At 73.3% G+C, this 42,047-nt stretch carries 34 protein-coding genes and 2 tRNA genes; 9 read left to right on the plus strand and 27 right to left on the minus strand.

Annotated features, from left to right (window positions below; genetic code table 11):
* Positions 1-25: 25 nt before the first annotated feature.
* The 3 genes from ACWGKU_RS22215 to ACWGKU_RS22225 all read right to left on the minus strand — a co-directional run bounded on the left by ACWGKU_RS22215 (position 26) and on the right by ACWGKU_RS22225 (position 2,874).
* The gene (locus tag ACWGKU_RS22215) at positions 26-1,003 is read right to left on the minus strand and encodes a ribose-phosphate diphosphokinase (protein ID WP_359899724.1); all 978 of its coding nucleotides are present in this window, start codon (positions 1,001-1,003) and stop codon (positions 26-28) included.
* 202 nt (positions 1,004-1,205) lie between these two features.
* Positions 1,206-2,660: a bifunctional UDP-N-acetylglucosamine diphosphorylase/glucosamine-1-phosphate N-acetyltransferase GlmU gene (gene glmU / locus ACWGKU_RS22220; RefSeq protein WP_380539344.1), complete on the minus strand. Its 1,455-nt coding sequence runs from the start codon at positions 2,658-2,660 to the stop codon at positions 1,206-1,208.
* 143 nt (positions 2,661-2,803) lie between these two features.
* Positions 2,804-2,874 (minus strand) — tRNA-Gln (locus tag ACWGKU_RS22225).
* 248 nt (positions 2,875-3,122) lie between these two features.
* Between ACWGKU_RS22225 and ACWGKU_RS22230 the strand changes: the two genes are divergently transcribed.
* Positions 3,123-4,187, plus strand: coding sequence for an acyl-CoA desaturase (locus ACWGKU_RS22230; RefSeq protein ID WP_452179513.1), 1,065 nt, complete (start codon positions 3,123-3,125; stop codon positions 4,185-4,187).
* 212 nt (positions 4,188-4,399) lie between these two features.
* Complete coding sequence (locus ACWGKU_RS22235) at positions 4,400-5,002, plus strand: TetR/AcrR family transcriptional regulator (RefSeq protein WP_359899730.1); 603 nt, start codon at positions 4,400-4,402, stop codon at positions 5,000-5,002.
* Positions 5,003-5,047: 45 nt separating this feature from the next.
* On the opposite strand, the gene ACWGKU_RS22240 is transcribed toward ACWGKU_RS22235, so the two are convergent.
* Positions 5,048-5,845, minus strand: coding sequence for a methyltransferase domain-containing protein (locus tag ACWGKU_RS22240; protein ID WP_452179514.1), 798 nt, complete (start codon positions 5,843-5,845; stop codon positions 5,048-5,050).
* A 111-nt stretch (positions 5,846-5,956) separates the two neighbouring features.
* Between ACWGKU_RS22240 and ACWGKU_RS22245 the strand changes: the two genes are divergently transcribed.
* Complete coding sequence (locus tag ACWGKU_RS22245) at positions 5,957-6,454, plus strand: MarR family winged helix-turn-helix transcriptional regulator (protein WP_452179515.1); 498 nt, start codon at positions 5,957-5,959, stop codon at positions 6,452-6,454.
* 47 nt (positions 6,455-6,501) lie between these two features.
* On the opposite strand, the gene ACWGKU_RS22250 is transcribed toward ACWGKU_RS22245, so the two are convergent.
* The 5 genes from ACWGKU_RS22250 to ACWGKU_RS22270 all read right to left on the minus strand — a co-directional run bounded on the left by ACWGKU_RS22250 (position 6,502) and on the right by ACWGKU_RS22270 (position 10,525).
* Positions 6,502-7,245: a LuxR C-terminal-related transcriptional regulator gene (locus ACWGKU_RS22250; protein ID WP_452179523.1), complete on the minus strand. Its 744-nt coding sequence runs from the start codon at positions 7,243-7,245 to the stop codon at positions 6,502-6,504.
* Between the two features lie 622 nt (positions 7,246-7,867).
* Entirely contained in the window at positions 7,868-8,845 is a 978-nt protein-coding gene (galE, locus tag ACWGKU_RS22255; RefSeq protein ID WP_401055366.1) for a UDP-glucose 4-epimerase GalE, read from the minus strand.
* A gap of 141 nt (positions 8,846-8,986) precedes the next feature.
* Positions 8,987-9,655: a response regulator transcription factor gene (locus ACWGKU_RS22260; RefSeq protein ID WP_359899735.1), complete on the minus strand. Its 669-nt coding sequence runs from the start codon at positions 9,653-9,655 to the stop codon at positions 8,987-8,989.
* Positions 9,656-9,825: 170 nt separating this feature from the next.
* Positions 9,826-9,901 (minus strand) — tRNA-Thr (locus ACWGKU_RS22265).
* A 171-nt stretch (positions 9,902-10,072) separates the two neighbouring features.
* Complete coding sequence (locus tag ACWGKU_RS22270; protein WP_452179516.1) at positions 10,073-10,525, minus strand: winged helix-turn-helix transcriptional regulator; 453 nt, start codon at positions 10,523-10,525, stop codon at positions 10,073-10,075.
* A gap of 188 nt (positions 10,526-10,713) precedes the next feature.
* Between ACWGKU_RS22270 and ACWGKU_RS22275 the strand changes: the two genes are divergently transcribed.
* Positions 10,714-11,310 carry a flavodoxin family protein gene (locus ACWGKU_RS22275; protein ID WP_359899739.1) on the plus strand — a complete coding sequence of 199 codons (597 nt, stop codon included), beginning with the start codon at positions 10,714-10,716 and terminating at the stop codon, positions 11,308-11,310.
* Between the two features lie 50 nt (positions 11,311-11,360).
* Here the strand turns inward: ACWGKU_RS22275 and ACWGKU_RS22280 are convergent, their stop codons facing one another.
* The 4 genes from ACWGKU_RS22280 to ACWGKU_RS22295 form a co-directional block, all read right to left on the minus strand.
* Positions 11,361-12,731: an MFS transporter gene (locus ACWGKU_RS22280; protein ID WP_452179517.1), complete on the minus strand. Its 1,371-nt coding sequence runs from the start codon at positions 12,729-12,731 to the stop codon at positions 11,361-11,363.
* Between the two features lie 148 nt (positions 12,732-12,879).
* Positions 12,880-14,241, minus strand: a complete 1,362-nt coding sequence (locus tag ACWGKU_RS22285; protein WP_452179518.1) for a S8 family serine peptidase — start codon at positions 14,239-14,241, stop codon at positions 12,880-12,882.
* Positions 14,242-14,340: 99 nt separating this feature from the next.
* A complete protein-coding gene (locus ACWGKU_RS22290; protein WP_452179519.1) occupies positions 14,341-15,933 on the minus strand; it encodes a WXG100 family type VII secretion target in 1,593 nt (530 codons plus the stop codon).
* Positions 15,934-16,003: 70 nt separating this feature from the next.
* Positions 16,004-16,486, minus strand: a complete 483-nt coding sequence (locus ACWGKU_RS22295) for a hypothetical protein (RefSeq protein ID WP_401046845.1) — start codon at positions 16,484-16,486, stop codon at positions 16,004-16,006.
* 578 nt (positions 16,487-17,064) lie between these two features.
* Here ACWGKU_RS22295 and ACWGKU_RS22300 point away from each other — a divergent pair.
* Complete coding sequence (locus ACWGKU_RS22300; protein ID WP_452179520.1) at positions 17,065-19,077, plus strand: FUSC family protein; 2,013 nt, start codon at positions 17,065-17,067, stop codon at positions 19,075-19,077.
* A gap of 135 nt (positions 19,078-19,212) precedes the next feature.
* Here ACWGKU_RS22300 and ACWGKU_RS22305 read toward each other — a convergent pair whose 3' ends face one another.
* The 7 genes from ACWGKU_RS22305 to rsmI form a co-directional block, all read right to left on the minus strand.
* On the minus strand, positions 19,213-21,072 hold the full coding sequence (locus tag ACWGKU_RS22305; RefSeq protein WP_452179521.1) for an ABC-F family ATP-binding cassette domain-containing protein: 1,860 nt from the start codon (positions 21,070-21,072) through the stop codon (positions 19,213-19,215).
* 173 nt (positions 21,073-21,245) lie between these two features.
* On the minus strand, positions 21,246-22,163 hold the full coding sequence (locus ACWGKU_RS22310; protein WP_401046837.1) for a 4-(cytidine 5'-diphospho)-2-C-methyl-D-erythritol kinase: 918 nt from the start codon (positions 22,161-22,163) through the stop codon (positions 21,246-21,248).
* A complete protein-coding gene (rsmA, locus tag ACWGKU_RS22315) occupies positions 22,160-23,041 on the minus strand; it encodes a 16S rRNA (adenine(1518)-N(6)/adenine(1519)-N(6))-dimethyltransferase RsmA (protein WP_359899756.1) in 882 nt (293 codons plus the stop codon). The genes ACWGKU_RS22310 and rsmA overlap by 4 nt, the downstream gene beginning before the upstream one ends.
* A 68-nt stretch (positions 23,042-23,109) precedes the next feature.
* Entirely contained in the window at positions 23,110-23,988 is an 879-nt protein-coding gene (locus tag ACWGKU_RS22320) for a TatD family hydrolase (RefSeq protein ID WP_380539304.1), read from the minus strand.
* A 1-nt stretch (position 23,989) separates the two neighbouring features.
* Complete coding sequence (gene metG / locus ACWGKU_RS22325; protein ID WP_401046833.1) at positions 23,990-25,612, minus strand: methionine--tRNA ligase; 1,623 nt, start codon at positions 25,610-25,612, stop codon at positions 23,990-23,992.
* A gap of 84 nt (positions 25,613-25,696) precedes the next feature.
* Positions 25,697-26,122 carry a hypothetical protein gene (locus ACWGKU_RS22330; protein WP_380539298.1) on the minus strand — a complete coding sequence of 142 codons (426 nt, stop codon included), beginning with the start codon at positions 26,120-26,122 and terminating at the stop codon, positions 25,697-25,699.
* 235 nt (positions 26,123-26,357) lie between these two features.
* The gene (rsmI, locus tag ACWGKU_RS22335) at positions 26,358-27,227 is read right to left on the minus strand and encodes a 16S rRNA (cytidine(1402)-2'-O)-methyltransferase (RefSeq protein WP_387692635.1); all 870 of its coding nucleotides are present in this window, start codon (positions 27,225-27,227) and stop codon (positions 26,358-26,360) included.
* Positions 27,228-27,324: 97 nt separating this feature from the next.
* Here rsmI and ACWGKU_RS22340 point away from each other — a divergent pair, with 97 nt between their 5' ends.
* Together ACWGKU_RS22340 and ACWGKU_RS22345 are read left to right on the plus strand one after the other, a co-directional pair.
* Complete coding sequence (locus ACWGKU_RS22340; protein ID WP_452179522.1) at positions 27,325-29,133, plus strand: dolichyl-phosphate-mannose--protein mannosyltransferase; 1,809 nt, start codon at positions 27,325-27,327, stop codon at positions 29,131-29,133.
* Positions 29,134-29,318: 185 nt separating this feature from the next.
* On the plus strand, positions 29,319-31,067 hold the full coding sequence (locus ACWGKU_RS22345; protein WP_401045958.1) for a penicillin-binding transpeptidase domain-containing protein: 1,749 nt from the start codon (positions 29,319-29,321) through the stop codon (positions 31,065-31,067).
* 96 nt (positions 31,068-31,163) lie between these two features.
* Here ACWGKU_RS22345 and ACWGKU_RS22350 read toward each other — a convergent pair whose 3' ends face one another.
* The 7 genes from ACWGKU_RS22350 to ACWGKU_RS22380 form a co-directional block, all read right to left on the minus strand.
* A complete protein-coding gene (locus ACWGKU_RS22350) occupies positions 31,164-32,597 on the minus strand; it encodes a glycosyltransferase 87 family protein (RefSeq protein WP_359899767.1) in 1,434 nt (477 codons plus the stop codon).
* A gap of 128 nt (positions 32,598-32,725) precedes the next feature.
* Positions 32,726-34,285: an amino acid permease gene (locus ACWGKU_RS22355; RefSeq protein WP_401045961.1), complete on the minus strand. Its 1,560-nt coding sequence runs from the start codon at positions 34,283-34,285 to the stop codon at positions 32,726-32,728.
* A 177-nt stretch (positions 34,286-34,462) separates the two neighbouring features.
* Positions 34,463-35,923, minus strand: coding sequence for a penicillin-binding transpeptidase domain-containing protein (locus ACWGKU_RS22360; protein ID WP_452179524.1), 1,461 nt, complete (start codon positions 35,921-35,923; stop codon positions 34,463-34,465).
* Between the two features lie 44 nt (positions 35,924-35,967).
* Positions 35,968-37,302 carry an FtsW/RodA/SpoVE family cell cycle protein gene (locus tag ACWGKU_RS22365; RefSeq protein ID WP_452179525.1) on the minus strand — a complete coding sequence of 445 codons (1,335 nt, stop codon included), beginning with the start codon at positions 37,300-37,302 and terminating at the stop codon, positions 35,968-35,970.
* 131 nt (positions 37,303-37,433) lie between these two features.
* Positions 37,434-37,937, minus strand: coding sequence for a DUF1269 domain-containing protein (locus ACWGKU_RS22370; RefSeq protein ID WP_359899773.1), 504 nt, complete (start codon positions 37,935-37,937; stop codon positions 37,434-37,436).
* A 171-nt stretch (positions 37,938-38,108) separates the two neighbouring features.
* Positions 38,109-38,795 (minus strand): ABC transporter, encoded by a 687-nt coding sequence (locus ACWGKU_RS22375; RefSeq protein WP_452177488.1) that lies wholly within the window; start codon positions 38,793-38,795, stop codon positions 38,109-38,111.
* Positions 38,792-39,643 (minus strand): ATP-binding cassette domain-containing protein, encoded by an 852-nt coding sequence (locus tag ACWGKU_RS22380; RefSeq protein WP_401054998.1) that lies wholly within the window; start codon positions 39,641-39,643, stop codon positions 38,792-38,794. The genes ACWGKU_RS22375 and ACWGKU_RS22380 overlap by 4 nt, the downstream gene beginning before the upstream one ends.
* Positions 39,644-39,807: 164 nt before the next feature.
* Here ACWGKU_RS22380 and ACWGKU_RS22385 point away from each other — a divergent pair, with 164 nt between their 5' ends.
* A complete protein-coding gene (locus ACWGKU_RS22385; protein WP_401054999.1) occupies positions 39,808-41,136 on the plus strand; it encodes a VWA domain-containing protein in 1,329 nt (442 codons plus the stop codon).
* 2 nt (positions 41,137-41,138) lie between these two features.
* On the plus strand, positions 41,139-42,020 hold the full coding sequence (locus tag ACWGKU_RS22390) for a peptidase (RefSeq protein WP_452177487.1): 882 nt from the start codon (positions 41,139-41,141) through the stop codon (positions 42,018-42,020).
* The last annotated feature ends 27 nt before the right edge of the window (positions 42,021-42,047 follow it).

A 42,047-nucleotide genomic window follows, 5' to 3' on the forward strand; every position in this document is an offset into this window, starting at 1 on the left:
CCGGGGCCGCCTGCACGGGCCTTCGTCAGTGCACACCCTCGAAGAGGCTGGTCACCGAGCCCTCCTCGAACACCTCGCGGATCGCGGCGGCGATCGACGGGGCGATGGAGAGCGTGGTGATCTTGTCCAGCTGGAGCTCCGCCGGGGTGGGCAGCGTGTTGGTGAACACGAACTCGCTGACCCGCGAGTTCTTCAGCCGGTCCGCGGCCGGGCCGGAGAGGACACCGTGGGTGGCCGCGACCACGACGTCCGCGGCGCCGTTGTCGAACAGCGCGTCGGCCGCGGCGCAGATGGTGCCGGCGGTGTCGATCATGTCGTCGACCAGCACGCAGACCCGGCCCTTGACGTCACCGACGACGTCGGCCGACAGGATGGTGTTGGCCTGGGTGATGTCGCGGCGCTTGTGGATGATCGCCAGCGGGGCGTCCAGCCGGTCGCACCACTGGTCGGCGACCTTCACCCGGCCGGCGTCCGGCGAGACGACGGTCAGCTTGGAGCGGTCGACCTTCCCACCGATGTAGTCGGCCAGCAGCGGCAGCGCGAACAGGTGGTCCACCGGGCCGTCGAAGAAGCCCTGGATCTGCGCGGTGTGCAGGTCCACGGCCATCAGGCGGTCCGCACCGGCCTGGCGCAGCAGGTCGGCGATCAGCCGGGCCGAGATGGGCTCGCGGCCGAGGTGCTTCTTGTCCTGGCGGGCGTAGCCGTAGAACGGCAGGATCGCGGTGATGCTCTTGGCGGAGGCCCGCTTCAGAGCATCGATCATGATCAGCTGTTCCATGATCCACTGGTTGATGGGAGCCGTGTGGCTCTGCATCACGAAGCAGTCCGCGCCGCGCGCGGAGTCCAGGAAGCGGACGTAGATCTCGCCGTTGGCGAAGTCCAGGGCCTTGGTGGGGACCAGCTCGGTCCCGAGCGCCTCGGCCACCTCCTTCGCCAGCTCCGGGTGGGCACGGCCGGAGAAGAGCTTCAGCTTCTTCTCACCCGACGTCGTGATCCCGCTCACTGCACCGTCTCCTCGCGTTGCGAACGCTGAACCCTCGACCCGGTGGCGGGCAGGCAGGGCCCGCTCGTGGCACGGGTAGGGGAATTGTCGGTACGCCTGGACACGGGCGGTAGGCCCAGTGGCGCACGTATGTCCCCAAGGTTACGCGCCCGCGCAGAAACCGTCCGCCTCGGGACCGCCCCCGGGCCCCCGGCCCGCCCGCTCAGGCCTGCTCGGCCCCGTCCGCCGCAGCCTGCGCGGCCTGCGCGGATGCCGTCCCGGGGCGCTTGCGCTCGACCCAGCCGTCGATGTTGCGCTGCGTGGCCCGGCTCACACCGAGCGCCCCGGCCGGGACGTCACCGGTGATCACCGAACCGGCGGCGGTGTAGGCGCCGTCACCGATGGTGACCGGGGCGATGAACATGTTGTCCGAGCCGGTGCGGCAGTGCGCGCCGATGACCGTGCGGTGCTTGTTCACGCCGTCGTAGTTCACGGTGACCGAGGCCGCGCCGACGTTGGTGCCCTCGCCGATCGTCGCGTCGCCGATGTAGGACAGGTGCGGCACCTTGGCGCCCTCGCCCAGCTCGGAGTTCTTCACCTCGACGTAGGTGCCGACCTTCGCCTTGCGGGCCAGCCTGGCGCCGGGCCGCAGGTAGGCGTACGGACCGGCGGTGGCCAGCTCGCCCACCTCGGCGCGGTCGGCCGTGGTGTTGCTCACCCGGGCGCCGGCGCCGACCAGGGTGTCCTTGAGGGTCGAGTTCGGGCCGACCTCGCAGCCCTCGCCCAGGTGCGTGGCGCCCTGGAGCTGGGTGTTCGGCAGCACCACGGCGTCCGGCTCGTAGCTGACCTGCACGTCGAACCAGGTGGTCGCCGGGTCCACCACGGTGACGCCCTCGCGCATCGCCCGCTCCAGCAGGCGGTCGTTCAGCAGCCGGCGGGCCTGCGCCAGCTGGACCCGGTCGTTGATGCCCAGGATGTCCCGGTGGTCCTCGGCCACCACGGCGCCGACCCGGTGGCCCGCCTTGCGCAGGATCTCCAGGGTGTCGGTCAGGTACTCCTCGCCCTGCGAGTTGTCCGTGGTGAGCTCGCCCAGCGCCGCGGTGAGCAGCTTGGCGTCGAAGGCGAAGACGCCGGAGTTGATCTCGGTGATCGCGCGCTGGGTGGCGCTGGCGTCCCGCTCCTCGACGATCGCGGCGACGGTGCCGTCCTCGTCCCGCAGGATGCGGCCGTAGCCGAAGGGCTCCGGGACGACGGCGGTCAGCACGGTGACCCCGTTCTGCTGGGCGATGTGCGCGTCGGCCAGCCGGCGCAGGGTCTCCCCGGTCAGCAGCGGCGAGTCGCCGGCGGTGACGATGACCGTGCCGTCCAGCGCCACGCCGTCGGCGGCCAGCGACTCCAGCGCGGTGCGCACCGCGTGCCCGGTGCCGTTCTGCTCCACCTGCACCGCGGTGCGGGTGGCCGGGTAGTGCTCCGCCAGGTGTGCCTCGACCTGCTCGCGCTGGTGGCCGACCACCACGACCAGCTGGCCGGGCGTCAGCTCCCGGGCCGCCGAGACCGCGTGACCCACCAGCGAGCGCCCGCACACCTCGTGCAGCACCTTGGGCAGCTTGTTCGACTTCATCCGGGTCCCGCCACCGGCGGCGAGCACGACAACGGCGGCAAGCGAATTGGCACCCATGCGGGGAGGCTCCTCGGTAAGTTCACAGAGAGGGCAGAGCAGGCCCGGCCCGGACCCAGGCCGGTCGCCATTCGCACAGTCCGCCGAGCAGCACCGACAATACCGGCGCGAGGGAAAACGCCCGAACCCGAGGCGTGCAGAGGCTCCGCCGCTAGGATTCGAACCCAGACAAAGGCCTCCAAAGGGCCCTGTGCTGCCATTACACCACGGCGGACAGTCGTGTCAGACCCTACCGGAGAGGGCCCTGCCGTGGGTATCGACTTGCGTCGATCCGCGGGCCCGATTCCGCCCCCGGCGACCGAACGCGCCGGGCTTCCGGTTCATCCATCCAGTCGGGTGAATTCACTCAAGCGCCGCGCGGCGGAGTGTTCCCCTGGACACGGAGCGCAACCTACGATGCCGTAGGTTACGCCAACGTAGCTCCGCTTCTCTCCCGCTCCGGGACGCCGCAAAGGGACCCCCATGACCATCCAGGCCGGCGAGGCGCGCGCGGGGAACGCCGCGTCCCGCACCCCGCCTTCCGACTCCGATCCCGCCGATCCCACCGGTCCGGCCGAACCGGCCCTGATCACCGAGGCCGGCGGGCCCACCGACGCCGACGCCGACGCCGCGGCCACCCGGCTGTCCGCCACCCGTGGCGGGGAGAAACAGGGCCTGGCCGAGCAGATCGCGCTCTCCCTGTTCATCCTCGTGCCGTTCACCGCCCTGGTCGCCGCCGTCCCGGTGGCCTGGGGATGGGGACTGGGCTGGACGGACCTCGCGATCACCGTCGCGATGTACTACCTCACCTGCCACGGCATCACCATCGGCTACCACCGCTACTTCACCCACGGCGCCTTCAAGGCCAACCGCCCGATGCGCCTGGCGCTGGCGATCGCCGGGAGCCTCGCGGTCGAGGGCCCGCTGGTGCGCTGGGTGGCCGACCACCGCAAGCACCACCGGTTCAGCGACAAGGACGGCGACCCGCACTCGCCGTGGCGCTACGGGGAGAGCGTCCCGGCGCTGATGAAGGGCCTGTGGTGGGCCCACATGGGCTGGATGTTCGACGAGGAGCAGACCTCGCAGGTCACGTACGCCCCCGACCTGGTGCGCGACCCGGCCATAAGGCGGATCTCCCGGCTGTTCTGGCTCTGGACCACCATCTCGCTGCTGCTGCCCGCGCTGATCGGCGGCCTGGTGAGCTTCTCCTGGGAGGGGGCGCTGTCCGCCTTCTTCTGGGGTTCGCTGGTCCGGGTGGCGCTGCTGCACCACGTCACCTGGTCGATCAACTCGATCTGCCACGCCGTCGGCCGCCGCCCGTTCCGCTCCCGGGACCGCTCCGGCAACGTCTGGTGGCTCGCCGTGCTCTCCTGCGGGGAGTCCTGGCACAACCTGCACCACGCCGACCCGACCGCGGCCCGGCACGGGGTGCTGCGCGGGCAGATCGACTCCTCGGCCCGGCTGATCCGCTGGTTCGAGCTGGCCGGCTGGGTCCGGGACGTCCGCTGGCCGGACGCGCAGCGGATCGCCGCCCGCCGCGCCGCATGAGGCGGCGCTTCCAGCATGATGTAGGGGTGAACGGGAGCAGCGCAGACAGCACAGGCGGTCACCACGGCACGCGGACGGACGCGGCGCCCGCCACGGCGCAGGCCCGTCCGCGGGCCGCTGCACCGGCGGCCGGCACCGGCGACGGGGGGCCGGACCGGGGCGCCGGCGGCGGCTCGACCGCGGCCCCCCGCCGCCGGGGCGGCCGGGTCCGGATGACCGGCAAGCAGCGGCGCGAGCAGCTGCTGGAGATCGGCCGGACGGTCTTCGCCGAACGCGGCTACGACGGCACCTCTGTGGAGGAGATCGCCGAGCGCGCCGGAGTGTCCAAGCCCGTGGTGTACGAGCACTTCGGCGGCAAGGAGGGGCTGTACGCGGTGGTCGTCGACCGCGAGATGCAGCTGCTGCTGGACATGGTGACCGGGGCCCTGACCGGCGGGCACTCGCGCGAGCTGCTGGAGCAGGCGGCCTTCGCGCTGATGGACTACATCGACACCTCGACGGACGGCTTCCGGATCCTGGTCCGGGACTCCCCGGTCGCCCAGTCGACCGGCACCTTCGCCTCGCTGATCAGCGACATCGCCACGCAGGTCGAGGACATCCTGGGCCTGGAGTTCAAGTCCCGCGGCTTCGACGCCCGGCTGGCCCCGATGTACTCGCAGATGCTGGTCGGGATGGTCGCGCTGACCGGGCAGTGGTGGCTGGAGGTCCGCAAGCCGGACAAGGCGACGGTGGCGGCGCACCTGGTGAACCTCGCCTGGCACGGGCTGGAGGGCCTGGAGCGGCACCCGAGGCTGGTCGGCGAGCGCACGGCCTGACCGGCCGGGGCCGGAACGCCCCGGCCCGGCCACGGCCCGTCCGGCTCAGCCCGACCGCCCGGTCCCCACGGCGAAGATCCGCCGGAACGGGAACACCGTCCCGTGCGGCCCGGCCGGATACGCCTCGCGGAGCAGCCGCCCGTACTCGGCGAGGAAGGCCGCCCGGTCGGCCGGGTCGGCGAGCCGGGTGAGGACCGGGCGCAGCGCGGTGCCCTTGACCCATTCCAGGACCGGGTCCGGCCCCGGCAGAAGGGTCAGGTAGGTGGTCTCCCAGACGTCCGGGAGGCAGCCGGCGGCGGCCAGGGCGTCGAGGTAGCGCTCGGGCGGATGGACGCCGGCCCGTGCGGCCTCCTCGCCGAGCGCGTCCCGCCAGCGGGCGCTGCGGCGCAGGTCGGCGAGCAGGGTGTGGCTGGGGGCGTCGAAGTTGCCGGGCACCTGGAAGGCGAGCACCCCGCCGGGTTCGAGGGCGTCCGCCCAGCGCGGCAGCAGCGCCAGGTGTCCGTCCACCCACTGGAGGGTGGCGTTGGAGACGATCAGGTCGGGCCCGGCCGGGGCCGGGTCGTAGTCGCGGGCGTCGGCGAGCAGGTACTCGGCGTCGGGCTCGCCCTCGCTGCGGGCGGTGGCCAGCATCGGGGCGGAGTTGTCGACGCCGGTGAGGCGGGCCCGCGGCCAGCGCTCGCGCAGCACGGCGGTGGAGTTGCCGGGGCCGCATCCGATGTCCAGGATCACCTCGGCACCGGGGTGCGGGAGGGCGGGGACGCGGGCGAGCAGGTCGCGCAGCGGGCGGGTGCGTTCGTCGGCGAAGCGCAGGTACTGCGCCGGGTCCCAGGCGGGGGTGGTCACGGTTCACCTCGCAGGTATCTCGACATCAAGATATCTCGCGGTAGCCTCACTGGCACATTTCTCGATGTCAAGAGACTTCACATCGACACATCCACCGATACACTGATCGTCATGGAGGACGAGGTCGACAGGCTGGTCGCAGCGTGGCGCCGGGAGCGCCCCGACCTCGACGTGGAGCCGCTGGAGGTGCTCAGCCGGGTCAGCCGGCTCGCCCGGCACCTGGACCGCGCCCGCCGCACCGCCTTCGCCGAGCACGGCCTGGAGCCCTGGGAGTTCGACGTCCTGACCGCCCTTCGGCGGGCCGGCTCCCCCTACCAGCTCTCCCCCGGCCAGCTGCTCACCCAGACCCTGGTCACCTCCGGCACCATGACCAACCGGATCGACCGGCTCACCGGCAAGGGCCTGGTCAAGCGCCTGCCCGACCCGGACGACCGGCGCGGCGTACTGGTCCGGCTCACCGACGACGGCCGCGACCGCGCCGACCAGGCGCTCGCCGGACTGCTCGCGCACGAGCGCGAACTGCTCGCCCAGCTCAGCTCCGGCCAGCAGACCGAACTCGCCACGCTGCTGCGGCTGCTGGTCGCCCCGTTCGACAACATCCCGGGCTGACGACGCTCCCGCCCTCCGGCCCGTGGGCCCGCCTCGCGGGTCCCGGCTCAGGGCCGTTCGACGGTGCCGACCACCGAGGGCGGCGGAGGCACGGCCGGCTCGGCCGGGCTGACCCCGGCCCGGCGGGCGACCGCGACGGCCGCCAGCGTGGAGTGCACCCCGAGCTTGCCCAGCACGTTCTGCATGTGCGTCCGGACGGTGTGCGGCGACAGGTAGAGCCGCTCCGCGACGGCCTGCCGGCCGAGACCCGCGACCATGCAGCGCAGGATCTGCTTCTCCCGCGGGGTCAGGGTGTCCACCAGCCGCTCGCTCTCGGTACGGTCCCGCCGGGCGGTGGTGAGCTCGCGGATCACCCCGGTGAGCAGCGCGGGCGGCAGGTGCGTCTCGTCCCGCAGCACCCCCCGGACCACCGCGAGCAGCCGGGCCAGCGAACTCTCCTTCGCCACCCAGCCGGTGGCGCCCGCGTGCAGGGCGCGGGCGGCGCGGTGCGGGTCGTCGGCGGTGGCCAGGACGATCGCGCGCAGCCCTGGATGGGCGCGGCGGAGGCGGGCCAGCAGGGTGATGCCGTCGGGCGGCTGGGCGGAGGGTCTGAGCTGGTCGCCCCGCAACGGGTCCACCGCGGACCGGGCGACCGGCGGCAGGCCGCCCGACAGCTGAACCGGTGGCCCCGGCGGTACGGCCGCCCGGCGCGGCTGCGGCACGGGCGGGGCGGCACGACCCCGCCGGGCCTCGTCGCCGTGCTCCGCAGCGGGCCGGCGGCGGGCGTGCGCCCCGGCTGCCGGTGCTCCCAGCACTCCCAGTACTCCCGACGCACCGTGCGGACCGGAGCCTCCGTACGGACCGGAGCCTCCGTACGGACCGGCGGCTCCGGGCCCGCCGGGTAATCCGGCCGGCCCCGCTGTTCCGATCGGCCCGGCCGCACCGGCGGCGGCGCCGACACCCGACGCCTCGACGCCGAGGTCGGCGTCGATCAGTGCCACGTCGTAGGCCCGGCCCTCGCCGGCCGCGCGCTCCAAGGCCCGCTCGGCGGCGGCCGCGCTGCCCGCCGCCCCCACCTCCACGTCCGGCTCGGCGGCCAGTGCCGCGGCCAGCGCCTCGGCGAAGATCCGGTGGTCGTCGACCACCAGGACGCGAATCCGCCCCATAGTCCCTCCCCCTGCTCAGACCGCCCGAGCCCGGGGACGGGGACCGGCCCGGCATCCGCGTTCCGGACCCACCGTTCCGCCCGCCCACCGGTGGCCGGTGAGGCCGAACGGTCGCCGGCCCCCACCGGTACCGCACTCAGCCTACGGGGCGGGAAACGCGCTCGTGGCGATTCGGTGAAGTTTCGTCAGAAGATGCGTGAGTGGCCGGACTTGGACCGCCCGGGGGCCGTTCCGGGCGCCGCCTCCGGAGGCGCTCACCGACCGTCACTCACCCGCCGTTCTTCGCCAGGGTGAACTTCCAGGCGTCGGCGACGATCTCGTCCAGGTTCGGGCGGCGCGGGGTCCAGCCCAGCGCCTCGTGGGCGCGGGCGGCCGAGGCCACCAGCACCGCCGGGTCACCGGCCCGGCGGCCCTCGACCCGCACCGGGATCTCCCGGCCGGTGACGCGCTGGACCGACTCGATCACCTCGTGCACCGAGAAGCCGCTGCCGTTGCCCAGGTTGCAGATCAGGTGCTCGCCCGGCTCGGCCGCGTCCAGCGCCAGCAGGTGCGCCTCGGCCAGGTCGGCGACGTGGATGTAGTCGCGGATGCAGGTGCCGTCCGGGGTCGGGTAGTCGTCGCCGTACACCGCGATGTGCGGACGCTGCCCCAGCGCGGCCTGGAAGACCAGCGGGATCAGGTGCGACTCGGGGTCGTGCCGCTCACCGAAGGCGACACCGGACGAACTGCCGTACGCACCGGCCACGTTGAAGTACCGCAGCGAGACGGCGGCCAGGCCGTGGGCGACGGCCTCACCGGTGATGAGGTGGTCCACGGCGAGCTTGGTGGCGCCGTAGGTGTTGGTCGGCGCGGTGCGGGCGGTCTCGGCGATCGGCACCGCCTCCGGCTCGCCGTAGGTGGCGGCGGTGGAGGAGAACACCAGCTTGCGCACACCCGACGCGCGCATCGCGCTGATCAGCTCCAGCGAGCCGGCCACGTTGTTGCGCCAGTACTTCTCCGGGTCCGCGACCGACTCGCCGACCTGCGAGGAGGCGGCGAAGTGCAGCACCCCGTCGAAGGAGCCGTCCAACACCTTGCCGGCCTCCTGGATCCGGCCCTCGACGAACTCGGCACCGGCCGGGACACCCTCGCGGAAACCGGTGGAGAGGTCGTCCAGGACGGTCACCCGGTGACCCGCCTCCAGCAGGTGGGCGGCGACCACACTGCCGACGTAGCCGGCGCCACCCGTGACCAGGTACTTACTCATGTTGCGACCTCCAGCGAACGACGGTCCGCCCGTTCGGACGGAAGCCATCGACGGAATGCGTACGACGGGGGTCATTCTCCCAATGCCACCGGGGTGCTCCGCGCCACACGGGCGACTGCTTCCAGCCTTCTCACCAAGTCCTCAGCCGCCGGCCATCCGTTCCAGCAGGCCGGTGCGCGCCGCCACCGCGGCCGCCTCCAGGCGGGTCCGCGCGCCGAGCTTCATCAGCACCCGCTGGACGTGCGTCCGGGCGGTGCTCGCGGCGATCCGCATCCCGGAGGCGATCGCCGCGGTGTCCTCGCCGTCCGCGATCCGGGCCAGCACCTGCACCTCACGGCGGGTCAGCAGCCGCAGCAACCGGACGGCCTCGTCGTCCGGCTCGACCGCAGGGCGCAGCAGTTGGTCGAAGGCCCCGCGCAGAATGTCCACCGCGACCGCGGCCTCGCCCGCGCGCGCCCGTCCGATGGCCCGCTCGACCACCTCGATCCGCTCGTCGCTGGGCACGTACCCGGCCGCACCGGCCGCGAACGCCCCTGCCACTCCGCGCAGTTCACCCACCGGACCGAGCACGATCACGGCCACCTCGGGACGCTCCCGGCGGATCCGGCGCAACCCGTCGAAGGCCCCCGACTCCCCCGGCGCCGCCACCCCCAGCAGACAGACCTCGGGCCGCCGTCCGACCACCAGATCGGCGGCGACGCCGGCCGGGGAACCGACCGCGAGCACCCGATGGCCGCGCAGTTGAAGTGCGGTGGCCAGCGCCTCGGCCAGCAGCCGGTGGTCGTCCACCACCACGAGTCGAACACCCATGACGCCCTCCAGGTCGGGGTCCGGCTCGCGCCCGCACCCCTCCGGCGGGCGGCCGATGACGCACCATCACAGCGCATTCCGTACCCGACCCGCTAGGCCGGGGCGTATCGGCGGTACGGAACCGGCCGGAGAACGCGAAAGACCCCCGCCGCCAGGCGAGGGTCTTTCAGTGGAGCCCCCATGCGGAATCGAACCGCAGACCTTCTCCTTACCATGGAGACGCTCTACCGACTGAGCTATAGGGGCTTGCTCGCTTGTCCGGGTGTTTCTCCCGGCCGCTCGAACAAGGAAGACATTACACGGCTCCATGCCGGGAAGGGAAATCGGCCCCCGCCCGGAGCGCTCCGCCGGTCCGGCCCTCGCCATCGGCCGATCCGACCCTCGCCGCGGGGCGGTCCCGCCCTCGCCGCGGCCGGCTCAGTCCTCGCCGTGGGCCGCGTCGAACTCCTCGCGGGCCACCGCCATCCGCCCGGCGCGGCGCTCCGTCCACCGGCCGACCGGTGCGAGCAGCTCGGCCAGTTCACGGCCGAGCGGCAGCAGGTCGTAGACCACCCGCGGCGGCGTCTCCGGGTAGACCGTACGCAGCACCAGTCCACTGCGCTCCAGGTTGCGCAGCGACTGGGTGAGCATCTTGCGGCTGACCCCGCCGACCCCGCGCTGGAGTTCGGAGAAGCGCTGCGGCCCGCAGCCGAGGAGGCTCATCAGGATCAGCATCGACCACTTGTCGGCCAGCTCCGCGAACACCTCGCGACTGGGACAGAGCCGGGCGAACACGTCGCACTCCTGCCCACCCCGACCTTCCCGCTCGTCCTGCTCGTCCCGCTCCGCGGGGTGGCCGGGCCGGACCCGGGCCGCTTCCTCCGTCGTCATGCCTCCAGGGTAGTCCCGAGGTCTCCAATCCACCCTTGGTAACCAATAGAGACCTGGTCTATATTGGAGACCAGCCGAGGCCGGGGCCGCGAGCCACCTCGGTGCGCCCGGCCCCGCCCTGCCCCGTCCCGTCCCCACGCCTGCCCGCCGACCTCCGCCGGCCCGCGCCCGTCCCCCTGGAGTGCCGCATGACCGCCGTCCGTCCGACCGTCGCCCTCGCCTACCACTCCGGCTACGGCCACACCGCCGTGATCGCCGAGGCCGTCGCCCGCGGCGCCGCCGCCGCAGGTGCCGAGGTCGTCCCGATCGCCGTCGACACCATCACCGAGGAGCAGTGGGCGCAGCTGGACGCCGCCGACGCGATCGTCTTCGGCTCCCCCACCTACATGGGCACCGCCTCCGGCGCCTTCCACGTCTTCGCCGAGGCCACCAGCAAGCGCTGGTTCACCGACGCCTGGAAGGACAAGGTCGCGGCCGGCTTCACCAACTCCGCCTCCAAGAGCGGCGACAAGGCGGGCACCCTCGCCTTCTTCCAGACCCTCGCCGCCCAGCACGGCATGAGCTGGGTCAACCTCGGCCTCAAGCCCGGCTGGAACGCCACCACCGCCTCCGAGAACGACCTCAACCGGCTCGGCTTCTTCAACGGCGCCGCCGCCTCCTCCCCGTCCGACGCCGGCCCGGAGGCCGTCCACAAGGCCGACATCGCCACCGCCGAGCACCTCGGTGAGCGCGTCGCCCGGCACACCGCCGTCGTGCTGGCCGGCCGCGCCGCCCTGGCCGGCTGAGCCCGGGCGAGCACGCACGCCCACGGGCGACTACGCCCGCCCACGGCCGCCTACGCCGCCGGGTCCGCCCCCAACCGGGGCGCCCGGCGGCGTTCGCCGTCCGCGGACCCGTCCGCCGGTCCGTCCACCGAACCGCCCACCGACCCGAGCTCCGCGCCGGTGTTCTCCGGCAGCATCCGCAGACACCCGAGGGCCAGCACACCCAGCACCGCCAGGTACCAGCCCACCGGCTGCGCCGTCCCGTACACCCCGGTCAGCCGGGTGGCCACCAGCGGCGTCGTCGCCCCGCCGACCACCCCGCCCAGGTTGTACGTCAACGCCGCGCCCGTGTAGCGCACCCGGGTCGGGAACAGCTCCGGCAGGAACGCCGCCAACGGCCCGAACATGGCGCCCAGCACCACCATCGCCCCCGCCAGCGCCACGAACATCAGCGGCCGGCTCACCGTCTCCAGCAGCGGGAACAACACCAGCGACCAGACCGCGGCCAGGCCCGTCGCCCACCGCAGCGTCCGCCGCCGACCCCACCGGTCACTGCACGAGGCGCTCAGCCACACCGTCGCGGCCATGCCCGCCGCGCCGACCAGCAGCATCGACAGCACCAGCGTGCTCGCCACCCCGAGCCCGGTGGTCGCGTACGCCAGGGCATACGTCGTGGTCAGGTAGAACAGCGCGTACCCCACCGTGATCGCCCCACCGCCCGCCAACACCGGGCGCCAGTGCTCGCGCAGCACCTCCAGCACCGGCAGCCGCTCCCGCCGCACCCCCGTCCGGAACAGCGGCGACTCCTCGACCCGCAGCCGGACGAACAACCCCACCGCGACCATGACGAACGAGGCCAGGAACGGCACCCGCCAACCCCACGCGCGGAACTCCCCCTCGTCCAGGCCGAGTTGCAGCGCCAGGAACAGCCCGTTCGCCAGCACGAACCCGATCGTCGGCCCCAACTGCAGGAACCCCCCGTACCGCCCCCGCCGCCCGGCCGGCGCAGTCTCCGCGATCAGCAGCGCCGCCCCGCCCCACTCCCCGCCCAAGCCGACGCCCTGACACACCCGCAGCACCAGCAGCACCGCCGGCGCCCACCACCCCCACACCCCGAACCCCGGCAGCAGCCCCACCCCCGCCGTCGCCAGCCCCATCAGCAGCAACGACACCACCAACGTCGCCCGCCGCCCCACCCGGTCCCCGAAGTGCCCGAACACCACCGCCCCCACCGGCCGGGCCAAAAACGCCACCGCGTACACCGAGAAGGCCGCCAGCAACGCCCCCACCGTGCCCAACCCGGGAAAGAACACCGGCCCGAACACCAACGCGGCCGCCGTCCCGTAAAGGAAGAAGTCGTAGAACTCGATCGCCGTCCCGATCAGCGCCGCAGCCGCCGCCCGCCGCACCTGCCCGACCCGCCCAGCATCCTCCGCATCCATACCACCACCCTCACCACCCCCACCCCACCCCACCAGCCGCCACCCGAGTGACCCCGGCGCACCCCACCGCCCCTCGCGCCCCCACCACGCGCGAAGGGCGCCAGGCTTCCCTGGCGCCCTCCACGCACGGCCCTGCTCGCGCAGGCGACTACCTCGCGTACGGGTTGTCCTCCGGCGGCACCGGCGGCCGGTACGACGGCAGGGGCGGCGGGGGCACCTGGACCAACTCCGGCTGCGCGGCCGACTTCCGACGCCGCATCACCACGAACACCACGCCCGCCACCAGCACCAACCCGGCCGCCACACCCCCCACGATCGGCAGCGTGCTGCTGGGGCCCGCCGTCTTCCCCGTCACCGGCTGCGCCGACGGCGCACCAACGGCGACATCGGTCGGGCTCCCGGCCGGACTCGGCGCCGACGACGCGGGAGCCGACGCGTTCGCCGAAGGCGACGGAGGCACCGACGGCACGGCCGCGTCAGCCGGAAGCGGCGATACGTTCGCCGCACCGGGATCCCCAGGATCCGTCAGCGCAATGCGCGGGCGCACCGCGCCGTAACCGATGAGGTCGTTGCGACCGGCTCCATCATTCGCCTTCCCTGCGGTATTGATGAGCACCCGCAGGACCTGGTTTCCCGTCCAGTCCGGATGCAACGACCACACCAGAGCTGCCGATGCGGAAACCATGGCGGTCGCATCCGATGTGCCATGCCCCTTGCAGTACCCCGTCTGACTTGCACAGGCCCCGATCATGTCCACACCGGGAGCGACCAATGCAACCTGCGGTCCGCGCTCTGACTCAGCGGTGACTGTGCCGTTCCGGTCCGAGGCGCCCACCCCGACCACATTGGACAGGCCGCCCGGGTATTCGACGATGTTCCCCTTGTCGCCGGAGTTTCCCACGCTGGCGACCACGAGCGATCCCTTTGCCCGAGCCCACGCCAGGATCTTGCCCAACTTCTCCACATCGGCCGGAGAAGTCGTGACAGCGGCCATCCCTTGCGAAATGTTGATGACCTTGGCGCCCTGCTCGACCGCATACGTCACGGCCTGCCCGATCTGGTCCAGGAAGTCAGCCGAAACCACCGCATGCTCGGAGCCATTCGCAATCTTCAAAGGAAGGATCCTTGCACCGGGGGCAAGGCCGTAGGCTCCCTTGCCCCCGGCCGATTTCCCGGACCCCGCGATGAGGCTGGCCATCTGCGTGCCGTGGTCCTCCGCATAGGACCCGACTCCACCTGGACTTCCACTGAAGTCCTTACCCGGAAGGAACTGTCCGACCAGATCCGGGTGATCCAACTTGAAGCCGCCGTCGATCACGGCAATGGTGACGTTCTCCCCCTTGGAGACCTTCCACATCTCCGGGGCATGCATGGCATCGAGATGCCATTGATCGGCACGGATCGAGCCATCGGCAACCGCGGGTGCTGCGACCGGGCCGACCACGATTCCCGCCGCCAGAAGTGCCGCAGCAGCAGCCCGCCACCGCGCTCGCGCGTTCGTCCGCCCCATCACAACTCCTCGTCAATCTCTCCGTCGACCGGGAAGCGTGCCCCGAACAAGCCTGCCCGGCCACTGGAGATGCCCAGTGGCCGGGCAGTCGTTGCCGTCCTACTCAATCACGTCCGGGTTGCTGTGCGGCGTACCGCTCGTCCAGGTCTCCTCGTCCTCGTGCAGGTAGTCGGCCCGCTTGCGGCGGTCGCGCTCGTTCCGGCTGCCGTGGCCCGAGGACCCGGGCGCCATCATGCCGTTCTGCCTGGACTGCGCACCGCCCTCGGCAGCGCCCGCCGCGCGGTTGCGCAGGCCGGTACCGCCGGGCGTGAACTCCCCGCCCGCGCTCGGCCCCTTGCGACCGCCGACCGTCCCGCCGGTGGTCGAGGACAGGCCCCGGCCACGCGAACCGCCGCCGGACCCGACCGCACCGCCGTGGGCACCGCCCATGCCGGGGTGCATGCCGCCCGCACCGCCGGGCCCACCGACCCGGCCGCCGCCCGGACCCGCCTCGCGGGCGCCGAAGACCGTCCCGCTGGGCAGTCCCGGAGTACCGCTCCTCCCCTGCCCCGGGCCGCCGCCGAACGGGGTCGTCCGCGGCTGGATCTGGCCGCCGCCCTTGGTCGGGACGGTGCCGCCGCCTGGTCCGCCCGGGAAGCCCGTGATCGGGCCGCCGCCGGGGACGCCGGGCCCGTTGTTCGGGCCGCCCGTCCCGTTCGGGTAGCCGGGGAGAGTGGTCGGCCCGTCCGTGGGCAGCTGGCCGCCGCCCGGACCGTACGGGCCGGTCTGGGTCGGGAGCGTCGGCAGGGTGGGCACGCTGTTGAGATCGGTGCCCGGACGGTTGACCGGGTCGGACGGGTAGGACGGCGGGGTCGAGGTCCCCGGGTCCTGCGGCGCGGGCGGCACCTGGCCGCCGCCGTGCGGCGGGGGCGGGGTGTTGCCCGGGTTGCCCGGGCCGGGGCCGCCCGGACCAGGGTCACGGGGCAGGACCGTGCCGCCGCCGTAGTTTCCGCCAGGCGACCCATCGCCTCCACCGACACGTCCACCACTCGAACGGGGTGTGCGTACCGAACCCCCGGAGCCGCCGGTGCCTCCGGAACCTCCACCGTTGGGGTAGACGGAAGTGTCGCCCCTACTGGCCGAACCGGGCGTTCCCGGCAGCACCACGTCCGTGGGAATCCCGTTCAGCGTCGTCGTCGCCGCGCTGTAGGCCTGCGCCAGCTTCTCCATCTGGAGAACGGCTTCCTGGTGCTCCTTCTCGACCTTCGCCTTGGCCAGGCTGAACTCCGTCGCCGTCACCCACTTGGGGTCGACCGTCTTCATGTAGGCATCGACGGACTGACCAACGGCGAGTTGGGGCACCTTCACCAGGTTCGACTGGCTGTTGTACTTGTCGACCGCCTGGATCTCCGTCTTCGGAGGCTCCGGCACGGCGACCTTGGCGGTACTGAGCGCCTCGCCGGCCTGGTGCATCGCGTCGCCGGCAGTCGTGGCGTGGTCGCCGATGATCTGCGCCGACTGCTGCAGGTTGTTCACCCAGGTCTTGAAGTTCTCGGCAGCCGGCCCTTCCCAGGTGACGTTTCCGACGTGCGACTTGAGCGCCGTACTCAGTTCCTTCAGCACCCGCCCGGCCGACTGCAGTTGGGTGCCGCGGCTGAGGATCGTCGTCGGATCCGTGCTGTCCACCATCTTGCGCAGGTGGGTGTGTTCCATTCCTTCGAAGTTCGTGCTGCCTGCCACTACTTGCTCCCCGTCTCCCCGTAGAACTCTCCCCGGACCGCCATCAGTACTTTCCGTCGCCCGACCCCGGTGCCGGTGTGGTGGCACCCACGTTCTTCGCGACGGCGTTCTGAGCGGCCGTCGTGTGGTCCTCGTTGGTTCCGTAGATGCTCGCCGTCCGCGAAACCGCCGTCTGCATCGCCTGGATCTGCGACGCGAGGTCCTTGTGCAGCTGTACGAGCTGGGCGTGCACCTTCTCGTAGGCGGCGGTCAGGGCCGTCGCCTCGGCGAACTCCGCGCTCGCGAAGCTCTTGCCCGTCAGCTTCTGCTCCTGGAGCTTGTACGGCGCCGCCGCCGAGCCCTCCATGGCGGCGAGCAGGGCCTCGACCTTGCCGGCGAAGGTCGTGAGCGTGTCGAGCTCGACCTGGACGTTCTGCTTGCCGAAGGCCGCCACCAGGTCATTGGCGCTGCCGTTCGTCTGCAGGGTGCTGACGAACGGAGCGAGGTCGACCCCACCCAGAGGCCACGGGAGCTTGTGCTCCAGCATGAACGGCGTCGCGTCGCCGGAAGGCGCCTGACCGTTCGGGTCGGTGCCCGCCGCGCTGGGCTCAGGATTCGCCGACGCGCTGGGCGCGGGGCTGGACGACGGGCTGGGCGCGGGACTCGCCGATGGGCTGGGCGAAGGATTCGCCGACGGACTGGGCGTAGCGCTCGGCGAAGGGTTCGCCGACGGCGTCGGCGTGGGACTGGGTGACGGACTCACCGAAGGAGTCGGCGTCCCCGGACTAGTTGCACCATTGCCTGCCACAGCAGTTCACCTCTCCCCCGTACGGCCCGCCGTGCCCGGGCCTCCCGGGCTGCCGCGTGCCGCAACACACCGTCAACTTCTGGTTCGTACCGTCCTGGTCGGAGCACCGACCGCCCTGTGGACGGTTTTCGCCTCCGTCATCGTAGCCACCACCCCTGTCGGCCCGGCAGGGACCTTGGCCCGCCCGTACGCGATCGGTACGAACTTGACACGTACGAGGCTGCCGCGGCGGCCCTGGGTAGACTGACCCGGTACGCCCCATCTGCCGCGCAATGTCGCACAGCAGCGACCCAAGGCCGCAGAACGGACGTGACCGCGTGAGCTCTTCCGACGTCTCTCCCTCCCCCTGGTGGGCCCGTGCCGCGCGGCCCGCGCGGCCGCCGGTGCCGGTGGCGCTGATGGTGCGGGCGGCGGTGGGCATGGCGGTGCCGTTGACGGTGGGGCTGCTGACGCACCGGCTGGATCTGGGGGTGTTCGCCGGGCTCGGGGCGATGCACGCGACGATGAACGACCGGGTCGAGCCGGGCAGGCTGCGGGCCGCCCGGATCGGTACGGCGGTCCTCGCCTCGGCGCTCGGCATGCTGATCGGCACCGCGCTTCAGCACGCCGACGTGGACGGTCTCGTCCTGGGTGTCGCGTTGACGCTGACCGCCTTCGTCTCCGGCGCGCTGAGCGCGACGGGTCCGCGCGGTTCGGCGGCCGGGATGCTGCTGCTGGTGTCGGCCGCGCTGGGCAGCGGGATGCCGCTGCCGCGGCCGTGGTGGGCGGCGGCGCCGATGCTGCTGGTCGGGGCGGCGTTCGTGGTGCTGTTGGGGCTGCCGGCGGGTGCGCCGAACCGGCCCGCCGCGGATCCGCGCAACCGGGCGCTGGCCGCCGCGTACGACGCGCTCGGCCGTACGCTCGCCGATCTGGGCGGGCCGCGGGCGGGGGTCTCGCGCCAGGTGCTGACGGCCCGTCTGAATCAGCTCCAGGACCTCCTCGGCACGCACCGGCGGAGCCGACAGAACCGGCGGAGCCGCCGGACCAAACAGGACCGCCGGACCAAACAGGACCACCGGACCGCACAGGACCGCCGCGGCCGGATGTACGAGGCCGCCCTCGCCGCCACCGAGGCGGCGACCGGTCTGGTGTGGGCCCGCCGTCCGGTCCCGCCGGCGGTGGCCGAGGTGCCGAACCGGCTGGCGGCCGCCGTGCGGCAGGGCGGCGGCGAGGTCGCCGTACCCGACTGGCGGCCGGACACCCCGTCGCGGCAGGCCCTGGACGTGGCCCTGCGCGCCGCCGCCGACACGGTGGCCGGCCGCGACACCCGGCTCGGTACCGCGCCCGCGCCGCCGCCGGATCCGTGGCGGCTGCGGGCGCGGCTGCTGTCGCGGGGTTCGGTCCGGTACGGGCTTCGCGTCGCGCTGTGCATCGCGGTCGGTTCGGCGGTCACCGCCAACTACCCGCTCAGCAAGAGCTACTGGGTGCCGATGACGATCGCCTTCGTGCTCAAGCCGGATCTCGGGTCGGTGTTCCTGCGCGCGGTGAGCCGTTCGGTCGGCACGGTGCTCGGGGTGGCCGTGACCGCGGCGCTGCTCACGGCCGCCACCGACGAGTGGGCACTGACCGCGATGGCCGCGGGCTGCGTGGCCCTGCTCCCGTACGCGACGGCGGCGCACTACGGGTTGAACACCGTGGTGATGACGCCGATGGCGCTGGTCCTGCTCCAGCTCGGCGGGCAGAGCGGTGCCGCCGAGTTCTGGCCGCGGGTCCTGGACACCGTGCTGGCCAGCGCGATCGTCCTGCTCTTCGGCTACCTGCTGTGGCCGGAGCGCCCGCGCCATCGGATCGAGCCCAGGCTGGTCGACGCGACGACGGCGCTGCGGGCCTACCTCGACGCCGTCGTCCAGGACGCCACCACCGCCACCATCGGCGCCGGCGACACCGGCGACACCACCGTCCGGAACGGCAACGCCCAGGTGTGGCTGCGCCGCTCGGCCTACCGGTCGCTGGCGGACGCCCGCCGGGAGGTCCAGCAGGGCCTGGCGGAGCCGCCGCCCACCGGCCGGCTGGCCGAGCGGTGGCTGCCGGCTACGGCGGCGCTGGAGCGGCTGGGCGGCGCGGTGGCGGCCTTCGCCGCGCAGATCCGGTACGGCGGCCGGCTGCCGGACCCGGGCGAGGTGGGCCGGGTGCGGCGCGCGCTGGACGAACTGACCGCCGCCGCCCGGGCGCACCGCCCGCCGACGACCCCGGCGGCCCGTCCGACCGCCCCGCACGACCCGGCGCGCAGTGCGCTGGGCCGTGCGGCGGAGGAGCTCGAAACGCTCCTCGGCGGCCACCCCGGCAGGTGATCCGGCTCGGACCGCGCCGACGAGCGACCCGGCTCGGGCCGCCCCGACCGGCAGCCCGACCAGTCCGACCAGTCCGACCAGCAGCCCGACCGGCAGCCCGACCAGTCCGACCAGCAGCCCGACCGGCGACCCGCCTCAGACCTGCTCGGCCAGCTCCAGCCAGCCCATCTCCAGCTCCTCCTTCTCCTCCCGGACGGCGCGCAGCTGCGCGTCCAGCTCCGCGACCTTGGAGAAGTCGGCGGCGTGCTCGGCGAGTTGGGAGTGCAGCTTGGACTCCTTCTCGTCCAGCTTGGCGATCTGCCGCTCCAGCTTCTGCATCTCCTTCTTCGCCGCCCGCAGGTCCCCGCCGGACAGCGCGGGGGCACCGCCCTCGGCACCCGGGCCACCTGCGGCACCCGCACCGGCCGAACCCGCGCCACCCGCGCCCGCGCCCGCCGGAGCGGCAGCAGGAGCCGCGGCGGCCATCCTGGCCCGGCGCTCCAGGTACTCGTCCACGCCGTTCGGCAGCATCCGCATCTTCCGGTCGCCGAGCAGCGCGTGGACGGTGTCCGTGGTGCGCTCGATGAAGAAGCGGTCGTGGCTGATGACGATCATCGAGCCGGGCCAGCCGTCGAGCAGGTCCTCCAGCTGATTGAGCGTCTCGATGTCCAGGTCGTTGGTGGGCTCGTCCAGGAACAGCACGTTGGGCTCGTCCATCAGCAGCCGCAGCAGCTGGAGCCGGCGCCGCTCGCCGCCGGACAGGTCGCCGACCGGCGTCCACTGCTTGTCCTTGCCGAAGCCGAACTGCTCGCACAGCTGGCCGGCGCTCATCTCCCGGCCCTTTCCGAGGTCGACCCGCGAGCGGACCTGCTCGACGGCCTGGAGCACCCGGGTCGCCGGGTCCAGCTCGGCGACCTCCTGCGACAGGTAGGCCAGCCGCACGGTCTTGCCGACCTTGATGACGCCCGACGCCGGCTGGACGTCGCCCTCGGAGGTGTACGCGTCGCGCAGCGCGCGCAGCAGCGAGGTCTTGCCGGCGCCGTTGACGCCGAGCAGGCCGATCCGCTCGCCGGGGCCGAGCTGCCAGGTGATGTTCTCCAGCAGCAGCTTCGGGCCGGCCGTGACGGTCACGCCCTCCAGGTCGAAGACCGTCTTGCCGAGCCGCGCGTTGGCGAACTTCATCAGCTCGGACGTGTCGCGCGGGTCCGGCACGTCCGCGATCAGGGCGTTGGCGGCCTCGATCCGGTAGCGCGGCTTGGAGGTGCGGGCGGGGGCGCCGCGGCGCAGCCAGGCCAGCTCCTTGCGGGCCATGTTCTGGCGCTTCTGCTCCTCGACGGCCTCGATCCGGGAGCGCTCGGCGCGGGCGAAGACGTAGTCGGAGTAGCCGCCCTCGTACTCGTGCACCTCGCCGCTCTGGACGTCCCACATGCGGGTGCAGACCTGGTCGAGGAACCACCGGTCGTGGGTGACGCAGACGAGCGCGGAGCGGCGCTTCTGGAGGTGCTCGGCGAGCCAGTTGATGCCCTCGACGTCGAGGTGGTTGGTGGGCTCGTCGAGGACGATCAGGTCGGGCGAGCCGAGCAGCAGCTTGGCGAGCGCGATCCGGCGGCGCTCGCCGCCGGAGAGCGGGCCGATGACGGTGTCCAGGCCGTCGGCGAAGCCGGGCAGGTCGAGGCCGCCGAAGAGGCCCTCGATGATGTCGCGGATGCGGGCGTCGCCGAGCCACTCGTGGTCGGCCCGGTCGGCGATCACCTCGTGCCGGATGGTGGCCGTCGGGTCGAGCGAGTCGTGCTGGGTGAGGACGGCCATCTGGAGGCCGCCGGAGTGGGTGATCCGGCCGCCGTCGGGTTCCTCCAGCTTGGCGAGCATCCGGATCAGGGTGGTCTTGCCGTCGCCGTTGCGGCCGACGACGCCGATCCGGTCGCCCTCGCTGACGCCCAGGCTGACCGCGTCCAGCAGGGCGCGGGTGCCGTAGACCTTCGTGACGGACTCGATGGTGGCGAGGTTGACGGCCACGTGTGCTGCGCTCCTGGGTTCGGCGGTCGCGGGGCGGTCCGCCGCTCAACGGCCGGGTGCCCCTGTCGGGACACCCCGATCTCTCCAGCCTAATGGGCCCGCCGGAGCGCCCTCACCGCGTCGGTCCGCCGGGGACGCCCCGGCACCGGTCCGTGGGTGGCGCCCTCACCGCGTCAGTCCACCAGGGAGGCCCCCGGCACCGGTCCGTGGGTGGCGTGCGCGGTCCGGCAGGTGCCGGAGGCCCGCAGCGCCCCGGCCACCGCGGCGGCGGCGTCGGCGTCCTTGACCAGGAAGGCGCAGGTCGGCCCGGAGCCGGAGACCAGGGCCCCGAGCGCGCCCGCCTCGGTGCCGGCGCGCAGGGTGGCGGCGAGTGCGGGGCGCAGCGAGAGCGCGGCGGGCTGGAGGTCGTTGGCGAGCGCGTCGGCCAGGGCGACGGCGTCACCGTGGGCGAGGGCGTCGAGCAGCGCCGGGTCGGCGTCCGGGGTGGGCACGTCGGTGTCGCTGGAGCCGGTGCCGGCCTCCTCGCGCAGCCGGTCGCACTCGCGGAACACGGCGGGGGTGGACAGGCCGCCCTCGGCGACCGCGAAGACCCAGTGGAAGGTGCCCCCGGTGGTCAGCGGCTCCAGGATCTCGCCCCGGCCGCGGCCGAGCGCGACGCCGCCGAGCAGGGCGAACGGCACGTCGGAGCCGAGTTCGGCGGCCAGTTCCAGCAGCACCGGCAGCGGGGTGTCCAGCTGCCAGAGCGCGTCGCAGGCGACCAGCGCCGCCGCGCCGTCGGCGCTGCCGCCGGCCATGCCGCCGGCCACCGGGATGGCCTTGGCGATGTGCAGGTGCACGCCCGGGTCGGCGATGCCGTGGTGGGCGGCGAGCAGCCGGGCGGCGCGGGCGGCGAGGTTGCTGTCGTCGAGCGGGACGACGGCGGCGTCCGGGCCGGAGCAGCTCAGTGTCACGCCTTCCCCGGCGGTGGCGGTGACCTCGTCCCCGAGGGCGACCGCGAAGAAGACGTTGGCCAGGTCGTGGAAGCCGTCGGCGCGCAGGCCGCCGACCCCCAGCTGGACGTTGACCTTGGCCGGTACCCGTACGGTGATCACACGGCGTCCTTGGCGGGCTTGTGCTCGGCGATCGCGGCGAACTGCTCGACCGTCAGCATCTCGCCGCGCAGCTTGTGGTCGATGCCGGCCGCCGCGAGCGCCTGCTCGGCCCCGGCGGCGGAGCCCGCCCAGCCGGCCAGCGCGGCGCGCAGGGTCTTGCGCCGCTGGGCGAACGCGGCGTCGACGACCGCGAACACCTCCTCGCGGCTGGCGGTGGTCCTCGGCGGCTCGCGGCGGATCAGCGAGACCAGCCCGGAGTCGACGTTGGGGGCGGGCCAGAAGACGTTCCGCCCGATGGCGCCGGCCCGCTTCACGTCGGCGTACCAGTTGGCCTTGACCGACGGGACGCCGTACACCTTGTTGCCCGGCTTGGCGGCGAGCCGGTCGGCGACCTCGCTCTGCACCATCACCAGGGTCCGCTCGATGCTGGGGAAGGTCGCCAGCATGTGCAGCAGGACGGGCACGGCGACGTTGTACGGGAGGTTGGCGACCAGCGCGGTGGGCGCGGGCCCGGGCAGCTCGGTGACCTCCATGGCGTCGCTGAACACCAGGTCGAAGGAGTCCGCCTTGCCCGGCATCCGGGCGGCGACGGTGTCCGGCAGGTGCCGCGCCAGCACCGGGTCGATCTCGACCGCGGTGACGTGCCGCGCCACCTCCAGCAGTGCCAGGGTGAGCGAGCCGAGCCCGGGCCCGACCTCCACCACCGTGTCCTGCTCCGTCACGTCGGCGGCCCGGACGATCCGCCGCACGGTGTTGCCGTCGATGACGAAGTTCTGCCCGCGCTGCTTGGTCGGCTTCACGCCGAACGCGGCGGCCAGCTCCCGGATGTCGGCGGCGCCCAGAAGGTGGCTGTCAGGGGTGGGGTCGGTGGTGCTCACGCGCCAAGGATACGGGCGCGGGGGCCGCCGTCCGGACGCGCCGATCCGGACGGGCCCCGGCCTCGGGCTCAGTACCCGAAGGCCCTGGCGGTGTTCGCCGCGACGGCCGTGCACAGCTCGTCCTCGGCCAGGCCCAGGGTGGCGGCCATCGAGCGGACCGTGACCGGGATCAGGTACGGGGCGTTCGGGCGGCCGCGGTAGGGGTGCGGGGTGAGGAACGGGGCGTCGGTCTCGACCAGGATCCGGTCCAGCGGGGTGGCGAGCAGGGCGTCGCGCAGCGGCTGGTTGGCCTTGAAGGTGACCGGGCCGGCGAAGGAGAGGTACCAGCCGTGCTCGGCGCAGACCTCGGCCATCCCGGCGTCGCCGGAGTAGCAGTGGAAGACCGTCCGCTCCGGGGCGCCTTCGGCCAGCAGGACGGCGATGACGTCCTCGTGGGCGTCGCGGTCGTGGATGACCAGGGCCTTGCCGTGCCGCTTGGCCATCTCGATGTGGCGGCGGAACGACTCCTTCTGGATCTCCACGCCCTCCGGCCCGGTGCGGAAGTAGTCCAGGCCGGTCTCGCCGACCGCCACCACCTGCGGGAGGGCGGCGAGCCGGTCGATCTCGGCGAGCGCCTCGTCCAGCGCGGCGGCGCCGCCGGCCTTCCGCTGCTGCCCGGACCAGCCGTCGGCGTCGCCGAGGAAGATCCGCGGCGCCTCGTTCGGGTGCAGGGCGACGGCCGCGTGCACCTGCTCGTACTGGGCCGCCAGTTCGGCGGCCCAGCGCGAGCCGGGCACGTCGCAGCCCACCTGGACCACCGTGGTGACGCCGACCGAGGCGGCCTTCGCCAGGCCCTCGGCCGGGGTGCCGGACTGCATGTCGAGGTGGGTGTGCGAGTCGGCCACCGCCACGGCCAGGGGTTCCGGCAGCGGCGGCGGGGTCGACCGGGCGTCGTCCTTGGCGGCCATGTCAGGCGGTCGGCTTCTCTTCGAGGCGCGGGAAGAGGATCTCGCCCTTGGTGACGGTGGCACCGACGGGCAGCCGGCCCCAGTCGGCCGCGGTGGCGACGGTCTGCGCGCCGAGCGCGCCCAGCCCGGCGGCCTCGGCGCCCAGCGAGGCCCACAGCTTCTCGGCGGTGGACGGCATCACCGGGTTGAGCAGCACGGCGGTGGCGCGCAGCGCCTCGGCGGCGGTGTAGAGGATGGTGGCCAGGCGGGCCTGCCCCTCCTCGGACTCGTCCTTGGCGACCTTCCACGGCTCCTGCGTGGTGAGGTAGCCGTTGACCTGCTTGACGAACTCGAAGATCGCCGCGAGGCCGCCGGCGAAGTCCAGCTCCTCGCCGATCTTCAGGTCGGCGGCGGCGACCGCCGCGGTCAGCCCGTCCGCGACGGCCTGCTCGGCGTCACCGGCGGCGGTGGCGGCGGGCAGCACCCCGTCGAAGTACTTGCCGACCATCGCGGCGACCCGGGAGGCCAGGTTGCCGAAGTCGTTGGCCAGCTCGGAGGTGTACCGGGCGGTGAAGTCCTCCCAGGAGAACGAGCCGTCGGTGCCGAACGGGATCGCCCGCAGGAAGTAGTAGCGGTACGCGTCCACGCCGAAGTGCGAGGTCAGGTCGGTGGGCGCGATGCCGGTCAGGTTGGACTTGGACATCTTCTCGCCGCCGACCATCAGCCAGCCGTTGGCGACGACCCGCTTGGGCAGCGGCAGCCCGGCGGCCATCAGCATGGCGGGCCAGATGACGGCGTGGAAGCGGAGGATGTCCTTGCCGACCAGGTGGACCGAGGCGGGCCACAGCTCGGCGAAGCGCTCCGGGTCGCTGCCGTAGCCGGCCGCGGTGATGTAGTTCTGCAGCGCGTCCACCCACACGTACAGGACGTGCTTCTCGTCCCAGGGCAGCGGGACGCCCCAGTCGAAGGTGGAGCGGGAGATCGAGAGGTCCTTGAGGTCCTGCTCGACGAAGCGCAGCACCTCGTTGCGGGCCGAGGCGGGCTGGATGAAGTCCGGGTTCGCCGCGTAGAACTCCAGCAGCCGCGGGCCGTAGGCGGAGAGGCGGAAGAAGTAGTTCTCCTCCTCCAGCCACTCGACCGGCCGCTTGTGCACGGTGCAGAGCTTCTCGTCCGCGGTCGCGCCGTCGAGCAGCTCGGCCGGGAGCTTGAACTCCTCGCAGCCGACGCAGTACGGGCCGGAGTAGCCGCCCTTGTAGATCTCGCCCTTGTCGTACAGGTCCTGGACGAACTCCTGCACCCGGGCGGTGTGCCGCTCCTCGGTGGTGCGGATGAAGTCGTCGTTGGCGATCTCCAGGTGCTCCCAGAGCGGCTTCCAGGCCTCCTCGACCAGCTTGTCGCACCACTGCTGCGGGCTGACGCCGTTCGCCTCGGCGGTCCGCATGATCTTCTGACCGTGCTCGTCGGTGCCGGTCAGGTACCACACCTTCTCGCCGCGCTGGCGGTGCCAGCGGGTGAGGACGTCGCCCGCCACGGTGGTGTACGCGTGGCCCAGGTGCGGGCGATCGTTGACGTAGTAGATCGGGGTGGAAACGTAGTACGCCGGGGCGGTCGCCCCGGTGGTGCTGTGGTCTGCAGTGGCCGCCATGGTCGGAAAGCTTAGTCGGGCGCGCGGGCCGCCCTCGACCGAGTTGTTCCCGGCCGGGGGCGGTCCCTCCTCGTCGCCCCGGTGTCAGCCCAGCAGCCGCGACCAGAACCGGGCCCAGCGTCCGCGCGGCCGGACGGGCTCGGCCACCGGGGGCGGCCCGGCCGGCTCGGCGTGCGCCGGGTAGCCGGGGGCGTGCTGCCACTGCTGGTCGGCGGTGGCCACCCGGCCCTCGCGCATGATCCGCACGGTGTGGCCGCCGCACCCCGGGCAGGTCGGCTTGAGCAGCGGGGACGGCACCCGGACGCCGTTGGCGTGGTACTCGAACACGACGTGGCCGTCCTTGGCCACGTGGTGCTCGATGTCGTACGCCTGCTCCCAGCCGTACCCGCAGCGCAGGCACGCGAAGGAGTAGGCCTCCCGTACGGTTTCGACGGGAGTGTGCGGCCGGCCGGCCAGACCGGCGGTGCTCAGTGCGTTGCCACTGCGCGGGCTACCGACAACATCGCTCATGGCCGTCTCCCAGCGCCCGCCGGACGCTCGCCCGGCTGGGTCTTTCCCTTCCAGGAAATGCCCGGACATCCCCGGGTGACGCCCCACTTGTGAAGACTTGGATGCCGGTTGGGGAGCCCTATACGAAGGGCCTCCCCGGGACCGAAAACCGCGACCGAAGCTTCAGCTCAGCGGGTGTTTACCGGGGCCTTCCCTCCACGGTACGACTCCCCGTGAGCAACGCAACCCCCGGTATTCACCCCTGTCCCGGGGCTCCTCCCAGGCCTTCCCGCTTCGCCGCCACGACCGCGTCGAAGACCTCCCGCTTGGGCAGCGAGAGCTCCACCGCGACGGCCGCGATGGCCTCCTTGCGGCGCTCCCCGGCCTCCTCGCGGACGGCGACCAGCCGGGCCAGCTCGGCCGGGGTCAGCTCCTGGGGCGCGGCCGGCGGGGCGCCGGCGACCACGACGGTGATCTCGCCCCTGACGCCCTCGGCCGCCCAGGCCGCCAGTTCGCCGATCGGCCCGCGCTTGACCTCCTCGTAGGTCTTGGTGAGTTCGCGGCAGACGGCGGCCGGACGCTCGGGCCCGAACGCCTCGGCCATCGCCGTGAGCGCTTCGGCGATCCGGTGCGGCGCCTCGAAGAAGACCATGGTGCGCGGCTCGGCGGCGATCGTGGCGAGCTGCCGGGCGCGGTCGCCGTTCTTGCGCGGCAGGAATCCCTCGAAGGTGAAGCGGTCCACCGGCAGGCCGGACAGCGCGAGCGCGGTGAGCACCGCCGAGGGCCCGGGCACCGCGGTGACCTTGACGTCGGCGGCGACGGCGGCGGCGACCAGCCGGTAGCCGGGGTCGGAGACCGAGGGCATGCCGGCGTCGGTGACCAGCAGCACCCGGGCGCCACCGAGCAGCGCCTCGACCAGTTCGGGGGTGCGGCCGACCTCGTTGCCCTCGAAGTAGGAGACCACCCGCCCGGCCGGGGTCACCCCCAGGGCCTGGGTGAGCCGGCGCAGCCGCCGGGTGTCCTCGGCCGCGATCACGTCCGCCGTGGCCAGTTCGTTGACGAGCCGGGGCGGGGCGTCCGAGACGTCGCCGATGGGGGTGCCTGCGAGAACGAGTACTCCTGTCACGGTCCCCATCCTTGCAGCTGTCGCGTGCCCGGGGCTTTTGGTGACGATTCGGTCAGCTTCCGAGGGAGCGGACACGCGTACGAAGAGCGCCCCTACGATGTGGCGGATGAACGGCGACACGGCGGCCCAGACGCCCACTGGTACGGACCACTCCGCGTACGGCGGTGTCGGCCTGCCGTCCCCCCGCTCGCCCCAGACCGGGCCCGCGCCGCGGTCCGGGCCGGCCGGCTGGCGCGAGCGCCTGGCCGGGTACGGCTGGACCGCCCGCGCCACGGCGACGCTCGCCGAGCGCCTGGCGCCGCCGATGCCGGACGGCCCCCGGGTGACGCCCCGGGACGTGCCGCAGTCGCCGCTGCTGCTGCGGATGGGCGTCTCGCTGCCGCAGGGCCTGTGGTTCTTCCTCTGCCGCTGGGCCGGCTGGCTCGGCCCGGTCGCGGTGGCGGTGTTCGCCGGCCTGCTGCGGTTCACGAACCTCGGGCAGCCGCACGCGATCATCTTCGACGAGACGTACTACGCCAAGGACGCGTACGCGCTCTGGCACGGCGGCTACGAGATCAGCTGGCCGGAGGACGCCAACGCCACGATCATGACGCCGGGCGCGGCCGTCCCGTACCGGACGACGCCCTCGTACGTGGTGCACCCGCCGGTGGGCAAGTGGATCATCGGTGCGGGCGAGCAGCTGTTCGGCATGAACCCCTTCGGGTGGCGGTTCGCGGTGGCCCTGCTCGGCACCCTGTCGGTGCTGATGGTGGCCCGGATCGCCCGCCGGATGTTCCGCTCCACCCTGCTGGGCTGCGTGGCGGGCCTGCTGCTCTCGGTGGACGGCCTGCACCTGGTGCTCAGCCGGGCCGCCCTGCTCGACCTGGTGGTGATGTTCTGGACCCTCGCCGCCTTCGGCTTCCTGCTGCTGGACCGCGACCGCACCCGGGCCCTGCTGGCGCGGAGGCTGGGCGGCGTCGAGGACCCGCGGCTCGCCCAGCGGCTGAACCTGGGCTGGCGCCCGTACCGGATCGCGGCCGGCGTCTGCGTCGGCCTGACCTGCGCCACCAAGTGGAGCGGCCTGTACGTCGCGGCGGCCTTCGGCCTGATGACCGTGCTCTGGGACGTCGGCGCCCGCCGTCTGGCCGGCGCCCCGCGCCCGTTCCTGGCGGTGCTCGCCCGGGACGTGGTGCCGGCCTTCGTCTCGGTCGTCGTGGTGTCGGTCGCGGTCTACATCGCGTCCTGGTGGGGCTGGTTCGCCAGCAGCACCGCCCCCGGCCAGGGCGGCTGGGGCCGGGACTGGGCGGTCGGCCGTTCCACCGACTTCCCGTGGATACCCGAGGCCCTGCGCTCCCTGTGGCACTACCACTCGACGGTCTACGACTTCCACGTCGGCCTGAGCGACCCGCACACCTACCAGTCCAACCCGTGGTCCTGGCTGGTGCTGGGCCGGCCGGTGTCCTTCTTCTACGAGTCCCCCAAGTACGGCCAGGCCGGCTGCACCGCCGCCGACTGCGCCCGCGAGGTGCTGGGCATCGGCACCCCGCTGCTGTGGTGGACGGGCCTGGTGGCGCTGGCCTACTGCCTGTGGCGCTGGGCGGCCCGGCGGGACTGGCGGGCCGGCGCGCTGCTCTGCGGCCTGGCCGCCGGCTACCTGCCCTGGTTCGCCTACCAGCAGCGGACGATCTTCCTCTTCTACGCGGTGGTCTTCGTCCCGTTCCTGGTGCTCGCGGTGACCATGCTGATCGGCGCGCTGATCGGGCCGCCCGGCGCCTCCCGGGACCGCCGGATCATCGGTTCCGCGGCGGCCGGCCTGCTGATCCTGCTGATCCTCTGGAACTTCCTCTTCTTCTTCCCGCTGTTCACCGGGCAGACCATCCCGCTGGAGGACTGGCGCCGCCGGATGTGGTTCAACACCTGGATCTGATCCGCCCCGGGGCACACCGGGTTCCCGCGATTCGTCCGTATGCGGTGCACAACACGTACCAGATCCGTCACAAGTGCCGGGCGATTCGCCGGCGCACCGATCCGTGCTGCCTAGGGTGGGGGGGTACCGCGTTTCCGGCCCCGGCCGGTTGCGCCCGGCCGCGAGACCCCTGGGGGACCTGCACCATGCGCAGTGGCGCGAAGATCGGCATCATCACCGGCGTGTCCATCGCCGTCCTCGCGGGCGGCGGCTACGGCGCGTACAGCCTGATGAACGACTCGGACGGCGGCTCCGGCGGCAAGAAGCCGCGCACCGTGGTCGCCGAGCCGCCGTCGGCCGAGCAGGCGACAGCCGGTCTGAAGGACTTCCTGACGGCCTGGGCGGCCGGCGACATCGCCAAGGCGGCCTCGCTGACCGACGACCCGGCCGCGGCCACGGCCGGTCTGACCGCCTTCCGCGACCAGGTCAAGCCGAGCGCGCTGACCCTCACCCCGTTCGGCCCGACCACCCAGCAGGTCTTCTCCGCCGCCACCGGCACCCCCGCCCCCGCCGCCAAGCCGTCCGCCGGGGCCTCCGCGACGCCGGGTGCGACCGACACGCCGTCCGCCACCGCCACGCCCGGCCCCACCGGCACCCTGATGTCCTACAAGGCGCGCGCCGAGTTCGCGGGCACCAGCCGGGCCTGGGACTACCAGGGCTTCCTCGGCGTCGTGAAGATGAGCGACGACACCCCGGCCGTGCACTGGGCGCCGTCGGTGATCCACCCCCACCTGTCCGGCAACGAGACCATCGCCGTCCAGCCGGTCTTCGCCCCGCCGTCCACGGTGGTGGACCGCAACGGCAAGCCGGTCCAGGGCGCCTCGCTCACCCAGGCGCTGATGACCACCCTCCAGGAGAACGCCAACAAGCTGCTGCCGCCGGACCCGGCCAAGGACCAGGACGCGGGCAGCGCCGTGGTGATCTCCGACCCGGCCGGCAAGGGCGCCCAGGACAAGCTGTTCACCATCGTCGAGCCGAAGCCCGGCAAGCCGTTCAAGCTGACCATCGACAACACCCTGCAGGCCGCCGCCGAGAAGGCGATGACCGACCTGGGCGGCAAGCCGGCCTCCGTCGTGGCGATCGAGCCGAGCACCGGTCAGGTGCTGGCCTTCGCCAACTCGCCGGCCAACGGACAGAACCGGGCCTTCACCGGGTTGCTCGCGCCGGGTTCGACGATGAAGATCATCACTTCGGCGGCGCTGCTGGAGAACGGGGTCAACCCGGACACCGTGGTGGCCTGCCCGGAGAAGAGCGGCAACGCGCACCCGATCCCGAACTCGTTCCCGGGCGCCTTCCCGAACAACACGCTCCAGCAGGACTTCATGATGTCCTGCAACACCGCCTTCATCAATCAGGGGCTGGCCAGCCTCAAGCCCGAGACGCTGTCCGGCACGGCCAAGGACGTGTTCGGCATCGGCCTGGAGTGGAAGACCGGCCTGCCCAACACCGACGGCAAGGTGCCGCCGACGCCGGGCAGCAAGGACGAGCAGGCCATGAACTACATCGGCCAGGGCAAGGTCCAGATGAACCCGCTGGCCATCGCCTCGGTCGCCGCCACCGTGCAGAGCGGCGAGTTCAAGCAGCCGATCCTGGTGGCGGAGCTGCCGCAGCAGAAGGCCGCCCGCCCGCTCTCCCCCGACGTGGACGCCAAGCTGAAGGCGATGATGGCGGCCACCGCCACCGGCGGCACCGCCAAGGACGTGATGGCCGGCATCACCGACAACGCGGGCGCCAAGACGGGCTCGGCCGAGGTCGCCGGGGTCGACGTCACCAACAGCTGGTTCACCGCCTACCGGGGCAACCTCGCGGTGGCCGCCGAGGTCCAGGGCGGCGGCCACGGCGTGGACGCGGCCGGCCCGGCCGTCGCCTCCATCCTGAAGGCCGCCGGCCGGTAGGCCCCCGGGCAAACGGCCCCGGGCGACCGGCCCCGGGCGAACGGCCCCCGAGCGAACGGCCCGCCCGGCCTCACGGCAGGGCGGGCCGGGGCTTTCTCAGCCGCGCGGCAGCGCGGGCTGCGGCCTGCCCCGCACCCGGCCGGGCGGGACCGGGCGCCGGCTGCTCCAGCGGCGGGCCGCCAGCCGGGGCCAGATCATCAGCACCACCGGCAGCGCCAGGTACCCGAACCGCCCGGCCGGGGCCAGCATGAAGGCGATGGCGAGCCCGGCGGCCAGCAGGTCCGCCGCGGCGATCGCCGAGACCGGCGGCCGGGCCAGCAGCCAGATGGCCACCGCGACCAGGGCCACGGTCATCAGCGCCAGCGAGATCGCGTGCCCGGTCGGTCCGAAGCCGGCCAGCACCTTGCCGGGCAGCGGGCTGCCCGCCGGGGTGCGGATCGCCGTCATCCCGAGCGGGAAGCGCACCACCTGTTCGCGCAGCGCGTCCGGCTGGGCCAGCGCGGAGGGCAGGATCACCAGCGTGCTCACCCCGACCCCGATCAGCGCGGTCCGGGCCGCGGGGCGGCGGCCGTACAGCCGCCAGAGCAGCAGGACGGCGACCGGCAGCGCGGGCCAGGCCGTCCACTTCAGGGTGCAGGCGAGGGCGAGCACCAGTCCGGCGCCGACGGTGCGGTCCCGCTCGGCGAGCGCCATGGCCAGGCAGCAGACCCCGATCAGCGGCAGGTCCACCCCGCCGACCGCCAGGGCGAGCGCGATCAGCGGCGAGGCGGTGAGGACGGCCAGCGGCAGCAGCGGCGCGCGCGGGTCGCCGCCGCCGGGGCGGGCGGGCCGCAGCAGCCGCCAGGCGGCCAGCAGGCAGACGAAGAAGGTCAGCGCGAACCAGATCCGGGCGTCCCCGGCGACCCTCGCGAAGGCGGTGGAGTCGCCGAGCAGCTGGCGCGGCATCCCGAACAGGGACATCGCCGGCAGGTACGGGTTGTAGTCGGTGACCACCACCGGGTGCGGCAGGTACGCGGTGCCGGTGGTGAGCAGCAGGTGGGCCGAGCGTTCGACCACCATGACCTCGGACTGGTGGCGACCGTTCAGGGCGAGCAGGGCCAGCGGGACCAGGACGGCCCCGACGAGGGCGACCGAGGCGGCGGCGCGGGCCGCGAAGCGACGCGGCAGGGTCAGGCAGAGCAGTCCGGCCAGGACGTAGGCGGGGGCCGCGATCAGGCCCCACAGCCGCTGGTTGGCCAGGTCGGACACGAGCGGGAAGGCGGCGGCCCAGCCGGCCGCGACCAGGCAGCCGAGCAGTTGGACGGTCCGCATCGAGGCGAGCCCGGCGAGCCGGGCGCCATTCAGCCGATCGGGCGTGGGCGGAAAGGTGCTCTCGCCACGCTGTCGGGGGAAGGGGCGGACGGAGAAGCCGCGCGGCGGTCGTCCGGGTCCGGACGACGCCTCGGTCGCGGAGGTCTGGGCCGGCGTTCTGCTGCGGCCGGTGAAGCGGCCGCGCGGGCGGAAGTAGCCGGGCGTGCGGGTGCTCACCATGGTGGAAGGTTATGGGTGGGAGCCGGGCCCTGTCGCCATGGCGTTGGACACCGGACGGGCGTTGGCGGGAAAAGGGCCGTCGGCCGCCTCGGCGGCCGGCGGCCCTTCACCCGGGTTCTGCTTCCGGGTCAGTCGGCGGAGCTGTCCGAGGACACGGACGGCTGCTCGGCCTGCTCCAGCCGGGAGTGCCTGATGCTGTAGCCGAAGTAGACGACCAGGGCGACGGCGAGGGCGATCGCCCCGGCCCGGAAGGTGTCGGCGTGCAGGCCGGTGACCAGGTAGATGCAGAAGCCGACGCTGATCAGCGGGACGACCGGGTAGCCGGGCACCTTGAAGCCGCGCGGCAGGTCGGGCTGGGTGCGGCGCAGCACGATCACGCCGATGGAGACCACCGAGAAGGCGATGAGCGTGCCCAGGCTGGTGATGTCGGCCAGGACCCGCAGCGGGATGAACGCGGCCAGCGCGCCGACGCCGAGGCCCACCACGATGGTGTTCCAGACCGGGGTGCCGGTGCGCGGGGAGAGCTGGGCGAAGCGCTTGGGCAGCATGCCGTCGCGGCCCATCGAGTACAGGATGCGGGTCTGGCCGTAGATCACCACGAGGGTGATGCTGAAGATCGAGACGATCGCGCCGAAGGCGAAGACCATCGCGGGCCAGCTCTGGCCGGTGATGTCCTGGAGGATCTGGGCGAGGCCGGCCTCCTGGCCGTCGAACTTCTGCCAGGGCTGGGCGCCGATGCCGGCCAGGGCGACCAGGATGTAGAGCAGGGTCACCACGACCAGCGAGATGATGATCGCCATCGGCAGGGTGCGGCGCGGGTTCTTGACCTCCTCGCCGGCGGTGGACACGGCGTCCAGGCCGATGAAGGAGAAGAAGATGCTGGACGCGGCGATCTGGACGCCGCTGAAGCCGAGCGGCATGAACGGGCTCAGGTTGCCGGAGTGGAAGCCGGTGAGCGCCACGCCGATGAACATCAGCAGGATCAGGATCTTGATCGCGACCATCACCGCGTTGACCTTGACGGACTCGCTGACGCCGCGGATCAGCAGGACGCAGACCATGGCGACCAGCAGCAGCGCCGGCAGGTTGAACCAGTGGGTGCTGTCCGGCGCGCCGGAGAGCTCCTCGGGGATCGTGAACCCGAAGGCCAGGTCGAAGAACTTGTTCAGGTACTCGGCCCAGGTCACCGCGATCGCGGAGGCGGAGACGCCGTACTCCATCAGCAGGCAGATGCCGACGCCGAAGGCGACGCCCTCGCCGAGGGTGGCGTAGGCGTAGGAGTACGAGGAGCCGGAGACCGGGATCGCGGAGGCCATCTCGGCGTAGCAGAGCGCGGTGAGTCCGGCGGTGACCGCGGCGATCACGAAGGACAGGATGACGGCCGGGCCGGCCGAGGGCACCGCGGTGTTCAGCACGAAGAAGATGCCGGTGCCGATGGTGGCGCCGATGCCGATCGAGGACAGCTGCCACAGCCCGATCGAACGGCGCAGGTGGATGCCGGAGCGCCCGCCCTCCTCGGGCGCACCGGCCGGGAGGGAGTTCTTGCCTTCGGTCTCGGCGATCAGTGTCGAGACGGGCTTGCGTCGCAGCAGACGCGCACCAAGGGTGTTGCTGGCCAAAACTGCGGTCCTTCTGGGCGGGGGAGGGTGTCCTGGTGGCTGGTCACCCGAAACACCCTGGGGTGTCATCGGGGATCAACCGAACAAACATGGGACAGTACCCGGCGAAAGCACCAGTGTCGCAAACGAACAGTCCCAACCGGCGCATTGTCCGAATTGGCGCACAGTGATGTACAAACCGGACACTTCGTAAACGGCGCTTCTACCTCCCGGCGATTAAAGCAGCAGGCCGGCGCCCTGCGGTGATCACCCGCCGAGCACCGCCCGCATCACCGACCGGGCGATCGGCGCGGCCAGGGCACCACCCGTGACATCGGTGGCCCCGCTGTCCACGACCACCACGGCCACCGCCACCGGCGGCACCGCGTCCGAGCCGGCCGGCCCGGCCCAGGCGATGAACCAGGCGTACGGCGTCCCGCTGTTGTCCACCCCGTGCTGGGCCGTCCCGGTCTTGCCGCCGACCACCGCCCCGGCGATCCGGGCGTTGCCGCCGGTGCCGTTCTCCACCACGTCCGTCATCAGCCCGCGCACCTGCGCGGCCACCGCCGGGGTCATCGCCCGCTTGTACACGGACGGCCGCATCAGCCGCACCGTGGTGCCGTCGCTCCTGGTCAGCCTGTCCACAAGCTGTGGACGCATCACCGTCCCGTCGTTGGCGACCCCCGCCGCGACCATCGCCATCGTCAGCGGGGTGGCCGCCGTGTCGAACTGCCCGATCGAGGAGAGCGCCAGCTGCGACTCGTCCATCCGGGTGTCGAAGTTCGACCGGGCCGCGCGCACCGGGACGTCCAGCCCCGGGTCGTTGAAGCCGAAGTTCGCGGCCATCCCGGCCATCCGGTCCAGCCCGGTCCGCACCCCCAGGTAGCCGAGCACGCCGTTGCAGCTGGCGGTCATCGCGGCGGCCAGCGACAGGCCCGGCCGGTCGCAGACCGGGGTGTCGTTGACCAGCGGCGTGGTCGTGCCGGGCAGCACGTACGGGAAGGGCGCCCCGGTCGGCGCGTCCGGGTCGGTGACCACCCCGTCGGCCAGCGCGGCCGCGGCGGTGACCACCTTGAAGGTCGAGCCCGGCGGGTACGTCTGGCGCAGCGCCCGGTTGAGCATCGGCTCGTCGGCGTCGGCCTGCAGGCGGTTCCAGGCCTCCTGGTCGTCGGCGCCGTGCCCGGCGAAGGCGCCCGGGTCGTAGGAGGGCGTGCTGGCCAGCGCCAGGATCCGCCCGGTGGCCGGTTCGATCGCGGCGACCGCGCCCTTCTGGTCGCCGAGCCCGCGCATCGCGGCCTGCTGGGCGGCCCGGTTCAGCGTGGTGCGGACGTCGCCGCCGGGGTTCTGCCGGCGGGCCACGGCGTCCCGGAGCGACCAGCCCGCCAGCCGGCCGTCGGTGCCGGTCAGCAGCTCGTCCTCGGTCCCCTCCAGCTGGGTGGTGCCGTACGCCTGCGAGGCGAAGCCGGTGACGGCCGCGTAGGTCGGGCCGTCGGTGTAGCTGCGCCGGTACGCGTACCGGCCGCCGGTCGGTACGGAGCCGGTCACCGGGTCCGCGCCGACCAGGATGTCGCCGCGCGGCCGGGCGTACCGCTCGATGGTGAGCCGCTGGTTGGCGCTGTTGCGGTCGAGGTCCTTCGCCTGGAACACCTGCACCCGGGTGGCCTGGGCGCACAGCGCCGCGACCAGCAGCAGGCAGAAGGTGCCCGCCCGGCGCCCGGTGACCGAGATGCCCGGCAGCCCCTGCGGGCCGTTGCCCCGGGGTCGGACGCGCGTCACCGGACCTCCTGGGGCCCGGGCCCGCGCGCGATGTCACTCATCCGCACGAGCAGCGCGACGATGATCCAGTTGGTGACCACGGAGGAACCCCCCTGGGCGATGAACGGCATGGTCATCCCGGTCAGCGGGATCAGCGCGAGCACCCCGCCCGCCACCACGAACACCTGGAGGCCGACGATCGCGGCCAGCCCGATCGCCAGCAGCCGCCCGAACGGGTCGCGCAGCGCGATGCCGGTCCGGAAGCCCCGCGAGACCAGCACCGCGTACAGCAGGAACACCGCGATCAGCCCGGTCAGCCCGAGCTCCTCCCCGATGGTGGCGAGGATGAAGTCCGACTTGGCGGCGAACCCGATCAGCACCGAGTGCCCGTTGCCGAGCCCGGTGCCCAGCTCACCGCCCCAGGCGAAGGCGAACAGCGACTGGGCGATCTGGTTGGCGCCCCGACCCGCCTCGATCGAGCCCAGCGGGTCCAGCCAGTCCGTGACCCGGCTGTGCACGTGCGGCGACAGCCATCCCACCGTCACCGCCCCGACCGCGGCCAGGCCCAGGCCGATGGCGATCCAGCCGGTGCGCGCGGTGGCCACGTAGAGCATCACCACGAACAGGCCGAAGAACAGCAACGAGGTGCCGAGGTCGGTCTCCAGCACCAGGACGCCGACGAACGCCGCCCAGATCAGCAGCACCGGCCCGAGCACCCGCCCCGGCGGCAGCTGCAGGCGCCGGATCCGGCGGCCGGTGAGCGCCAGCGCGTCCCGGTGCACCGCCAGGTAGGCGGCGAAGAAGACCGCCAGCAGGATCTTGGCGAACTCCCCGGGCTGGAAGGAGAGCGGCCCGATCACGATCCAGATCCGGGAGCCGTACACCGGCGGGAAGAAGATCGGCAGCACCAGCAGGACCAGGGCCACCAGCGCCCCGATGTAGGCGTAGCGCTGCAGCCGCCGGTGATCGCGCACCAGCAGCACCACGGCGATGAACAGCGCCACCCCCAGGGCCGACCAGAGCAGCTGGGTGGGGGCGGCGGCGCGTCCCGGGGTGGCCCGGTCGAGCCGGTGGATCACCACCAGCCCGATCCCGTTCAGCAACACCGCGATCGGCAGCAGCAGCGGGTCCGCGTACCGGGCCCGCCACCGGACCACGGCGTGGGCCGCCAGGGCGAGCACGCCGAGCGCGGCACCGTACTCGGCCGCGTCGGCCGGGACGTGGCCGTCCAGGTCGACGCCGACCTCGACGTAGCCGAACACGGCGATCAGGACGGCGCCGATCACCAGGACGAGCTCGGTGGTGCGTCCGGTCGGCACCGGCCGGCTCGGCCCGGCGGCGGATCTCGACACGGCGGAGGGTGTCGTCACGGACCGTCCTGGGGATCGGGAAGGGCCCGGTGCCGCCGGCCGGGGGATGCCGATCGGGGCGGACCGGCGTCGGGGCCGGTCCGCCCCGACGGGAGCGGCGGTCGGGCGGAGGGTCAGACGGCGGCCTGGGCCCGGGAGGCCTCGACGGTCGCCTTCAGCTCGGCCTCGGCCTCGGCCGAGAGCGAGGTCTGGATGATCCGGCCGCCGAACCGGGCCAGCGCCGGGACGACCTTGTCGGCGGTCGCCTTGCGCACCAGCAGGAAGACCGCGGCGGTGCCGGGCTGGAGGTGCTCGCCGACCTGGCGCATGAAGTCGTCGTCCACCCCGATGTCGGTGGAGGCGCCGACCGCCGCCCCCGTCGCACCGCCGACCGCCGCGCCCACCAGGGGCATGAAGAACAGCAGACCGATGACCCCGCCCCAGAGCGCGCCGCTCGCGGCGCCCGCCCCGGTCGTGCTGACCTGCTGGTGCAGCTTGATCCTGCCGTCCGCGCGACGCTCGACGACGACCGCGTCCTCCAGCTCGATCAGCTTCTGCTTCTGGAGCCCGATCGCCTCGTCGCGCACCGCCTGGGCGGTGGCGAGGTCCGGGTAGGCGATCGCGAAGAGGTTGCTCACTGCGGGGTCCTTCCAGGGTGTCGAACAGGCCGGCCGGGTCCCGGTGCCACCGCGGTGGCACCGTGTCCCGATTCCGCACCCTAGCGAGGGTTATCCATATGTAGGACTATTCGCTGCGGTGTGTCCGCCATTCGCGGAATCGCCCGGGCCCGCCGGTCCGTCCCGGGGCCGTCACTCCGGCCGCCGCCCGGCCAGCGCCGCCACCCCCGCCCCCACCGCGGCCAGCAGGACGACGGCGGCCGACAGGCTCGCCCACGGCACCTCGATCCGTCCGGTCCGGGCCGCCGACACCAGACCGCGCACCGCCGTGTTGGCGGGCGAGACCGGCACCACCAGCAGCAGCGTGGCCAGCCCCAGCGCCGTCGGGATGCCGTACTGCGGGCGGAGCAGCACCGGACGGTTCGCCAGCGCCCCGGCCAGCACCCCCAGCAGCGCGCTGACCACCGAGGCCGCAAGACCGGCCGCCACCGCCGCCCCGGCCCCCGGCTCCTGCCGCGCCCCCGGGTCGGCCACCGGCCCACTGGTCCACCAGACCGCCGCCACCTGGCCGGCCGCCAGCACCAGCGACACCGTCAGCGCCGCCAGCAGCGCCCCCAGCTGGACCCGGACCGGGCCCGCCGCCGCCACCAGGCAGGCCCGCGAGGCCGGCGGCTCCGCGCTCAGCACGCTGCGCACGTACCAGGCGCTCACCGGCAGCAGCACCCCCGCGCCGAAGCCGAGGCCGCCCAGCAGCGGATCGCCCGCCGCCACCCCGACCACCAGCAGCAGCGCGTACGCCAGGAACGGCGGCAACCAGGCGTGCGAGCGCAGCAGCAGCTCCAGGTGGTAGCGGGTCAGCGCCCCGATCCGCGCCGTCACCGCTGCCCCTCCTCGCGCCGCCGCACCGCCAGCACCCGCACGGCCGGGCGGCCCAGCAGCAGCCGGCGCAGCAGCGCGTCCGAGTGCGCGGCCGGCACCGCCAGCCGCACCGCCGTCCCGGCCAGCGCGGTGACCTCCGGCGCCCCCGGCAGCAGCGGAGGAAGCGGGGCGCCGTCCGGGACGTCCACCTCGACCTCCATCACCGGCCCGTCCCGCGGCGGCTCCTGGGGACCGTCCTCGACGGGCCGCAGCACGCCGTCCGTGCCGACCCCGTAGGCGGCGCTGGTCAGCCCGGCCAGCCGGGCCGGGTCGTGGTCGACGAACAGCACCGTGCCGCCCGCCGCCGCCCGCTCGGCGGCCGCCTCGTCCAGCACCGCCCGCGCCTGCGGGTCCAGCCCGGTCCAGGCCTCGTCCAGCAGCAGCACCCGCGCCTCGGGGAGCAGCGCCTGGGCGACCGCGACCTTCTGGCAGGTGCCCTTCGACAGCCGGCTCAGCGGCGTGCCCGCCCGGTCCGCGACGCCGAACCGGTCCAGCCACTCCCCCGCCCGCCGCCGCGCCCGCTCCGCCGACAGCCCGTGCACCCGGCCCACCCTCAGCAGGTAGGAGGAGGCGTCGAAGGGCAGCGCCGGCGGGAAGCGCTCGGGCACGTACGCCGCCGGGCCGGGCCGCACCACCCGCCCCGTGCTCGGCCGCTCGATCCCGGCGACCAGCCGCAGCAGCGTCGACTTGCCGCTCCCGTTGCGCCCGGCGATCCGCACCAACTCCCCCGGCCCGACCGCCAGGTCCACCCCGCGCAGGATCCACCGCCCCCGCCGCCCGTACCGCTTGCCGACCGCCGCCAGCTCCATCGCGCCCCCTCCGCCGTCCGATGCGTACGGAAGGCTATCCACGACGCGTAAGCCCGGCGTCAGCGAATTGCGCACCGATGCGCCGGAGTTCGCGCCGGAGCTGGTTGAGGCACGATCCGGACTCGTTTCGCCACGATGAACTGATGATCCCTAGGATCGGCCGGGTGACTACCGGACGACGACCACAGACCAGGCTCGGCAGCCTGCTGGCGGCCCTGGCGATAACGGGCGCCTCGCTGCTCCTCGGCCTGCCCGCCCACGCCGACGAACCATCAGCCGGGGCCGCCCCCGCATCCAAGGAGGCCCCCCGGGTCGACCTCGTCCTGGACGTCAGCGGCTCCATGACCGCCACGGACATCCAGGGCAAGAGCCGCATCTCGGTGGCCCAGCAGTCGCTGAACGAGGTGATCGACGCACTGCCCTCGGAGACCGAGTTCGGCATCCGCACCCTGGGCGCGAACTACCCCGGCAACGACAAGGCCCAGGGCTGCCTGGACACCAGGCAGCTCTTCCCGGTCGGCAGGACCAACAAGGTCGAGGCCAAGACCGCCGTCGCCACCCTGCGGCCCACCGGCTGGACCCCGATCGGTCTGGCCCTGCGCGGCGCCGCCCAGGACCTCGGCAAGGGCGAGACCACCCGCCGCGTGGTGCTGATCACCGACGGCGAGGACACCTGCACCCCGCCCGACCCGTGCGACGTCGCCCGCGAGCTCGCCTCCCAGGGCATTCACCTGGTGGTCGACACCCTGGGCCTGGCCCACGACGACAAGACCCGCCAGCAGCTGCTCTGCATCGCCAACGCGACCGGCGGCACCTACACCGACGTCCGCACCCAGGAGCAGCTCACCGACAAGGTGAAGCAGCTGGTCGACCGCTCCAACGACACCTACACGGTGGCCCCGGTCAAGACCGCCGGCACCGACAAGTGCGAGAGCGCGCCCGTGCTCGCCCCGGGCGTCTACACCGACCGCGAGAAGTTCTCCGAGCACCGCGTCTACAAGGTCCCGGTCAAGTCCGGCCAGGAACTGCGCGCCTCGGTCAGCGTCGCCCTCGACCGCCCGGTCGCCCGGGACTACGGGGTGCTGCTCCAGGCCACCAGCGCGACCGGCCAGGAGCTGGTCCGCGGCACCGACGCCGGCAGCGGCCGCACCGACGTGGTCTCCACCGGCCTGCGCTGGTCCACCGACGACTCCAAGGGCTACGTCACCGCGAGCCCCACCGCCTCGAAGGGCTCCAAGGAGAAGCCGGAGACCACCGTCTGCCTGGTCGTCAGCAACGCGCTGGCCCCGCAGAACGGCGTCCTGGCCGACCCCGGCATGCCGCTGGAGCTGACCGTCGACCTGGCCTCCGCCTCGCCCGCCCCGGAGGGCGCCGCGATGGGCCTCGGCCGCGGCTGGATCCTGCTGCTCACCCTCACCCTGGCCGGCCTGGCCTTCGGTCTGGTCTTCGGCTGGATCGCGCGCTGGCGGATCGCCGTCTGGCGGGAGAACTGACCATGCGTACGACGATTCGCGGCGCCCTCGCCGCCCTCGCCCTGCTGCCCGCCCTGGCCCTGAGCGCCCTGGGTGCCCCGGCGGCCTCGGCCGCCTCGCCGTCCCCCTCGGCGAGTGCGAACGGCACCCCCGCCCCGGCGACCAAGGCCGGCACCTCGTTCCTGACCGCGGTCAACCTCTCCCCCGGCCAGGACGCCAACGTCTCCGTCTCCACCGGTGACTACCTGTACTGGGCGTTCGGCGCCTCCGAGGGCCAGATCCCGACGGTCGACCTGACCGTCAACCTGGCCCCCACGGCCGACCGGCACGGCCCGCAGACCTGGTCCGTCGAGGTCTTCGACGGGCTGCGCCGGCGCCAGTCGTGCACCGCCGGCACCCAGAACGCCACCGCCGAGCAGAGCACGGCCGCCCTGGCGCTGAACTGCACCCTGCGCGAGGTCCGCACCTGGGCCGAGCCGTGGTCCGGCGACCCGCTGCCCGGCACCTACTACGTGCGGCTGTCGGTCAGCGACGTCCCGCAGCCGGACCTCGGCCTGGCCTCCTCGGTCCAGCTGCACGTCGCCGCCAAGGGCGACGCCGACAACGCCCAGCCGGAGGGCGGCGAGCTGAAGGCCCCGCTGGTCCCGCCGGTCGGCGGCGGCGCGAGCACGGCCAAGGCGGCCGCCCCGGTCGCCCAGGAGGAGCACTGGTACACCGGCTGGTTCTCCGGCTGGAACAGCCGCTGGTACTGGACGATCGCCGGCGGCTTCCTGGCCGCGCTGGCCGGCGTCCTCGGCTACAAGCTGACCCGGCACCCGCGCGGCCACCGGCCCGGCCACTACGGCGCCGTCCCGGCCCAGGGCTCCCACCAGAGCGGCAGCTACCACGGCTCCGACCGCCCCTGAGGCACCCCCGCGGGGCCGGCCGGACGC

The organism is Kitasatospora sp. NPDC054768 (assembly GCF_053612025.1).

Excerpts from the sequence above, each read along its gene's own strand:
- ACWGKU_RS22260 (WP_359899735.1), bottom strand. The coding sequence starts at position 9,655 with ATGGGTGTTCGACTCGTGGTGGTGGACGACCACCGGCTGCTGGCCGAG.
- ACWGKU_RS22285 (WP_452179518.1), bottom strand. The coding sequence starts at position 14,241 with ATGGGGCGGACGAACGCGCGAGCGCGGTGGCGGGCTGCTGCTGCGGCA.
- ACWGKU_RS22280 (WP_452179517.1), bottom strand. The coding sequence starts at position 12,731 with ATGGATGCGGAGGATGCTGGGCGGGTCGGGCAGGTGCGGCGGGCGGCG.
- ACWGKU_RS22380 (WP_401054998.1), bottom strand. The coding sequence starts at position 39,643 with ATGGAGCTGGCGGCGGTCGGCAAGCGGTACGGGCGGCGGGGGCGGTGG.
- ACWGKU_RS22290 (WP_452179519.1), bottom strand. The coding sequence starts at position 15,933 with ATGGAACACACCCACCTGCGCAAGATGGTGGACAGCACGGATCCGACG.
- ACWGKU_RS22270 (WP_452179516.1), bottom strand. The coding sequence starts at position 10,525 with ATGACGACGGAGGAAGCGGCCCGGGTCCGGCCCGGCCACCCCGCGGAG.
- ACWGKU_RS22355 (WP_401045961.1), bottom strand. The coding sequence starts at position 34,285 with ATGACACCCCAGGGTGTTTCGGGTGACCAGCCACCAGGACACCCTCCC.
- ACWGKU_RS22275 (WP_359899739.1), top strand. The coding sequence starts at position 10,714 with ATGACCGCCGTCCGTCCGACCGTCGCCCTCGCCTACCACTCCGGCTAC.
- metG (WP_401046833.1), bottom strand. The coding sequence starts at position 25,612 with ATGGCGGCCACTGCAGACCACAGCACCACCGGGGCGACCGCCCCGGCG.
- ACWGKU_RS22330 (WP_380539298.1), bottom strand. The coding sequence starts at position 26,122 with ATGAGCGATGTTGTCGGTAGCCCGCGCAGTGGCAACGCACTGAGCACC.
- ACWGKU_RS22230 (WP_452179513.1), top strand. The coding sequence starts at position 3,123 with ATGACCATCCAGGCCGGCGAGGCGCGCGCGGGGAACGCCGCGTCCCGC.
- galE (WP_401055366.1), bottom strand. The coding sequence starts at position 8,845 with ATGAGTAAGTACCTGGTCACGGGTGGCGCCGGCTACGTCGGCAGTGTG.
- glmU (WP_380539344.1), bottom strand. The coding sequence starts at position 2,660 with ATGGGTGCCAATTCGCTTGCCGCCGTTGTCGTGCTCGCCGCCGGTGGC.
- ACWGKU_RS22350 (WP_359899767.1), bottom strand. The coding sequence starts at position 32,597 with ATGGTGAGCACCCGCACGCCCGGCTACTTCCGCCCGCGCGGCCGCTTC.
- ACWGKU_RS22235 (WP_359899730.1), top strand. The coding sequence starts at position 4,400 with ATGACCGGCAAGCAGCGGCGCGAGCAGCTGCTGGAGATCGGCCGGACG.
- ACWGKU_RS22295 (WP_401046845.1), bottom strand. The coding sequence starts at position 16,486 with ATGCTGGAGCACAAGCTCCCGTGGCCTCTGGGTGGGGTCGACCTCGCT.
- ACWGKU_RS22340 (WP_452179522.1), top strand. The coding sequence starts at position 27,325 with ATGTGGCGGATGAACGGCGACACGGCGGCCCAGACGCCCACTGGTACG.
- ACWGKU_RS22345 (WP_401045958.1), top strand. The coding sequence starts at position 29,319 with ATGCGCAGTGGCGCGAAGATCGGCATCATCACCGGCGTGTCCATCGCC.
- ACWGKU_RS22390 (WP_452177487.1), top strand. The coding sequence starts at position 41,139 with ATGCGTACGACGATTCGCGGCGCCCTCGCCGCCCTCGCCCTGCTGCCC.
- ACWGKU_RS22245 (WP_452179515.1), top strand. The coding sequence starts at position 5,957 with ATGGAGGACGAGGTCGACAGGCTGGTCGCAGCGTGGCGCCGGGAGCGC.
- ACWGKU_RS22320 (WP_380539304.1), bottom strand. The coding sequence starts at position 23,988 with ATGGCCGCCAAGGACGACGCCCGGTCGACCCCGCCGCCGCTGCCGGAA.